Origin of the sequence: Staphylococcus sp. HMSC62B09, from assembly GCF_001839115.1 — a bacterium.
Taxonomy (GTDB): domain Bacteria; phylum Bacillota; class Bacilli; order Staphylococcales; family Staphylococcaceae; genus Staphylococcus; species Staphylococcus haemolyticus.
This window is the reverse complement of record NZ_KV840080.1, coordinates 1-57,671: the sequence shown is the minus strand read 5'-3', so window position 1 is coordinate 57,671 and position 57,671 is coordinate 1. Positions and strand designations below refer to the sequence as shown.

The following is a 57,671-nucleotide window of genomic DNA, read 5'->3' as shown; positions in this document are numbered from 1 at the left end:
ATTTTCTCAAAATTTATTTCGTTGTATCCCCAGCTTGCTTAGCTTGTAGAATTTCTTTAGGAAATTCTCTTTGCTGGGGCCCCGCCTACCAGGCAAGGATGACTAGGTTTGAAAAAAGCTTGATTCAAGCGCATTTTCAAATCAGTCAGCTACTGACAAAATGATAAAGTAGGCTGAGACATTTTATTTTGTCCCAGCCTCTTTGTTTTTTAATTCTGTTCAAGCAATATCACACTCAACAAAAGTTTCTGGTTTTGTGATCAGTATAAAGCTAAGTTGGACAAATTACTAAGTATATTAAGCATTGTATATGAAAAAGCCAGTAGGTGAATAAATACTAATTCACTTACTGGCTATATTGATTAATTATTTTTTATCATTATCATCATAAACTAAATGTTCAAATGCTTCACGTACTTGGGGTACAGTCATTCCAACAACGACTTGTACATTTTTACCGCTTTTAACTAATCCGTGCGACATTTGTTCATGAGTGAAATATCCACTATCTTCAACTTTTGTTTCATCATTAACTGTTAAACGTAAACGTGTTGTACAATTAGTAACGTCTTTAATATTTTCTTTTCCGCCTAAACCTTCTAAATAATAATGTGCTTTCGCTTCATATTCATTGCTAGGTTGGAATCCAGAATTGTCAGTACTTCCATCGCTTTTTTTCTCTTTATAATCTTTTTTAGAGAATAATTTAACTTCTTCTTCAGCTCGACGTCCTGGTAATGGAATATCAAATTTCAAGATTAAGTATCTGAATACAACGAAATAGATACCTGAGAATATCAATCCTATAACAACTTGAGCTACATAAGTTAGCCAATGATTTTGTCCTAAAGGAATCCAGTTCGTCGCGATGAAATCAAGTAATCCACCGCCCATGTTACCAACAACACCGAAACCATACATAATTGTATCCATTGTCGCTGCTAATAATGCATGTATAACAAATAAGTAAGGTGCGATAAATAAGAATGTAAATTCTAAAGGTTCAGTAATACCAACAACTACCGCAGTTAATGTAGCTGGTACTAATAACGCAGCAACTTTTTTACGATTGGCTTTAGGTGTTGTAGAATACATTGCTAATGCGATACCGATAGCACCAAACACTTTACCGTTACCTTGTAACATGAAACCGTAATGGAATTGTTCTTTTAACGGTTTACTGCTTTCAGCAAATTCATTTAAATGTCTAAACCACTCTGCTTTAAGTCCGTCTTTTGCAACAACCGGACCTACTTCAATTGGTGCATAGATGAAGTGATGTAAACCAGTCGGTATTAACACACGTTCTAAGAAATGATACAACCAAACACCGATGTAGCCTGATGCGATAATGAAATGTTGCATTGATTCAATACCATTTTGTATTGTTGGCCAAACAACACAAGTAATTGCAGCTATTGGCAACATAACGAAGAATGAAATGGTTACAACAAATGTTAGACCTTGGAATACACCTAACATCTCTGGTAATTTTTTACTATAGAAACGATTATGTATCCATGTCACAATGGCAGAAATAATGATACCACCTAAAATATTAGTATCTAAAGTTTCAATACCAGCAATCGCTTTTAATCCAGTTACATTTTCTACACCTTTTTCTAAATTAGCACCAAATGTATGTGGCCATTGCGTTAAAATAGCGTTGATAAAGGTATTAAACATTAAATAGCCCATTAATGCAGCTAAAGCCGCATGACCAGGGGCCTTCTTAGCTAGAGATAAAGGCAATCCAACCACAAATACGATTTCCATATGATTGAAGATAACCCAACCACCTGATTCAATTACAGACCAAAATTTAAACCAAAATGTATGATCATTTGCTAATCCACCCATGATGGTAGGATTTTTAAATAATGTTGCAAAACCTAATACTATCCCAAAGAATGCAAACATTAATACAGGAACAATCATTGCACTCCCAAAACGTTTAATAGCGTTCATAATTTAACCCCCAAATCTTTCTATGTAGTACTTAAATATATCGTACATATAAAAGCGTTTTCTTAATATCTATTATAGTAAACGCTTACACTTATACAATGACATTGACCGATTTTGAAATGATTTTGTATAATCAGTTTATGTTTTCTATACATGAAAATATTTTCAGGAAGAATAAGAGGTGTCTTTGTGCTACTAGATGAAAAAGTAAATGCCAATTTTGACAAGTTAAATGATAATGACCTACAAATTGCACACTTTGTAAACACGCACGTAAATCAATGTAAAACTTTGAAGATACACGAACTTTCACAATACACTCATGCATCTAACGCTACCATTCATAGATTTACACGAAAGTTAGGATTTGATGGTTATAGTGACTTTAAATCCTATTTAAAATTTGAAAGTGAACATTTAAGTCAACTACCTAAAGATTCAATGGATGCTTTTAAACAAGAAATAGAGACAACATTTAGCTATTTAGCTCGTATTGATTATAATTTGATTACCGATAAACTTAACCAGGCGTCTACCGTCTACTTATATGGTACTGGTCGTGCACAGAAAAATGTTGCGGACGAAGCTCAGCGAATATTATTAACGATGCATAAAAATATTATCGTGTTACATGACGTTCATGAGTTGAAAATGGTACTGAATCGTTCTATTGATGAAGATTTATTCTTTATTATTTCTCTATCTGGTGAGAGTCACCAACTCACAGACGTTACAAATCTACTTCAATTACGCCAAAAATATTTTATTTCAGTTACAACAATGAAAGATAATTCATTAGCCCAAAAAGCGAGCTATAATGTTTATGTATCAAGTAATACTTTCTATTTATACGATGATACAGACTATTCAAGTTTTATTAGTTATCATATCTTCTTTGAAACATTAATCAGAAAATATAATGAACGTAAAGAGAAAGGTGAACTCAGTTAATCTTTATCACAACTAAATAGCGGTACTGATTAATTATTAACACATCAAAACCCCAACAAGGAGATTGTCTTTGTAAACTGTCCTTGTTGGGGTATCCACCCTAGTAAGAATGACTAGATATTTGGTAATATTGATATCAAATTTTCTCAGTTTAGACTGCTACGTGAATTCACGCAAAGTCCTAAGTTTTTATTTTAATAGATTATTGTCTTCTACATATTGTTCAAGTATTTGATGCATTTTATCAAACATCAATTCTAAACCGTGAACAGTAGAATCGTGATATTCCTTTTTCTTTTGTTTATATTCTAATGTTGTTAAGCGTCGTTCACGTTCAACTAATGACTGATAAAAGAAAAACATTTGTGTGCCACCGTTTTCACGCTCTTCAAATTCAACTTCAATGACATCCTCTTGATTACTTAATTCAGGCATACCAATTGTCATTTTTATATACTCATTGTCAACGAGTTCTTGATACGTACCTTGAATAATATTTTGTCGTCCATTACGTGAATCAACTATGCGATATGAGCCACCTTCAGTCATATCTACATCAATTGACTTATTCGTACGTTGAGATGTCATAAACCACTGTTTTAATAAGTCAGCATCCGTCCAAGCTTGATATACTAATTCTGGTGAGTATTTTAATAAACGTTCGATATGAATTTCAACATGTTCATTCTCAACATTATACTTTGCCACTTGTTTCACCTACTTTCACTCTTATATCTATTTTAACGCATTTCAATACAGTTCCAAACTTTGAACTATTAAAATGTTTTATTATTTTAATTTTTCTTATTAAACATGCTAATTATAAGTCTATTATTGTTATTTGTCTTTACTTTAAGATTTAGCTTTAACACGAGGGTATCTTAATATAATAGCTATAATACCGCATATCCCTAATAAAAATGAATAAATGCAGTAAGGCATTACACTAAATGGTGATATACTTGCAACGCCAGCTGCAGCTATCACTTGTGGGCTATAAGGTAAAAAGCCTTGAAAGCACCCTGCAAATATATCTAATAAACTTGCAGATTTACGTGGATCAACACCATATTCATCTGCAATATTTTTTGCTAATGGACCTGACATAATAATTGAAATTGTATTATTAGCTGTTGCAATGTCAGCTGCGCTCACTAAACCAGCAATACCAAATTCAGCACCACGTTTAGTTGTAACTTTAGAACGAACAAAATTTAATAACCATTCAATTCCACCATTATGCTGAATAATTCCAACTAAACCACCAATTAACACTGCTATGATTGCAATATCTTCCAAACCTATAATACCCTGTGATACTGCATTTAGTAATCCTTTCCAACCAAAAGAACCATCAAATAAGCCAATAGTACCAGATAATAACGTACCACCGATTAACACAATGATTACATTTACCCCTACGAGTGCTAATACTAATACTAGTACATAAGGGATTACCTTAATTAAATTATAGTCATAGCTTTTAGAGTGATCTATTGAGATACCGTTAGTAAGGAAGAATAAGACAATAATTGTTAATATTGCTCCAGGTAGTACAATCCAAAAATTCACTTTAAATTTATCTTTCATTCTTGTTTTTTGAGTTCGAACAGCAGCTATGGTAGTATCTGAAATCATCGATAAATTATCGCCAAACATAGCACCACCTACAACAGTACCCATTGCTAACGCTGCTGGAATATCAGTTGCCTGTGCAAATCCAAATCCAACAGGTGCTAATGCAGCAACTGTACCTACAGAGGTACCCATTGAAATTGACACAAACATACAAATTACAAATAATCCAACGATGATTAAATTTTGAGGTATCAATGATAAACCTAAATTTACTGTTGATTCAACACCACCCATTTTTTCAGTGGTAGTTGAGAAAGCACCAGCCAATATAAATATAAATACCATTAAAATGATATTGGAATGACCTGCTCCTTTTGTAAACACTTCAACTTTGTTAGCAAATGTTTCTTTCCTATTCATTATTAAAGCAACAATAACAGTAATCATGATAGCTACATTTAAAGGCATATTAGTGAAATCACCTGTAATGGTACCTACACCTAAAAACAATGCAATAAATAATACTAATGGAAGTAACGCCCATGCATTGCCCTTTCTCTGTTCCTCCATACTAAACCTACTTTCCTTTTTAAAAATAATTTTATTATTAAAGTTACAAGATTACTGTCATAACGTCAATAAAGTTTTATGAAAATTACATATTAAAGCTATAGATAATGTCTTAATCATCAATTAGTTGGACGCTCAATTGTAAATTGCTCACCTAATTTAGCGTAATCATTACCTGCTAAACGGGCTACTGGTTTTAATTGTTTCGCATCAATTTTACTATCACCAAAATACACATCATCTTGTATGTGGTACTTAACAATTTTTCCAATAATTAAATCAGCACCATCATCTTCAGAGCCTAATAAAATCATTTGTTCAAGTTGACATTCAAATCTAATTTTAGCTTCTTTTATAGCTGGAATATCAATCACATCAGATGAGATGGTATTGAGTTCTGTTAAATCAAGTTCATTATCTTTAGGATTGATAGATGCAGCGGTCTTATTAATTTCCTCAACATTATCTTCATCTGTAACATGCACAACAAATGATTGGACGTTTTCTATATTAATTGCCGTATCTTTACGCTTTCCTCCTGCTCTCTGTGCCGAAATAGCAATCATAGGTGGCGCATTATTAACTATATTAAAAAAACTAAATGGCGCAGCATTTACATGTCCTTCGATATCAGAAGATGTAACAAATGCTATTGGCCTTGGTATGATTGAACCACTTAATAGTTTATAATTTTGGATATCTGATAGTTGATTAGGATCAATGTGTTTCACTGTAATCCACTCCTATCAATACAAAAACGCAAGAGTCTTTATTGAAACCCTTGCGTTGGATTTATACTTTGAGATATTTAATTGATTTGGATGCCACCTGTGACGCCAAAAACTTGACCAGTCGTATAACTTGAATCCTCTGAAGCAAGTAATACATATGTGCCTGAAAGCTCTACAGGTTGACCGGCTCTACCTAATGGCGTATCTTGACCAAATTGAGGAATCGCTGATTGTGGTTGACCACCTGTTATTTGAAGTGGAGACCAAAATGGACCAGGTGCTACACAATTAACGCGAATACCCTGCTCCCCTAATTGCTCAGAGAAACTTTTTGTTAATGAAATAATCGCTGCTTTTGATGCTGCATAATCATGAATCAATGGATTTGGATTATAACCTTGAACGGATGATGTTGTAGTGATTGACGCACCAGGTTGTAAATAATCCAATGCTTTTTGAACTGTCCAGAATACTGGATATACGTTTGTTTCAAACGTTTCTTTAAAAGATTGTGTATCGAACTCTTCTAATTTATCGTGATACTGTTGATGGCCTGCTACTAATGTCACATTGTCTAAACCACCTAATTCTTTATACGCTTGTTCAACTAAATCATAGTTAAATTGTTCATCACGAATATCTCCAGGTATTAATATAGCTTTACGTCCTGCTTTTTCAATGACAGCTTTAACTTCTTGAGCATCTTGTTCTTCACTTGGAAGATAGTTAATTGCAACGTCTGCCCCTTCTTTGGCATATGCAATCGCTGCTGCACGTCCTATTGCTGAGTCTCCCCCTGTTACAAGCATTTTATAATCTAACAATCGGTTATGACCTTCATACGATGTTTCACCACAGTCAGGTTGTGGTGTTAGTTCAGATTGAAGTCCAGGTAGTTCTTGTTCTTGTTTTTCATAATCAGATGTTTTAAATTTTGTTCTTGGATCTTGTGCACCCATTATTTACTCATCTCCTAAAACATGTTTAGTGTCTGTTTACCCGTTCATCATGCTTTTTAAATCACATTTCAAAAATTGTAATATAGCTACACAAATCAAACTCTTAAATGAAACATTGATTATTCATTAAATGCTGTGTCGTCAAGCAATTGATAAATCAACGTTATAAAGTACTCAGGAACTTTCTCAAGTATACGCTCATCTGGATCAAACTTTGGATGATGTAAATCGTATTTACTATTAGAACCAATAAACGCAAATACCCCTGGATGGTTAGCTAGTAAACCAGAAAAATCTTCGCCAATAGTATAGGGTGTCTCTAATTCTATGATTTGATAACCTACTTTTTGAGCAGCTTTCTTAGCTTGGTCAGTTAAGTATTCATCATTAAAAACTGTTCCTGGCAGCTTAGTATATATAACTTCTATATCGACATTGAACAATGTCTCTAATCCTTTAGCAATTTCTTTAAATCGTTGTTCTATATAATTTTGAACCTCTGGCTTAAATGATCGCACTGTACCTTGGACATATGCTTGGTCAGCAATCACATTCCATGTATTCCCAGACGATACTTCTCCAATAGTTACTACAGCACTATCAAAAGCTGATATATTTCGACTTACAATCGTTTGTAAACTTGTTATTAATTGACCAAGTACCATGACTGGATCATTACCTTGTTCTGGCTTAGCAGCATGTGCACCTTTACCGTGAATTTTAAATTCAAAACGGTCTACTGCCGAAGTAATTGGTCCAGATTTAATTGCAAATTCTCCAATATTTAAAGTTGGATAATTATGGAAACCTAATATCGCTTTAACATCGTCTAATACATCTGTCTCTGCAATCGCTTTGGCACCATATCCCGTTTCTTCTGCAGGTTGAAATATAAATTTCACGCGACCTTTAAGTTTATCTTCTTGTTCTTTTAAATTTGTAGCAATAGCTAGAATACTTGCCATATGAATATCATGACCACACGCATGCATCACACCTTCATTTGTTGAGGTGAATTCATGTTCAACTTGCTCTGTAATTGGTAAAGCATCTATGTCTGTACGAACAGCAATACAAGGTTCACCATGTCCTATTTCAGCTATAAGCCCTGTTTCTAAAGGATAATCTATTATTTTTATATCATAAGTTTGTAATATACGTTTTAATCGCTTAGTTGTTTCATATTCTTTCTGAGATACTTCAGGAAATTTGTGAAATGTTCGTCTCCATTTAACAAAATCATTGTAAGTTGTCATAGCGATGGTCTTCCTTTCTTTGTAAAAATAAAGTGAACGACATAATAAATAAGTGTGCCTATAACGACACCTATAACTAAATTGTGTGACATTAATATTAAAATAATCGTTATGAACATTACGATACTATGCTTTATAGGTGCTTCTTTTAAATGTTTAAACATACGTCTATCAAATGTATTCATTGATATTGTAATTAATACCGAAGCCAATACTGCCATAGGAATAAAACCTACAATCGTACCTAAAATAATGACGCATGAGAAAAGAAATAATCCTATAACGAATGTGGCTAATCGCGTAGTAGCACCCATTTTAAAATTAAATTTTGATTGACCTACTAAGGCGCTTGAACCATATCCACCTAATAACCCGACAAACAAATTAGCTAACCCTTGACCAATAACTTCTCGGTCTTTATTGGAGTGACTTTGTGTAATTACATCCATCATTTCATTTGTAAGATTTGTTTGTACTACGGAGATAATAGACATGGTTAATGCATATAAAGTAATAATACTTAATGCATGTATATTTAAAAGTTCTGTATAAACAGAAATTTTAGGAAAGGTAAGTCGAATTTCTGCTAAATCGTGGACTAATTGAACATTCGGTTTAAGAACTAACTTGCTAAAGTCACGACGCTTATAGCTATATGCGGAGCTGGCATAAATCGAATAAATGTTGAAGATAAATAAGTCGCAGTAGTTATACCAAAAATATAATTTATTTGCGTTGTAAGTAATAGAATGCCCAATGCATTCATAAATCCAATAACAACAGTATCTGGAATACGATTAAGGATCTTATCTATGTGACACACGCCAAAGATAATTAGAATGATGCCCATTATAAGCGTGGCCATAATTAAGTAATGAATATTGTATTGTTCTACTAGTGGTGCATCTACTATCGAAATACCACTACTTGGTCCAGACACCATACTTATTCGTTCTCCAAGAAAGCTAATGAATAACATCATTAATCCACAACTCATTAACCCTATCGTAGGACTGATATGAACAATAAACGAGAAGGCTATAGCTACAGGGAGTAGTGCTAAACCCATTAAGATACCTGCCATTATATTTTACGAGATATCTCCAAGCCATTGCTGCTTATAACTTAACTGCTTCATCACCTTCCATTACCTTCCTAATTATTTATATCGTAACATAATTGTCAAACTTTTCTTTCAATTAAAAGTAATTAAAAAAGTAGAACAGAATTCAACGCGAATTCAATGTTCTACTCATTCATGTTTGAATTTAATTTTAAAGATTATCGTTATCTTCTAATTTCAGAGTCATATACGACAATTTAATTCTACTTTTTAAACTAGGAAATGGTGAATTAAATTCGCCGCTAACTTTGACGTACGATTATCAACATCATAGTCTGGGTTAGTTTCTGCAATACTAATTGATGATACCTTATCGCTTAATATTACACGCTTACTTATTTCAAATACGGAATGAGGATATAATCCTAATACACTAGGTGAACTTACACCAGGCGCAAACGCACTGTCAATAACATCCATACATATGGTAAACATAATCGTATCATGGTCATGAATAAATCTTTCTATTTTATCTTTAATGGTCGGTGACACTTGATGTAAAAGTTCGTCCGCATACACATAAATAATATTATTATCTTTTGCATAATCATATAACGCACGTGTATTACCACCTTGAGCCAAGCCTAAAACTAGATAATCGACATTTTCATCATTATCTAAAATTTCTCGGAACATAGTGCCGGATGTAGGTGGCTCATCAGGACGTGTGTCAAAATGAGCATCAATATTGATAATTCCAATTGAAGCATCTGAATAGACTTCTCTAGTAGCCAAATATTGTGCATATGCAATATCATGACCACCTCCAATTAAAAAAGCCTGTTTATGTTGCTTAATAACTTTAGCAGACAATTGAGCCATCTCTTGTTGCGTTTCTCTAAGATGATTACTTGTATGTTCAACATTACCGTAATCAATCAACATTTCACACTCACTTAAATCTGGAAGTTTCGCGAATTCATGTTTTATGATATCTGGTCCCTTTCTTGATCCAATTCTACCTTTATTATTTTCAACACCTTTATCAACGGCATATCCTAAGAGACCAACACCTGTCTTATCACTTACGTTTTCCATATTTTCCAAATTAGCGAACTTTACTGTTTGAAAATGTCTAAACTGTTTAGGATCTGTTTCACTATCTAAACGACCAGTCCATAGTTTTGGATTACCCTGTGTATACATTATATTGCCCCCTATTTATTTACTCTATAGCATTATCTTACATCATAACGAGATTTATCATTACCCTTTCTTTATATTTATGATTACCCTTTTCAAATTAATTTAAGACATTAAAAATTGTTTTCAATCATATAAAAATAATTCAAGACTATTACATTTTAATGATATTTAAAATGGACAATTTATTTATGGCCTTGTAATATGTATAATATTAAAGAAAGAGTTTTTACGGTTACCCTAATGGAGGTTACATAAATGAAGACGAATCGTATATCAGGATTTCAATGGGCGTTAACTATCTTCATATTCTTCGTTGTCACGATGGCGCTATCATTAATCCTACGAGATTTTCAAGCATCAGTAGGTATTAAACGTTTTGTATTTGATATTACTGATCTTGCACCGTTTATCGCAGCAATTGTTTGTATTATTGCATTTAAAGATAAACGTACTCAATTAGCTGGATTAAAATTTTCAGTTGATATTAGAGTCATTGAACGTATATTACTAGCATTGATTTTACCGCTAGTTATTTTCATGATTGGCATGTTTAGTTTTAACACATTTGCCGATAGTTTTATTTTATTACAAGCAACTGATTTATCTGTATCAGTTCCTACAATTATTATTGGTCATATTTTAATTGCATTTTTTGCGGAGTTTGGATTCCGTTCTTATTTACAAAATATTGTAGAAAATAAAGTTAATACATTTTTCGCTTCAATCATTGTCGGTTTAATTTATTCTATATGGGCTGCTAATACGACATATGGAATGGAATATGCGGGATACCATTTCCTTTATACTTTCATGTTCTCAATTATTATTGGTGAACTCATACGTGCAACTAAAGGACGTACGATATATATCGCTCTCGTATTCCATGCAACAATGTCATTTGCACAAGTATTTTTATTTAGTGAAGAAACTGGCGACCTATTCTCAATGAAAGTTATCGCATTAAGTACGACGTTAGTGGGCATTGTCTTTATCATTTTAAGTTTAATTATTAGATTTATTGTTTATAAAACAACTAATCGTTCACTTGATGATGTTGAACCTAATAATTATTTAGACCATATGAATGATGACGATACATCTACTTCAAATAAAACAAAGTCTGAAGATCATGAACTTAACGATAAAAAAGACAGCTTCACTGAGAGTCAACTTAATGAAGATCATGTTGAACATAAATCACAGTCTGAGAATCAAACTGATTCTTCAAATGAAAAACTTAAAGACAACACATCTTATAAAGAAGATAGACGTTCATCTGTAGTTGATGATGCTAAGGATGAAATAGATCAAATGAGTGATACATCTAGTCATAAAACTGAGAAGTAAAGCTTATATTACGCCTTCTTTTGAAGGCTAAGTGCACATACAAATAGCCAGAAAATGAATTTTTCTAAGTTCATTTTCTGGCTTATTTTTATTTATTTAAGTTAGATTTTTTTATGAATTTAACGCCATTTTGTGTACCTACTATAACTTGATCAGTTATATTTAAAAAATATCCAGTTTCTATGACACCTGTTAGATGAATTAAATACTCATGAAATTGATATGGGTCAATCTGTTTATTTAACTGACAATCTAAAATGTAATTGCCATTATCCGTTATAAATGGAACATCATCACTCATTCGACGTTCGGTAATAACATCATCATAAGCTTCAATTTTTTTAGCGATATGGAACCAATTGAACTTATCTACCTCTACTGGCAGTTTGAAACTTTCACCTAAGTAATTTACGAGCTTGCTTTCATCTACTAAAACTACAAAACGATGAGCCATTTCATCTATTACTTTTTCGCGAAATAGCGCTCCACCACCGCCTTTAATTAAATTGAGATTAGCATCCACTTCATCAGCACCATCAATTGCTAAATTAACATGACCAACATCATTGATATCAACAACATTAATATCTAGTTTTTTTGCAATAAATGCACTTTTATTAGAAGTACACACGCCAGTAATATTTAATTGTTCTTTGTGAATTCTTTCAGCGAGCTTTGGAATAAGCAATTCAATAGTACTACCCGTTCCAATTCCTAGCACCATATCATCTTCAATTTGAGCTACAGCATCATCTACTGTCATGATTTTAAGTTCTTTAGAATCTTTCATTTAACTGTGACCCCTTTTCAAATATACTCACTCATTATTTTACATGACGATCATACAAATACCTAGTTCAATATTGGAAATTATTTTATCATTTGTCTTATGTTTTAATTATTAATATAATATAATTTTTCTTAACACCTTAACTAAGGGGGCATAAATATGATTTCAGTATGTGCAATTTCAGTAGGACAAATTAAACAATTAGATTACGGTCAAAAGAGAGAAATGTTGTCTGCTTTGAATAAATCTCCTATTTCTGAAACAATGTGGTTATCAAGAACTGGATTTGTTGAAGATGAACAGGCATATAAAGACCATGGTGGTCCACATAAAGCAGTATGCTGTTTTAGCAAATCTCATTATCAAATGTATAGAAATGATTTAAATACGCTTCCTGATTACGCAATGTTTGGTGAAAATTTAACTTTGGAAAATTTAGATGAATCAGACGTGTTCTTTGGAAATCAATATCGTTTAGGTGAAGCAATTTTAGAGGTATCTGAAATAAGAGAACCTTGTTGGAAAATTCAAACAAAGTACGGTATAAAAGACTTAGTTAAAAGAATGTCTACTAGTGGAAAAACAGGCTTCTATTTTCGAGTGTTACAAGAAGGATATGTAGCTCAAGATGATGATTTAGAATTAATTCAGTTGGCAGATGAAGCAACTCGACTTTCTGTACAAGAGCTTAATGATATTTACTATAATGATCGTAAAAATGTATCTCGACTGAAGTATGCGCTACAAAATCCATATTTATCTGAAATGCGTTTAGCTAAATTACAAAAGTTATATGATAATGCAATGAAATAAATTCTATTTAGCATAGGATAAAGCGGGTAAATCATAATGACGATGTACCCGCTTTGATGCTTTTTTAATTTTATTTTTCTGATATATGATAAGTTGTTTTAGAATAAAAATGCTCGTTAGCTTTTAAAATAGAGTTTGCTTTATTACCATACAAATTAATATCATTAGGTAAAAATTGTGTTTCTAGAGATATACCTGAGTGTGCTTTATAAATATTAAAATCACTATCCCAATCTTTCGTATCATTAAATGTATAAATGACAACGTTCGGCATAGATGATGTAACATCTAATTGAAACTCATCATTTTCAATGAAAAATTGTTGATTTCCAACATCAAAAGGGTGATCTAATCCATTTCTAGAACCAATTTGCTCTTTAAGTAGTTCATTATCAGAGTTAAAAATATCACTAAAAGATATACTATTTGTTTTAAAGATAGCTAACAAATCAATTGAATTAGTATTCTCAATAAGGTTGTTTCGATCAATTGGATACATATTTAATTGCTCACTCTTAATTTTATGATTATCTATAACATTATTGTCTCTATTCAAATTAAAATAAACATGATTAGTTGGATTAAATAATGTATCTTGATTTGTCTGTGCTTCATATTCTACTGTCCAACGGTGTTCGACGTCATAAGTATGTATCACTTTAATAGTCATATCCCCTGGATACCCATCTTCCATTGACTTTAGTTGAACTGTAAAAGTAACCTTAATATTCGTGATATTATCTTGAATGTCGTAATTAAAAAGTCTTTTATCTAAACCATTACTACCACCATGAAGGTGATGTACATTATTATTAGCTTCTAATTGATATTCCTCATCGTTCAAATGAAATTTGGCATTTCCAATACGTCCAGCATAACGACCGATAGTAGCACCAAAATGATACGGATTTGATGGATAAAACTCATCCGCTTCAACTCTATTGCCTAATACAACGTTGTTATCATGGTACTTCCATGATACGATGCGTGCACCGAAATTTGTGAACACAATATTGGTTTCATCGTTGTCAATTTTAATTAAGTCAATACCATGTCTTTGCTTTTCTACTTCAACTATCATTACTTACGTCTCCCTCTTAAACACGCTTAATCAGGTTCTGCTCGGTAATATCATAACGCATACACCAATAATACAGATGCATGCTCCAATTAAATCGTACTTATCAGGTGCTTGTTTATCGACAATATATGCCCAAATTAAACTCATTACAATAAACACGCCACCATAAGCAGCATAAACACGACCGAAAGTTGGAAACGACTGGAACGTTGCAATGACACCATACATCATTAATATAACGCCACCTATAAATCCCAACCAACTTGATTGTCCTTCCCTTAACCACAACCAAATTAGATAGCCACCACCAATTTCACAGAGACCTGCTAATAAAAAGATAAAGATTGAATAGAGCATTGAAATGACCTCCAACTTGTAATAAAGTTATCCTCATTGTATCAATGCAATGATACCTTTATCTATTTAAATTTTAAGCACTGACTTTTTCACATACATATTGTTACACTTTTTTTATTAATATTCCATAGATTTTATATAAATTAAAAAATGAAAACGCTATCTATTAAAATTTTTAATAGACAGCGTTTGCGTAACACTTTTATTCATGAAGTGTGCTGCGAATTTGTTTGTTTTTAAGTTTGAGAATCAATAATTCAACGACAATGCATATGGTTGTAATAAAAGCAACCAATGGCATTTGTTGCATGATTAATTCGATGAATATATCAATGATACACACAATAGTTAATCCGATTGTTATCCAAATAAAATTAGTCGCATGTACTTTTAATATGACTAATTTCTGTTGTTCATCTGCATATCTATAATTTGGGAGTAAATTTATTACACCTTTAGGTGACGCACCACAATTCTCTATGATAGGTGTATCCATTTCTGTATATTTAATTCGCTTATCATCAAACATACATAATGCAACAACTACACCTACTCCTAAAATAAGCCAACTCGGTTCAAACACCCATTCATAGTTACTTGTATGATTAATGTTCGGTGTTACTATGTTAGCGATGAGAACCAAATAAACTATCCACAGAATAAGATAAACAATTCTTTTTAATTTAGAATGACGATTTAGTTTTGATTTATCGCTAAAGTCATGTACATAAATATGAATATCATCAACTGTTTCTGAATGAATTGTTAATTTACAAACAATAACAATTAAAAGTAATAAACTACCGATAAAAAATGGTGAAAGAAATTGCCGTTGCAAGTCGTTAAACATTGCAAAAGCAATGATAGCACATAAGAAATTTAAACTTAAAATGCCAAGTTTAGCTTGCAATGTAATTTTTTCTACTTGCAAAGCTTCATCATTTTTAGTCATTCTCTACCTCCCAGAATAAATCATTCAAAGTAACACCTAGCGTCTTAGCTATATTAATACATAATTTTAATGACGGATTATACTTATCATTCTCTATCATGTTAATGGTTTGACGTGATACTCCAACTGATCGTGCAAGTTCTAATTGCGAAATCTTCTTTGCACCACGATAAATTTTAACTTTATTCATATCTCCACACTTCTTTCAACATCCCATATTATTCATCATAACGATATAATGCCAATATCGTCAAATATATATGACACTTATATTTAAGTCTTTAAATTCTTGGTTAATTTCAATTATAATTGCAATCATAATATATTTTAATTGTGTTATACCAGTCTAAGCTTCAGCTTTAATTATCAGTTATTAAATTTTCAAGAGGAAGAAGGTGTTCATATGGATTTTGTATCAAGACCAACGACTGAAACCGCTAAAGCGTTATTAGGTGTCAAAGTCATGTATGAAGACGAATTTCAAACGTATAGTGGCTATATTGTTGAAACAGAAGCTTATTTAGGTTTTACAGATCGAGCAGCTCATGGATTTGGAGGTAAGCAAACGCCTAAAGTGACTTCACTTTATAAAAGAGGCGGCACCATTTACGGACATGTGATGCACACACATCTATTAGTGAATTTCGTAACTCAAAACGAAGGTGTCCCTGAAGGAGTACTGATTCGAGCTATTGAACCTTTAGATGGCATAGAAATGATGAAACATAATCGTAATAAGTCAGGATATGAATTAACAAATGGACCAGGAAAATGGACAAAAGCGTTTAATATACCTAGAGCAATTGATGGTGCCACATTAAATGATTGTCGCTTATCCATTGATACTAAACACCGTAAATACCCTAGGGATATTGTTGAAAGTGCTAGAATTGGAATACCGAATAAAGGCGACTGGACTAATAAACCGCTACGATACACAGTTAAAGGTAATCCATTTGTTTCACATATACGTAAATCAGACTGCCTAAACCCAGATGAAACTTGGAAATAAAGAAAAAAGACATTCTAGAAATTTTAATCCTTAGAATGGGCCTTTATGACTATTTCTAAATTGTTTAATATCAACAAATCTATTTTCATAGATATTACAAATTAATATTCCAATTAGATTTTTATCTTTTTATAAACTTATTAAAATTTCGTATTATATAAAAACCATTATACCTATCCTAGAAATCTATAATTTTTATATGTATAATGTTATATATGGGGATTTATAGCGCTTACAAGAAGTGCTATTTAAAATTTTTTAACTCGTTTATAAAGGGGGCTATATAAATGGAAATAGATGCGGTCACAACACTATGTCTTGCCTGTCTTTTATTTTTACTAGGTGAATTCATCGTCAATCACGTTTCATTTTTACAAAGAATTTGTATACCACCTCCCGTTATAGGAGGATTACTATTTGCAATTCTAGTTGCAGTCTTAGATACCTTAAATATTATTCAAATTAAATTAGATGCTAGCTTTATTCAAGATTTCTTCATGATGGTATTCTTCACTACTATTGGATTAGGTGCATCTTTTAAATTATTTAAAATTGGTGGGAAAGTTTTAATACTTTACTTTGTATGCTGTGCATTTCTGGCAATATGTCAAAATTTCATTGGTATCTCATTAGCTAAAGTATTACATATTAAACCATTGTTAGGTTTAACAGCTGGTTCAATGTCAATGGAAGGTGGACATGGGAATGCAGCGGCTTATGGTAAAACGCTTGAAGAAAGTTTTAATATTGATTCAGCTATTACTGCTGCACTTGCAGCAGCAACTTTAGGCTTAGTATTTGGTGGATTAATTGGTGGACCATTAGTAAAGGCACTCATTAAACGCTATAACCTAAAACCTGAAAACAGCGATGATTCGTTTAAAGATTATAGTAAAGTAGAATCTAATGAAGTGCTACATCGTAAATATCAACCTACACAAGTATTTTTTCTACAATTAACAATTATTGCACTGTGCATGTCATTAGGTACATGGATAGGTGATCAATTTTCTAATTTAACTGGTCAAAGTTTACCTATGTATGTAGGCTCAATGTTTGTAGCAGTTGCAATTCGAAATGTATCGGAATATGCGAACATACAACTCATCGATTTAAAACTGATTGATCAAATTGGTGATGTAGCTCTAGGCTTATTCTTATCACTAGCACTGATGAGTATTCAACTTACTCAAGTATATTCACTTGCATTACCTCTTATCGCTATCGTTTTAGTTCAAGTCTTATTTATATCATTATTTGCATTCTTTATACTATTTAGAGTGCTTGGTAAAGACTATGATGCTGCTGTTATGGCTGGTGGATTTATAGGTCATGGTTTAGGGGCTACACCAAATGCGATGGCAAATTTAGATGTAATTACTAAAAAATATGGTAGTTCACCAAAATCATATCTTGTCGTTCCTATAGTTGGAGCTTTCTTAATTGACTTAGCAGGTGTACCTATCGTTATGGGCTTTATTAATATTTTTGGAAACTAAAGTTTTATATTATGCATTATAAAAAAGCAAGTTGGGAGTCCAAACTCTCAACTTGCTTTCTTTGTATAATTTATTAATGCGAATTATGGTTGAATGACCTATTCAATATTATCCTCTATGAATGTCTAAACCGCGTTGTTCAATCCATGACATTAACTTATGATCGAAAACGAACTTACTTTGTTTTAATTCACTAATATCTCTTGCATTTAACATTGTCATAATTGATTTCGTATGTTCAATAAATGACTCAACATACTCAATCGTTGTCGTGATGCCCCCATTTTCAACTTGATTTAAGAATGGTCGAGACATACCTACAGCTTTAGCCCCTAATGCTAGACTCTTAACAACATCTAGAGGTGTACGTACACCACCACTAGCAAAGACATTAAGTGAATCTTGATAAGCTGAACTTTCAAGCAATGACTCTACAGTTGACTGTCCCCAATTTGCAAGATAGTCCATATCTTTATTTGAACGACGCTCATTTTCAATTGTGACAAAGTTTGTTCCACCTTTACCACTTACATCAACGTATGTAACACCAACATCAATTAAATCTTTATATAGTTCTTTGCTCATGCCGAAGCCAACTTCTTTAATAATAACTGGAACATCAACACGTTGAACAATAGCTGCTACATTATCTAACCAAGTCGAGAATTCACGATTTCCTTCAGGCATCACAAGTTCTTGTGGTGCGTTCACATGAATTTGTAAAGCCTGTGCATCTAATAAACTAACCGCTTCTACGGCTTTATCTACAGGAACATCGGCACCAACATTACTAAAAATTATACCTTCTGGATTGGTTTGACGTGCAATACTGAATGATTCCGCCATTTTAGGATTTCTCAAAGCGGCATGTGTAGAGCCTACAGCCATTGCTAATCCAGTTTCTCTAGCGACAACTGCAAGTTTCTCATTAATTTGTTTTGTCCATTCACTGCCGCCTGTCATCGCATTGATATAAATAGGATATGTCATATCAAAATCTGTTATTTGACTTGTTAAGTCTACTTCATCTACATTTATGCTAGGGATTGAATGATGCACGAATCTCACTCGATCAAAGTCTGATTGAGGTGCATCACTTTGAGCCATTGCTATTTCAACATGTTCATTTTTCCTCTGTTCTCTTTGAAAGTCACTCATCTTTGTACCTACCTTTGCTTAAATTAATAAAGTTTCATAATATATTAGAACCATTTTTTTCTTTTGAAAAAGATAATCAATGCAATAGCTATAATTAACATGACGATCATACAAATTGGATAGCTATATTGCCATTTAAGTTCTGGCATATATTCGAAATTCATGCCATAGACACCTGCAATAAATGTCAAAGGTGAGAAAATGACTGAAACCAATGTTAATACTTGCATGATACTATTCATTCGAAATGATGAATAAGATTCGAAGTTCTCTCTTATTTCATTAGCCATCTCCTGTGATGTTCTTATGATATTATTTTGCTTTATAAGATGGTCATCGATATGTTGAATATACATCGAATGCTTACTATCTACAATCAAATTACCTTCAGTTTTAATTGTATTAACTAATTCTTGCATAGGGAATAATACCCTTTTAATTTTGATTAAATCAGATTTAATTTGAAAAACATTATCCATTATTTTTTTACTTTGAGTATCATCTACATGTGCATCTTCAAAGTTATATGTTTTATCCTCAATTGTATATACGAATTCAAAATACTTATCAACCATCATATCTAAAATATGTATCACTATATCTGCACAATCCAAGTCTGAATCATGATGTTGTGCATTCATTTTAGCCACTTCATTTAACGATTCAAAATGTTTGTGGTGATATGTAACAAGTACTTTCTCACTTAAAAATACATTTAAAGAAATTGGAGAAAAATCATCTTTGTACATACTGTGAAATACTAAATATTGATATGATTCATAGGATTTATATTTTACACGTGGCACACCTGTAATGGCGTCTTCTAACTCTAAATAGTTAAATTCAAATTGACTTATTAAATAATCATTCTCTGCTTGTGTTGCATTTTCAAAATCAAACCATACAATTGTTGCTGTTTCAGGAATCTCCTTCACACTATCAACTTGAGTGAGCGATTGATTTTTAGTTTGATATCGAATTGTCATAGTCATTGTTACGTTTACCTCCTACATAACCATACGTCTTTCATTCTACCATGAATTAAATCATGTGTATGTGTTATTTTTATTTAGTAAAATAGAACTATCAATATATGAGCGAGGTCTTTAGTAATGAGTAATCCTGTAATTATTAATAAAGTGGTAGAAACAAATCAAATTGATTATAACAACCACATGCATGACTCAGAATATAATAAAGTGTTTAGTGAAGCTGTAAATGAATTTAACTACACGCATGGACTTTCTTTAAAGGAACGTGAGGTACTTCAATACACAATGTTCACTTTAGAAGAACATACGACGTACCTAGCAGAGTTATCACTCAATTCAGCTTACCGAATCGAAGTTTATATTTATGATTATGATTATAAACGTGTACATTTCTTTTTAATGCTTTATACAGATGAAGATGAACTAGCTGCAACTAACGAAGTTATCATGATGGGAATTGACAGTAACAAACATAAGTCTGCTCCTTTTCCAAGTGATTATCATCAAAACATTGCTAATTATTATAGTCAACAAGGTACTATTGAATGGCCTAAACAATTAGGTCATCAAATAGGAATACCTAAAAAGGAGAACTAAAAATGGTATCACAATTCCGCAATCAACTTTTAGAATTATTATATGATTTAAATGATGAGCTTAAAGTAGACTTAATAGAACTCAATATTACTAAACAATTATTTATGAATGGTCCCAGTCAGGAATTGCTTAAAAGAGCATTTAATATTAGTTATTATCAAGGACAGAAACAAGCTATTGAAGCATTACAAAATATCGTTGCATCAGAGGAAAATGAGGAAATTTTGAAACATTTATTAAATGACTATGCAAGTCAATTTGCGAACTTATCATCTAATTTAGTGAATTTGTTAAATCAACAAGATGTATCTCAAATAGATTTGGCACAAGGCATAGACAATTATTATCATAACTTAGGTCAACAAACGGTTATAACTAAAGTTCAAAATTTAATTTAAATTTTGAACAATGAAGTTATTCATATTTCATGATTTGAAGTGACAGAAGACGAGAACTCATCTTCAACAAAAAGAACTGAGAAGGAACAATTAAATGCCCTTCTCAGTTCAATTACCTACGTCATATCTGCTAAGTAGACTTAGAGTACTTTTTTATATCAAACTATGTTTTGTTTGATGTTAATTAAGCATCAATCGTCTTAGTAATTTGTTTAATTACTTTGTGTGACTCACGTATAGGGAATAAAGGGAAATCGTGGAACATTTTCGGATACTCAAAGAATTGAACTGGTTGTCCCTTATCCTCCAAATTATATACAAAACGCTTCATATCTGGATGATAAATTTCTCTGCCACCACCGAATAAAACGATAGGTGGTAAATCGTGTAGTTGTCCATAAATTGGTGATATTAATGGATTAGCTAGTGCTTCTCCTTGCGTCCATACATTGAATATACGTTGTAAACCATCCCTATTGACGAAACGGTCTTTATTGCTTAAATCCTTAGTTATTTCAGGATTAGTCAATGTTGCATCCAACATTGGTGAAAGTAGATAAACTTTATTAGGTAATGGTTGATTATTAGCCACAAGTTGTTGAACGTAACTTAGTGCTAATGAGCCCCCAGTACCATCCCCCATAATAACGATATGCTTGGCATCCACTTCTTCTAATAAAGATTGATATATCCCATCGATTGCTTTAAATGTGTCTTGAAAGTGGTGTTCTGGTGCTTTAGGATAAATTGGCAACACAACTTCATAAAGCGTACTAAGTGCAAGTTTATCCATAAACCTCCAATGAAATGGTGAGGGTTGTAACGTATTATAACCACCATGAATATAGAGAATTTTCTTTTTTGTTTCATGACGAAAATTAAATCTAAATACTTGCATATCATCGTGTGACAACTTATCTAAATTAGATTTAACATTTAAACTTGAAGGTTGCTTATGCTTCGCTTGATTAATATCTTTTCTTTTATCCATGAACTTATCGAAATCTGAATCATTATCAAACATTATTGAACGATTGTGCAGTAAGTATCGATTGATGATTCGATTAACCATATGTGATCTCATAAAATTCTACCTACCTTAATTAATAATAAATTACTTAAACGTCATTACATTTAGCACAAAAAGCGATATAATGAAAACTATGTTCAAAAAAATCATGATTAAATATTTAATATAATATTGTTAATTGCATATTAAATTCAGTATAAATTAGTCAATCTTAGAAAACAAATGAATTATAGAAAAGGAGTTAGAAAAGTGTCAGAAAGAAAAACAACACAATATGATAATAAATCTCCTATTGATAATCACAACTATCTTCGTTCTAATCGTAACAACCGAAAAAGAAGATCTTGGGTGAGTTTAATTATCCAAATCATAATTTTCATATTAGTAGCTATTACGGGTTATAGTATGTACAAACAACCTATCTTTAATTTAGCATTTGCTAATCAACCCATTAGTTACGGTCAGATTAAAGATTTTCAGTATACGGTTACACAAATAGGTACACTTAATATTAATTTAAGCCAATTAGCTAATCTTGAAGATGTGGCCAATCGTCTCGTATTTGTTTTTAATATATTTTTCATTTTAACAATTGTAAGTTTAGTTATCACTATTTTGACTATTATCTTCAATCGAACTTTATTAAAGATTTTAAATTTTATTGTGATTTCAATATTATTGATCATGTCACTGTATTTCGGATATGCAATACAAGTAATTGGTCAACGAATTGCTGATAAACTACAAAGTTTCTCGTTAAATGTTTCTGCTAATCAAATTATTAGTGAAGCGGATGCTATTCATAATGCGCTTATTTTATTAGTATGTAGTCTAGCTTTATTAATTGTTAGTTTCTTTTTCAGAAATCGAAAAATGAACCATCCTAAAATCAAGTAATATATTTTTTGCCATTGTAGACGTAATCATTTAGTCACAATGGCTTTTTTCTAATAAAAAAAGTATCGATCACACTTAAAGAAGTGTACCGATACTTTAAAAATAATGTCCCCCAACATCATTTTATTTAAATTTATTACTTTCTGCATTCATCATTCTTTCATGTTCTGCATCAGCGCCTTTTTTACCTTTTAAGAATAAACTTAAAATAAATGCTAAGACTGCTAATCCAGTCGCAATCCAGAATGCATCGTTAATGCCTTCGATATATGCAAGCTGATTTACGTATTTTAAGATAGCTTGTACTGCTTCAGATTGACCACCATATTGTGCCGCCATTTGACGGACGTGGTCTTGGATCACAGGATTTGTTTTATCTAATTCATCTGTAAACGCACCAACATGATTTGTTGTTTGCGTCGTCATAACAGTAACAAGAATCGCAGTACCAATTGAACCAGCTAATTGTCTCATCGTGTTTAGGAATGCATTACCATGAGAAATAAGTCTTGGTGGCAGTGCGTTAATGGCCGCTGTCATAAGTGGCATCATTACAAACGCCATACCGAATGATCGAATCACATAAATACTCATTATATGAAGATATGATGTATCCATATTTAATTTAGTAAGTTCCCATGTTCCGTAAGCCATTACAGCTATACCAAACAATGCTAAAGGTTTTAAACCAATTGTATCAAGTAGCTTACCAGTAATTGGTCCTAATATACCCATAACTAATGAACCAGGAAGTAATAACAGTCCTGAATCAAGTGCTGAGAAGCCACGTAAATTTTGTAAGTAGATTGGTAATAAAATCATACCACCGAATAAACTCATCATAACAACCATGTTAATAATAGTTGTTAGTGTAAATGTTGATGATTTCAACACTTCAAGATTTAACATTGGCGCTCTCATTGTTAATTCACGAATGACGAATGCAGCAATGAATATCGCACCAATTATGAACATCGTTACGATTTCAGCTGAACCCCAACCTTTATTACCGGCTTCACTGAATCCGTATAATAGTGCACCAAATCCAATCGTACTGTAGACGATACCTTGATAGTCGGCTCTTGGATTTGTTGTTCTTTGATATAATCTGAACCAGAAATAACCGAATATCATTGCAGCAATTCCTAGGAAGAACATACCATAGAACATAACGTTCCAATGATAATTTTGAACGATGTAACCTGATAAAGTTGGTCCAATAGCTGGCGCCAATATCATTGCTATACCCATCGTTCCCATTGCAACGCCACGTTTTTCTGGTGGGAAGATTGTAACGATTACGTTAGAACCTAATGGCATTAACACACCAGCACCAATGGCTTGTAGTACACGTCCACCCATCATCATAGGGAAGTTATTAGAAAGTGCACATACTAGTGAACCAATAGTGAATAATAAAAGTGCAATAATAAATAACTTACGATAAGAGTATTTATTAAATAAGAATGCACTTATTGGAATTAAAATACCATTTACTAACATGAATCCTGTCATCAACCATTGTCCAGTTGACGCAGAAATATTGAATTCTGTATTAATCTTAGGCAATGCAACGTTTAATAACGTTTGGTTTAAGATGGCTATAAACATACCAAACAACATTGCTGCTAAAATTTTATTTCTTGTAATCCCTTTTCCAAAAACAAAATCTTCTTTTTGTTTCTTAATACGTTCGTTTACACGTCCTTCTTGAGAATCAGGATTAATCGGTTCATAAATTGAATCCTTAGGTAGATGTTGATTGTTTACATCATCATCTTTTTTGTCATCCTCAGTAGCATCATCAGCATAATGTAAGGAATGTGATGCTTGCTTTTGCTCAGGATGTATTTGCTCTGATGCATGATCTTGCTGATCTTGTTCATTCTCGAAATGATTTTTTCGTTTATCATTTTCAATGTGTCTATCTTCAGAGTTCGTGTGACGCTGTTTATCATCGTCTCTTTGAGAATCTTGCGTGCGATTCGACGCTTTATCTCGGTCTAAGTCACTGATTTTAAATTTAGATGGATTACTTTGACTTTTAGATTCTTCATTTACGTGTTGTCCCTTAGCTTGGTTCTTACGCTTCTTACGTGATTTCAACACAAGAACGTTAACTAAACCAACTAAAATGACCGCTAAAACAATATATCCAACAATGAAGGTCGTTGTCATTCTATGACCTCCTTAGTCTTTATGAATTTTTACTTCAGCGTTCATTCCAGGAACAACATTTTTAGATGGTGCAGAATCTAAAGAAATTTTAACTGGTACTACTTGAGATACTTTAGTGTAGTTACCATCAGTGTTAGATGATGGCATTAATGAGAAGCTAGCTGCAGTTGCTTGGCCTACTTCTTCAACTTTACCGTCAACGTCAGAATCTTCACCGTCGATTGTTACGTCAACTTTGTCGCCTTTTTCTACACTGCTAACATCTTTTTCGTCAATATTTGCTGTAATATATAAATCATCTAAATTGTAAGCATAAGCAATTGGTGAACCTGCTTGTGCAACTGAACCTTCCATACCACTTGTTTTAACGATAGTTCCGTTTTGTGGCATTTTGATATCCATTGTTTGTGACTCACCGCTTTGGCTTTGACCACTCACTTCTGCTACTTTGTCACCTTTTTTAACTTTGTCCCCTTGTTTTACATCAAGAGATTTAATTTGACCTGAAGTTGGGCTAGAGATTTGAATTTGTTCTCCATCAACTTTGGCATTATCAGTTGTTACAAAGCTTGTAGCATTATGATATAAGTAGAAACCTACAATACCAACTACAACTAGAACAACGATTGTGATGATATTAATTAACACCATTTTCTTCATTGAACATTTCCTCCTATTTGCTTTTCAAAATCACTTTTAATATTATAAAGACATATAAATAAAATTAACACCAACAATTATTAGTAAATTGTCGGCTAAATGAAGTACAAAATAAATCAGGTGACAAAATGAAGCAAAACGCTAAATATAAAATTATAAAAAGTTTAATTGATTTATTAGAAATTTATCCCTTCGAAAATATGTCTATAAAGATGATTTGTGCAAATAGTAATGTCAATCGGTCAACTTTCTATGATCACTTTCAAGATAAGTTTGACTTGCTATCAAAAATCCAAAATTATCATTTGAATAAATACGAACACTTACTCAACACATTCTCTTTTAATTTTGATAATATTAAAAAAAATCCTGAAAAAGTTTATAAATTCTTCCATATTATTCTAAAATATATCTATAGAAAAAAAGCGTTTTACCACGCTATTTTTATTTCCCATCCAAATAAAGAATTAGTTATGGAATATACTGATATTACGAAACAGTATTACACGAGAATTTTAGGAGAAAATAATACAGCCATTCAAAACGTGCCTTTTTTATAACTTATACAATGAGTGGTCAAATAGGTGTCATTTTAAATTGGTTAAGATTAGGGTGTCAAGAAAGCCCGGATGAAGTAGCAAGTGCATTACTAGCTAATACTTTAAAAGTTCAAAGATAGTTGTATTTAGCCAATGAAGAAGCCATTAATTGAGTTAACTCGATTAATGGCTTCTTCACTTTGATACTGTATTTAATTGTTTCATCGTAGCATAGTAATTAATTTAATTTCTTTTATAATTTGTCATGTTTAAATACTTTAATATTTAATAATTGTAAAATGATAAGTAAAATTGCTGTGAGACTAATAATAATGATATAAGGCATACTGTTATATTCACCTTTTAGATTAACAAGTGGTGTCACAAGGCCGCCTAATAAAGATTGTAATAATCCCAATAAACTTGATGCGCTTCCGCTTCCGGTTGTACGTTCTTCCATTGCAATTGAAAATCCTAATGTCGCGACGCCTGTAACTGGCGCCACTAAAACGATAAAACCTATAACTAATAACGCAAAATGCCAATGATTTATTAATGTTAATGACACAATCACAACGCCAAAGATTTGGATAATTGTAAATGCACGTAGTAGCACTTGTGGGTGAAAATAGTCTACTAATTTTCCAGCAATCTGACTCGCAATAATAAGTGTGATTCCCACTCCTGCAAACATCCAACTAAAGTGTAATGGCGAAACACCATATATTTTTTGAACTAAAAATGGTGATGCAGAAATGTAACTAAATAACATGATGAATGTAACGCCTTGAATGAGCATTGGTAAGACAAATCGTGGTGTTGTGAGTAGACTTTTAAAGTTACTAAAAATCACATTCACTCCACTGCTATCACGATTTTCTACCGATAAAGATTCAGGAACTTTAAACAATGAACCTAACACCATTAATACACCAAATAGCGTTAAAATGACAAAAACCATTCGCCAAACAGCAAAACTCAAAATTAAGCCCCCTAAAGCTGGCGCAATCACAGGTGCTACTCCATTAACTAGCATGAGCAGTGCTAAAAATTTAGTCAGTTCATTTCCACGATACATGTCACTAGCAATCGCTCTTGATATAACAGCTCCAGCGCCTCCAGTAAACCCTTGAATAAATCTAAGAAATACCATAATCCAAATATTTTCAACGAAGACAATACCTAAACTTGCTAAAGCAAATATAATCATTGATATAACTAGTGGTTTCTTTCGCCCAATACTATCGGATATTGGACCTACAATCAGATTACCTAACCCTAAACCTATCATAAATAAAGATAAAGTTAGTTGTGCATTAGCAGTAGTCGTATTAAAATCATTTTTTAATTCTGGTAGCCCTGGCAAAAACATATCTATAGATAAAGCACCTATAGCAGTTAAAGCACCCAATATAATAATAAATAACGGTGAATTTTTCTTTTGCTTTTGCTCTATATCCATTATATTATCCCACCTTTTTAGGTTTCATATTTTTATGTATTGATTAAAATTTAATAAGTTGGAATAAAACATGCTTCAATATTACTCTAGCTTTCGAATTTTTAAACCACTTACTGAAATTTTAAGTTTGTGTTTCGTTCATTCTCTTATAAATGACTAGAACTGAGAAAAGCTTCATTTAATCACCTTCTCAGTTCAGTCTACAAATACTTATTTAGAATGAATGTTAAAGATACAATTTCGATCGCTACTCATTCATTTATTTTGAATCAACTAATTGAATATTACCCGTATCACTATCTTCTCTTAATTCATAATTAGTGGTTTCATACTGCCCATTGCTATTTAAATGTTGCACTTTAGTATTAATCGTGTTGCCTTTTTGACTAGCACTTACAACTTGTGGATTAATAAAAGCAACTGATTGGTTTAAATTGTTTTTTATAGACTTATAGATACTCGATTTATCTTTTAAAAATGTACTCACTAAACTGAAATCATTTTGTGAAATAGCTGAATTCAAAGTGAAAGAATAATTACTAAAGAAATTACTTAGCTTTGTTTTCAAACTATTTTCTTCCGCTTCTTTTTCCTCGATATAATCACTAATCTCTTCATCATCAAACTCTAATGTAGCACTATTAATATTACCTAAATCTCTTGCTTTGATTGTTTTTGTCTCTGCATGGAATGTTTTCCCTTTTGCCTTACCTAGTGCAGAAACTGTAACATCTTTCGTTTGAGGATAAGGTCCATATTCTCTAGAACTGCTATATTTCATTTGTTTATCATTTATTTCAACTTTTAATGAGCCTTTGTCTAAATCACTTTTTCCTTTTAATTTGACTGTTAATAACGCTTCGTTGAAATTTTCATTTACTTCAACTGTGTTACTCTTTCCATATCTAAAGTCAAATTTAAGTTGACCACTAAACTCACCATATTCTGTTTCTTTTTTAGCATCAACAGAATATATACCTGGGATATAAGTACCTAGTGAAGTCGTCTTATTCGCATCAGCAATAACTGTTTTCTTTTTTCCACCATCTTTAAATTCATATTTCGTATCCAATTTAGGTTTCACAATTGCCTTCTTTGTAGGAGCAGTGTAACTCATATTATCGAATATTAATAATCGTGTACCATTTTTACTTACACGTAAGTAGTTATTACCTGCACGCGTTTTTAAATTAATTGCCTCTTTTGAATCACTTTTATTGAGTGTTTCTACTGTAGATTTAATATCGCGCGCAAACTTCTTCATTCCAACTTCACTTCTAATATAGTCTATATATACACTTGCCTCATCAGAATCTATATGAGAATTTTTAGAGCTTAATAGCGTCGCTACTTTTTGTGAATCATTATTATCAATTGCATTAACTAAAATCTTTGTTTGCGCATTAGGTGAATTGTAATTTCTAACCAATACAAACACAATAATTAGTAAAACAATGATGAACGCAAAGATAGCCCAAGGAATAAACTTTCTTATCCTAATATTAGATGTGTTGATTTGAGGGGAGTTTATTTGATTGTCTTTATTGTCTAATTTATTTCCACAATTAGGACATTTGTTTAAGTTACTATCAATTTTCTGTCCACATTTCGGACATGTACTCATTTAGTCACCAACTTCCCCTCTACTAGAATATATTTATCGATTGATATTTTAATTTCAAATTAAGAATATGATTTCTATTATATAATAATCATTCTAGACCTTCATACTAATTTAAACTTTTGAATTAAATTTTTTTACTCTCTCATCTATTATATATAATACACTTAAAGCTTTCTCAATATCTTTACTTGATAAATCAGCTACCATATCACTAACCATATCGCTAACTATTTTATTGTTTTCTTCAGTATATTTTCTACCTTTTTCCGTTAGAGCAACATATTTTAGTCGTTGATCAATATTGTTATTTGGCTTTTGTAATGCTACGAAGCCACTATCGATTAGTTTCTTGATACGTCGACTTACTGCTGCTTTATTAACACCTTGTTTTTCAATTATTTCAGTAATTGATAATACTTGATGATGGCTTAGCAATCTTAGAACATTGGATTGCTCCATTGAAATACCATACTTGCTTTGCTGATCTTTTAATAACTTTGCAGTTAAAGTATTAGTATCATCAATGAATTGCTTCATAAATTCGATGTGGTTTCTTGAAATTATGCTCATTACTTTACTCCTTGTTAAATAGTAATCAATAGCGTTTTACATACTCTGTTAAATAATATCAATAAACAATTCTCTTGAAAACCTCATTACTTTATTAATAGTTGCTAATTGGTAAGTTGTTCGATTACATTTATATATATAAAGAAATTAGAGGTATTCCTTATGATTGCAATTATCTTAGCTCTCGTTGTGTTATTGATTGTACTAGGTGTATTATTCAACGTGAAATGGCTTCTGAATTTAAGAGTGTTTATTACAACTATTATATTATGTATGTTAATTACTGTTTTGAATCTATTAACAATGACACTCCCTACTACACTAATAATAATCATGATGATTACTATGGGTGGTTTACTAGTGAAGCACAACCATCTTTTCTCCTTACAAAAAGGTCAAACTTTTTTAAATAAAATGACGAAACTTCTCATACTAGGAGTACTTTTTACATCGATTCTTGCATATCTTAGCACTATGCCTATTCCTATAATTAATGGTGTTTTCTTGTGGCTAACTATGATTGCGATAAGTACTTGTTATGCATTATTGCTTTACATGTCTTGGTCATCAGCTTTAGGTCGTATCTCAACTCATAAGCAGTACGACTTAATTATGGTATTAGGAGCTGGAATTTTCACAGAAAAAGTTACACCAATGTTAGCCGAAAGATTAAATCGTGCACTTAGTGTATATCAACATCAAACTGACAAATGTAAAATAATTGTTAGTGGTGGTCAGGGGCCAGATGAACCCATATCTGAAGCATTAGCGATGCAGCGTTATTTAATACAACATGGGGTTCACCAATCTAGTATTATTATGGAATCTCAATCTACAAATACGTTTGAAAACTTCTATTATTCAAAAAAAGGCATACACAATCTATACTCAAATAGCCCCAATATACTTTGTGTTACGAGCCAATTTCATATCTTACGAGGAATGAAATTGGCGCATACGAACCGAATGAAAGTTGATGGTATAGGAAGTCACACTCCTTATCATTTTTTTGATGTCGCATTAGTGAGAGATTTCTTAGCACTAATGTATCAATATAAATTACTATTGACCATTTACTTTGCAGTTTTATTTTTTGCTTCTCTTTTCATTCTATTTTAAAAAATCGGGAGTGGAACAGTATGTTTTGTTCCACTCCCGCAAAATGATTATAGCTGAGAGAAGTTTGATTATTGTGTGATTTAAATGACACAACTAATTAAACTTTCTAAGCTTATTTTTTATAACTCGATTTTACCATCTTCAATTTCAATCACTCTATCCGCATATTCAAATAATCTTTTATCATGCGTAATCATAATACCAATCATATTTTTAGTTTGAACATGTGCTTTAATCATTTGCACAACAGATGTCGCTCTATCTGCATCTAAACTGGCAGTTGGCTCATCTGCTAATATGATTTTAGGTTCATTCATAAAAGCTCTCATTATAGCGACGCGTTGTTTCTCTCCTCCGGATAACAAATGAGGATAAACATCTAAACGATGACTCAGACCTATCTCATTTAATAGTCTTTGTGCTTTATCTTTAGCCTCTTTACGCTTTATACCCGCTTCTTTAGCTACAATCATTAATTGTTCTCTAACTGTTAGATAAGGAACTAAATGAGATGATTGAAAAATAAAACCTATATCATTTAGTCTTAGACTTGTTTTATCTACTTCATTTGACAATAAATCCTCACCATTATACAAAACATCTCCACTCGACGGACTTAGTAATCCACCTAAAATATTAAGAAGTGTAGATTTACCTGATCCAGATGCGCCACTTAGTATGATGAATTCACCTTGATTCACATTAAAATTAATATTCTTTAATACTTCTGTTTGTGCATCTCCATTGCCAAATGTCTTAGTAATGTGTTTGAGTTGTAATGCCATTATTCCATACCTCCAATTGCTTCTATAGGATCTACTTTTAGAACTTTTATAAAGGATAATAATGCACCGATTAACCCTACAATTAGAAATACGACTATCATTAATAACACCTGACTATAACTTAAATAAAATGGCATAGTTACAGGCATAAAGGCATTTAATATAAGTATGAGAGAAAATGCTAAAATAACACCTAACATTGTCGTTAAAATAATTTGTAGTAAAAGTGCAGTTAATAAATGTTTCGTTTTAATACCTATGGCTTTAAGAATGCCTATTTGAGGTATTTTTTGAATCGTCATTACATAGAAGAACGCACTTAAAACGATTGCTGTAATCACGAATAGACTAATAATCATTAAATTAAGTGGCATTTGTTCTGCTTGATAACTAGCAATGTTATCAGTTAATGTCTTTTCATTTACAACCTTGATGCCTTTAATTTGTTTAAGTGATTGTTTTTCATCTTTGTTGATTTTATCAACCGGATAAAATGTTGATACTTGTTTATTTAATGACTTAAACGCTTCTTTATTCATTAATATCATTGAACTATGTGCGTACATTGACTCATTCATTATGCCGCTAATTTTATAGTCTTGATTATGTCCTTTAAAAGTTACAGTATCTCCAACTTTCAAGTCATTTCCAGTCAGTTTCTCACTAATAGCTATTTCATTCTGTTTTTTTGGAAAATTACCACTTACAAGTTTTGGCGTAAGATGTTTAGGCGTATTTAGCGTGATGACATCTTGATCTTGTTGGTTTATTTTAAGTGTTTGCGTCCCCATTTGAGTTGCATTTTCATGAATGATATTCTCTATTTTGTTTTGTTGTGATTGGTTAAACTGGGAACTTTCTAACTTCGGTTCCTTATTATCTTCGACTATATAATGTTCAGCTGGCATATTATTTAAATATGATATATTTTCTCGTGCTAAGCCTTGAGCTAATCCACTAATAAATAACACCATGCTTCCTAATAGAAATATAATTAACATGATTAATGTATAACGAAATCTGTAAAATTTTATTTCTTTCCATGCTAAATTCATATTTAGTACCTCCCACTGCTATTTCAATACATAGTTTAATGACACATTGTGAACTGAATATGAACTTTAAGAAGAATTGTTTTCTGATATAGTTATTCATATAATCATTTTATGAATAATAAAGGAGTAAAACTGATGGTGAAGTGTTTAATAGTAGATGACGACTATAAGATATTACATTATGTATCTCAACATCTCGAAGCAGCTCAAATTCAAACCGTCACTCACGCAAGTGGTGAAAGTGCCATCGCATACCTTGCAAATAATAAAGTCGACATTGCAGTTGTTGATATTATGATGACTGGCATGGATGGATTTGAATTATGTCAATTGCTTAAAAATGATTATGATTTACCTGTCATAATGTTGACGGCAAGAGATGCTCTGAGTGATAAAGAACGTGCATTTGTAAGTGGGACAGACGATTACGTTACCAAGCCTTTTGAAGTAAAAGAATTGTTATTTAGAATACAAGCTGTGTTAAGACGTTACCAAATTAATTCTCAAGACATTATAAAGTTAGGAAATGTTACTTTAATTCAAGAGTATATGGAATTATCTGTCGACTCTAAAAATGTCAATTTGCCTACAAAAGAGTTTCAATTATTATTTTTATTGTGTGGTAAACCAAAACATATTTTCACAAGAGACACACTAATTGAGCGAATTTGGGGATTCGATTATGAGGGAGATGAAAGAACTATAGACGTTCACATTAAGCGATTACGTCATCGATTAAATCAATTAAAAGCCACAATTGAGATACAAACAGTTCGTGGACAAGGATACAGGGTGATTACACATGTTTAAGACGCTTTATACACGTATTGCGATTTACACGATTACAGTCATTCTTTTTAGTGCTTTAGTCAGTTTTCTTTTTGCAAACGTGTACTATCATTTCAATTTAAAAGCACATAATGACGCAAAAATTATGCGTACTTTAGAAGAGGCAAGAGCATTTCATACATCTTCAAATCAATCTGACACTCAATCATATTTTAAACATTTAGGAGATATGAACTATCAAATTATGATTGTAGATCACTCACATCATAAAACATTTTTTGGTGAACCATTCCGAAAAGACACTATTTCAGATTCAGCTATTAACCAAGTACTAAAAGGTAAAGCCTACCATGGTATTAAAAATAAACCTTTCGAACTATTTATAACTGGCTTTTTTGATAATGAAACGGATAATACTGTGGGTATCCCTTTTAATCAAAATAATCAAAAGCTTGCCGTATTCATGCGTCCTGATATAGGTGAAACATTTAGTGAGTTTCGCACTTTTCTTGCTGTTCTTTTAATATGCTTATTAAGTATATCTATCACGCTCGTTATTGCATCTACATATTCAATTATTAAACCTATAAAAATATTGAAGCAAGCAACTGAACGTTTAATGCATGGTGATTTTAATTCACCAATCTATCAAAGTCGTCATGACGAAATTGGTACGTTACAATATCGATTTGAAGCGATGCGACAATCTTTAAAACAAGTAGATGATATGCGACAACACTTTGTTCAAAATGTTTCACATGAAATCAAGACGCCATTAACACACATTCATCGTCTACTTAGTACGTTACAAAGCAATGTAAATCAAGGAGAGCGTGATCAGATTATTCATGAAATTCATGAAGAGGTTACGCATTTAAGTAATTTGACAAAAGAATTATTATTATTATCCGAACTAGATAACGCTACTCATCTAAAATTTGAAGATAATGTTCACTTTAAAGAATTAATAACTGACATCATTCGTCATGAACAATATGGGATAGATAACAAACAATTAATGTTGATGTCTGATATAGATACGATTCATTTCCGAGGAAATAATCGTTTATTACATCAAGCATGTTCTAATCTCATTCAAAATGCAATTAAGTATTCTAATCCCAATAGCATGATTGATGTGAAATTATTTATTAACGAAGGAATTATTTATTTTACCGTTAAAAATGAAGGGCATACCATTCCAGAATCAGTGCAACCTCATCTATTCGATCGTTTTTATAAACGTAATGCTGAGGATAATAGCAATGGATTAGGATTAGCAATTACTCAATCTATCATTCATTTACATCGTGGACAAATATCAGTAACTAGTAATGAACGTGACGGAACGACGTTTACAGTGACATTGCCTGAAACTAACTAATCAATTTAGTTAGATATTATTTTACAAAGCTAACCACTTACTTCAATATATCTACCATTTAATATTGTTCTAAAAATTTTCTATACATTTGTGGTTAAATGACGTTGAGGAGGCATTAGTCAAATGAAACTACGGTTACATATATCACCCGAAGAAGATGAGAAGTATATCGCGATTCACGCACCTGAATTTGATGATGAAGTACAACAAGTTATTACAAATATTGAAGATTTGAATAGTTTAAAGCAACTCTATGGCAAACAAGATGACATGATCCATATTATAGAAATTCAAACCATCACTAGTTTTCGTACACATAAAAATCAAGTCATTGCAATTAGAGACGGCGAACAATTTAAATTGAAAGAACGATTATATGAACTTGAAGAAAAACTTCCTACTTCATTTATTCGAATTTCTAAATCTGAAATTGTAAATATTAATAAGATTAAAAAATTGCAATTAGAACCTAATGGTTTGATTAGAATTTATTTGCAACATATTGATTATACCTACTCCTCTAGAAGATATTTAAAATCCATAAAGGAGAGACTTTCATTATGAGAAAATTATATCAATTTGTTAGTATTTCTTTAGTGATAGGTTTAGCACTTTCTATCATTTTTAGTTATATCAATGCTGGAGGTGAATATTATCCAATTTCACCAGTTACAACACTAGGTAAGTTATATTATTCACACTTGTCTGAACCATTAGTAATGCTCATCGCCATTTGTTTGTGGCTTTTAATTGGTGCATTATTTTACTTAGCAAACTTTTTCTTTACGCACACAGATTGGAGTATCACACGTAGCACATTAATGCATTTTATATTGAGTTATATTGGATTATTACCAATTGGTATTTTATCCGGATGGTTTTCGATAAGTGTTTCAAATATATTTATTTTTACATTCTATTTCATCATTATCTACATCACTATTTGGATTATAGAGTTTTTAAAAAGTAGAAAATATGTTTCTGAAATCAATAACCAATTAAATAAAAAATAATTACTAATGGAAAAGCTCCTTATAAAGTAAACACTTAAAGTGCAAACTTTATAAGGAGCTTAATGTTATTTTATATTGAAATGATACTTATTTTACATTTAAATATTTTTGAATTTCTTTATTAACAGCGCGATAGACGTCCTCATGCTCTGTTAATTTAAGTCCGAAAGAAGGTACCATTTCTTTAATTTTTGGAATCCAATTTTTAAATTCATTACCATAACAACGTTGTAATAAATCTAACATAATATCTACTGCAGTTGATGCACCAGGTGAAGCACCCAATAATGCTGCAAGAGAACCATCATCAGATGTAATTACCTCAGTACCAAACTGTAAGTTACCTTTACTATCTTCAGTATCTTTAATCACTTGTACACGTTGACCTGCAACAATAACTTCCCAATCTTCGTCTTTTGCATTAGGCACAAATACACGTAAATCATTCATACGATCTTCATGTTTTAACATAAGTTGTGATACGAGATATTTAGTTAAATCTATTTCTTTAACACCTGCTGATAGCATTGTTAATAAATTATTAGGTTTAACTGAACGTATTAAGTCTAAATTTGAACCTGTTTTTAAGAATTTAGGTGAAAAGCCTGCAAATGGACCGAATAATAAAGCACGTTCCCCATTTACAAACCGTGTATCTAAATGAGGTACCGACATTGGTGGTGCACCTACACTTGCCTTACCGTAAACTTTAGCATGATGTTTTTCGATAACGTCTTTATTAGTACAACGTAAGAACAGACCACTTACTGGGAAACCACCGATATGTTTTGATTGCTTGATACCTGTTTTTTGGAGTAACGGTAAACTTGCACCGCCGGCCCCAATAAATACAAATTCTGATTCATACGTATGACTTTGTCCAGAATTAAGATCTTTAACAGTCACTTTCCAGTTTCCATTATCCAGTTTCTCAATATTTTCAACTTCTTGTTTATAAGAGACTTCTACATTTCTTTCTTTTAAATTAGAGATGAGTTTTTTTGTTAATGCACCAAAGTTTACATCTGTCCCACTTTCATCACGAGATAATGCAATTGGAACATGTGATGTTCTTCCTTCAACCATTAAAGGTACCCATTCTTTAATTTTTTCACGATCTTCAGTAATATCCATTTTTTCAAATAGTATATTTTCTTTTAATGCTGCTACTCTGTTTTTAAGGAATTTTACATTGAAGATACCTTTTACGAAACTCATATGTGGCACTGATTGAATGAAGTTAGATGGATTTTCTAATTGTCCAGTTCTTACTAAATGTGCCCAAAATTGCTTAGATACTTGGAATTGTTCATTGATTTTAATTGCTTTTGTAATATCAACAGAGCCTTCTTTTCCTTCTTTAGTATAATTCAATTCACAAAGTGCAGAATGACCTGTGCCAGCATTATTCCAAACATTTGAACTTTCTTCACCAGATTGTTCTAATTTTTCAAATATTTTAATTTCTTTGTCTGGAGATAATTCTTTTAATAACGTACCGAGTGTTGCGCTCATTATACCGCCACCTATTAAGATGACATCTGTTTTGCTATGTTCTGAACTCATAACAATACAGTCCCCCTTTTTTTTCACATCTTTAGTCGATAGGAAATTGATCTTGGCTTAATAAATTAAAACGCTTTCTTTATTTATTAAAATTTTTAATATTAACTTTACGCAGAACGTAAATCGACTTTTTTAATAACTAGTTTAATTATATACATAATCGTTCTATGAAAAAAGTGTTAACATAAAGTTTTCATCTTTTATCTAGAATAAAGGATAGACACCTAATATCTTAGTTAGCATTGGCTATTACTATTAGACACATCTCAGAAATGCTATAATTTTCTATTATGAATTATTTGAGGTGTAACTATGAAATCATTCACATTTTTCATGCATAATATTTATGCATTAGGTGGAACAGTTAAAGCAGTTTCTGAATTAGCTAATACACTTGCCGACAAAGGACATCACATAGAAATTATTTCTGTGTTTCGAGCTCAAGACGAGCCTTACTTTGAAATAAATGACAAAATAAAAATAAAGACATTAGTAGACTACCGTTTAAAACCTCAGAACACTAAAGCAATAATGATGAATCGTTTAAATAAATATACTTCACTATTGAAACCAAAAGAAATAAATCAGTTTGAACCCGGGTTAAATCAATTTTCCAAATATGTAGAACATAAAATGATTAAAGCAATTAAAAAAGTAGATACAGATGTACTCGTAGGTACTAGAGCGAGCTTTAATATTTTAATTTCAAAGTATCATTCAAACGATGTCATAACTGTGGGAATGGAACATATGAACCTACATGCTCATCCGGAAAATTATCAACAAGATATACTCACTGCCTATCGCAACATAGATTTAGTCACAACGCTAACTCAACAAGATCAATTGAATTACGAGCAACAAATCGACACACCTGTTTATACAATTCCAAATATCATCAATCCAGTAAAATATGCTACTAAGAAAGAAAATATCATTATTAGTGCGGGTAGATTAGAATTTGAAAAAGGGTTTGATATTTTAATAGAAAGTGTTCGCCGTATTCAAAATGACCTTAAGCGATTGAATTTTAAAGTAGAAATATACGGTGATGGTCAAGAGCGTGGACATTTGCAACAATTGATTGATCAGCATCAATTAAATGATTTAATTACTATCTATCCTGCAACTCAACAACTTAATACCAAATTATCTAACAGTAAAATTACTGTGGTTCCGTCGAGAAATGAAGGCTTTGGTATGGTTTTATTAGAAGCTATGGCTCAAGATAATATTGTTATCAGCTTTAAAAATATACTTGGACCTGCTAGCATTATTAATCATAATTCCAATGGCTATTTAGCCAATTATGGTGATGCAGGTTCATTAGCAAAATATATAGACATCGCTATGAATCACGTCGATGAAGCTAGTCAGATGATCAATGAAGGACATGTTACTTTGAAACAATATACGCCTAACACGGTTTATGAAAAATTTATGACCGCAATTAATAACGTTTAATTCTACTTATAATTATGTTTATTTATGGGGACTGCTATGAATATTGAAAAAGCCCGTAAACGAATTTTTACAATTCATTTACGGGCAATTTTTGAAATAATTATGTCTTAGAATAATATTGTATATTAATTACAGAATTAGAGATAAGATAAATGTCCAAATACAGATGAAGATTAGTAATCCAACACTGTAACGTAATGTCATTTTAAGTAATTCTGATTCTTTACCTACTTCTTTAACAGCAGCAGTCGCAATTGCTATTGATTGAGGTGAAATTAATTTCGCTGCTACACCACCCACTGTATTTGAAGCTACTAGTAATGAACCACTTGTTCCAATTTGTTGTGCAACTGAAGCTTGAATTGGTGCGAATAATGAGTTGTTATTAACAACTGATCCTGTCATAAATACGCCTATCCAACCTAAGATTGGTGATAACACTGGGAACACGTTTCCAGCTTTAGCAATACCTTGACCCATTGCTGCACTTAAACCACCATATGTAGTGATTTTTGAGATTGCTAAGATGAAACAAATTGTTAAAACTGGTAACCATAGTTCTTTAAAAGTTACACCGAATAAACGTCCTGCATCTCCGAAACTTACTTTCTTAGCCATTAATATTGTAATAATAATTGTAATTAAAATCGCAGTACCAGTTTGACCAATAAAATTGAAACTTAACATAATTGGTTTATGAGCGACTTCACTGAAAGTACCTGGTAAATTAAAGTTAAGCACTAATGAAGATAATTTACCATTTGGTAAGAATAAGTTCTTAAAGAATGGTGCGCTCCAAATCATAACTACAACTGTTAATATAACAAATGGACTCCATGCATAGATAATTTCTTTTGCATTGTGATGTTTCACCGGTTCAGGTTCCACATCTTTTTGTACTCTGAAAATATGTTTTGGTTGGAATTTTCTAGAGAATAAAGCTAAAGCTCCCATAGTTACTAATGGTGGGATAATATCAGCTAATTCAGGTCCGTTAAATACTGTTAGTAAACCTTGTAATACTGTATACGTAACAGATACAACTAAGATAGCAGGTAATGTTTCTTTTACACCTTTTAAACCATCAATGATAAAGATAAGTAAAAATGGTATAAAGAAGTTAATAATTGCTAATGTTAATGTAGATGTTTGAGATACACCCATTGCGTGAACGGCACCTGGTAAGTGTAGTGTATCTACAACACCTACTGGAATTCCTATAGCACCAAAAGCACCTGAAGCAGCATTTGCTACTAAACATAACATTGCAGCTTGTAAAGGTCTAAAACCTAATTGAGCAAGTAATAACGCACAAATTGCAATCGGTACACCAAAACCAGCTGCACCTTCTAAAAATGCATTAAATGAGAAACCAATGAGTAATAATTGTATACGTTGGTCTTGTGAAATACTTGTAATACTGTCTTGAATCGTATTAAATTGACCAGATTCTTGAGTGATTTTATAAAGTAATACTGCCATCATGACAATATAACCAATCGGAATAATACCTTGATAGAATCCTTCTACAACACCACCTGTTGCAATGCCAAGTGGTAATTTGAAGAACGGGATAGCAATAAGTAATGTAACAACTAACGTTGTGATAGCTGCATAGATACCTTTCATTTTAAAAACGGTTAAGCATAATAAGAATAGAATAATAGGTACTGCGGCTATTAAACTAGATAATACCAAATTATCAAATGGATTAAATGTTTGAACTAACATAATTCTGACTCTTCTTTCCTTTAGTTTGTATTAATGATCACTCTAGCGATATTGACAATTGAAGTTTGACTATACTTCTAATTGTTATATTGTTTATTAGTTTGTCGACAAGTTAATAATGCTAGATTTCACAAATTTATATCTTGTGAACTTTTTCACAATAAAAATATACCATCTTTCTACTTAAATGACAATACTATATAGTACTTTTTATAAAATTTTTGTTAAATTTTCAACAAAATAAAATCCCACTATTTTTCAACGAAAATTTCCAAACATTTCAATTATATAATGATGTAATTTTTGTAAATATGAATTTTTTTTAGTCACATGGTAAAATATATTTAAGAAATTTAAGAGTTAAAGGACAATGTATGATGATTAAACAAATAAATATTTCTAACATGCGCCATCTTGCATTACAATTAAACAAAGCCAAATCAGCTGGTTTTTCACATTTCATTCCTTATTCAAATGATATTAAAATCAATCATGATATGTTGGAAGCTATAGACTTAACACATAATTCAATAGCAGTAGATTATACTTTAAATGGTTTATATTTAAATGACTGTCGTTATTTTGGTGAAGATACATTAACATTTTTATCATGGATGAAAAATATTAACCACTATCCTAATATTATTTTCAATATTGAACGTGCTTTATTACATTTATCTAAGTATAACATTAAATCTATTATGGATTTAGCCGTCATTTCTGTTTTAAAAGACGAAATTGATATAGACAATCACGTCGTTTTTAATTTCATCAATGAATGTCGAACTAGCCATGCTTTCTGGGCATCATTAGATACTTTTGATATTAAAAAAATAAATCATTTTGATTTGAACAAATTGGCATACATTCATGGTCACTCTATACCTTACAGTAAATTCAAATATCCTGGTAAAGAAGAAGAAATGCGATTTGTGGATAGTTGGCTTGTTACAACTAAGTTTAAATTACCAAAATGGCTATATAACAAAATGCAAAATCATGCATTAAAAAAACATCGTAATCTAAGCTATGTATATGATAAAGATTCTTCAAAAGTAAAAAACCATGTTGTTTTTTTAGGTTTTGATTATGGTTATAGAGGCAATTCTAAGTATTTATTTAATTATTTTGTGAAGAGAAATCCTACCACGGAAGCTTATTTCATTACTAACGATAGACGTGGACCATACTTTTTACCTACTGATGCTGAGAATAATAAAGAACTTATTGAAACAGCAAAAATTGTAGTCATTGAAAGTTATATTCCTGATGAATTCAAACCAAATGGTACTGTTATTCAATTGTGGCATGGAACCCCAATTAAAAAATTATTCTTAGATAGTAAAGAACCAGATCAAAATAAAAATATTTATAATTACAAAGCACGAAAGTATAATAAATGGCTCAAACAAGATTATCTTTTAACAGATTCTGAATCAGCTGAGGGATTATTTGAAACAGCCTTCCCTACTCAACATACTCAAATGATACCTTATGGTTATCCAAGAATTAGCTATTTACTACATTATCAGAATGATAAAAATCATCAGAAGAAAATTAAAGATGCATTAAATGTTGATCGAACAAAGCCAATTTTATTGTATGCACCAACATGGCATGCGACAAAAGATTCAACTGAATTGATGTCGATTTCACCAGAATTATTAGAAGAATATCACGTCATTTTTAAAGGTCACATAGAGGATGACATGACACTTCCAGAAGGTGCAATTGAAGCACCAAATCATATTGAAACCCAAGATTTATTATTAATATCTGATGTCGTAATTACTGATTATTCTTCAATTATCTTTGATGCTTTAACTATTGGCAAAAAAATATGTCTCTATACACCAAATCATTCATCATATCAGCAAGAGCGTGGTGTTTATGATGATGTTATGGAAAGTTTATCTAAAGTTTGGTATACAGATGAAGATTTATTACACAATAACTTAATCCATCATACATTAACTGATATTTCAAATCATCAACTCGTGAACCGTAATAACACCTCACTAAAAAGACTAACTCAACTTATGCGAGATATTATCAATAATAAATGAACAATATATAGCCTGGGACATAATTCAATGCCTCAGGCTACATATATATTGGCAGTAGTTGACTAAATTAAAAGCGCACTTGTAACAAGCTTTTTTAATTCTAGTCAACCTTACCAAGGGATGGGGCCCCGAACCCCAACTCCCCTATTTTATTAGACCAAGCTTTATTCGTTCTATAGCTAAACTTCTCTTTCCATTATTAAATCTATATCGACTACTTCACCTGTTATAAATTCATGCTGTCCAGTGACTTCAAAGCCGTGTTTCCTATAGAATGATAATGCTTGTTGATTATGTTCCCATACACCTAACCAAACTTTATTTTTATTTAGTTCTTTCGCTTTATCAAGAGCCAATTGAATAAACTTTTGTCCTCTTCCTCCACCTTGATAAGTCTTGTAGAAATAAATTCTTTGAATCTCCAAATAATCTTCACCTTTAGGCTCAGTTTGAGCATTACCGACATTAAGTTTTAAATACCCTGCAATTTGATCATTCACCTTGTAAAAATAATGAAATGAATTAGGATTATTTAATTCATTTAACAACACTTTTTCATTATAGGTTTCTTTGAAAAATTGATTAAAATCATCATCTGAATATTCTCCTTCAAACGTGTCATAAAACGTTGTCTCAGAAATTTGTCGTAAATCACTCACATCCATATTTTCAATCATTGTTATATATTCACTCATCATTCCTACCTCCTAAAATACCGCTCATTATCCATTTTTTATTTTGTAACTTATTCCCTATTTACATGCCTCTATGCATTAAATTCGTTTTATTTATGAACAGAGCAAATTTCTATTGATAATATTTATCAATAAGTATAAAGTATAGATGATATTATTAACAATAATGAGTGAGGTTATCAATATGTTTGTATTAGGAATTACAGGACCGACAAGTTTAGTCGTTATTAGCATAATTGCATTAATTATTTTTGGACCTAAAAAATTACCACAATTTGGTCGAGCAATTGGTAGTACTTTGAAAGAATTTAAATCTGCAGCAGAAAATATAGATACAGATGAAAGTCATGATACTCCCAGTAAAGAGTCAAAACAACAACGAGAACACATTAAATAGTAATACACTTCTAGGACACTTTGATGAACTACGATCGCGTCTCGTCAAAGTGTTCATCGCTTTTATTGTTGCAACGATAATCGTATATGTATCATCACATTGGTGGATGAAACCATTTATACACTATATTAAACGTGCACATGTAACACTACATGCATTTTCATTTACTGAAATGATTCAGATTTACATTATGATTATCTTCTTTGTAGCGTTGTGTTTAATTATACCTATTATGTTTTACCAATTATGGGCTTTTATTGCACCTGGCCTCCATGTTAATGAACGGGGATTTATTATTAAATATAGCTTATGGTGTGCACTGTTATTTATAATTGGAGTAGCATTTGCGTTTTTTATAGGATTTCCATTAATTATAAATTTCTCTTTAACATTATCTGAAGTTTTAAGTATTGAGCCTGTTATTGGTTTTAAAGCCTATTTGCATGAGTTAATACGATGGTTGCTAATTTTTGGTGTTCTTTTTCAACTCCCAACATTATTTATGGGTCTAGCTAAATTTGACTTAATCAATGTTAATGAACTAAAACACTATCGTAAGTATATTTATTTTGGTTGTTTTGTAGTGGCGAGTATTATTGCCCCACCAGATATTACTTTGAATTTATTATTAACATTGCCTTTGATTATTTTATTTGAATTCAGTATGTTTATCGCAAGAATTTCACAACGATCATAATAACTAATAAACCTCGAGTACTTGTTATCCTCACAAGTCTCGAGGTTTTATTTTACTATTCATGATAATTAGTTTGGATTAGTATTCTTTTGTTTGTTTTGGCGATTTTTTAAAATGAAGAACACAATGAACACTATATATATTAATTGAGCTACTATTGACTCAATATTAGGATAAAATCCTATAAAACCAATTGTAGGTAAACCTTCAATACCATGTTGTGGAAGTGTGCCTAACAATTGTAGTTTTTGAACACTTACACCAAGCATTTTGAATGCCATAATAAAAATTAAAATTGAAAGTACTCTAAAGATGTAATAAATTGGAATAAGTTTCACTATAAATCTAAATAATAATGCGAAGATAATTAAAATTACAATCGCTAAAGCAATACCAATGACGAAGTCCATTGTTGTAATACTGCCTATCATACCCATGTAGAAAATAATCACTTCTACACCTTCACGTAAAACAGAAATCAATCCAATTGTACCTAACAATACTAGATTACCGTTACTAATAGCGTTTTGATACATATTTTGAATCATATCATTCCAACGTTTTGCACTTGATCGTCTATGCATCCAAATACCAACGATATACATTAGAACCACTGCAATTATTCCTAGTGTTGCTTCCATTCCCTCTCGTAGTAATCCATTATTGCCTAGCGTTTGTATGAATACAACTGCTAACGTAATACTTAGTATTAAGCCTAATATTGAACCACCGATAACACTAGCTGTACCTTTATTATCTTTAACATTACGTGTCATTGTAGTTAATGTCATAATGACCAACAATACCTCTAAACCTTCACGTAAAAAGATAATCATAACATCTACAAATGTATAACCGTCTTGACCAACAGTGTCTTTGATATCATTGTTAATGTCTTTTAATCCGTCTTTAACGCGATCTTTGTTACTCTGGTCTAGAATACTTTGATAATACGGTATTTTATCTTCAATTGTAGTATATAATGAACCGTTTTTTGTTTGAATTTTCCCTTCAACATATGGCCAAATTTGAACAAATTTAGATAATGCCGCATCAGTTTGATCTAAATTATTATCTTCTATCCCTTTAATCGCTTTATTTAACTCATCATTTAGTTGCGTTACTTTATATTTATCATTATCCGAGCTGGATTGTTTTTGATCGACCGTATCAATACTTGATTTGAAGGTTGTCCAGGCATTGTCAACTTTCTTAGTATCTAAAGGTTCTTTTTGGATAGCAACACGTAGTTGCATTAAGTTCACTTCAATTTGTCCATATTTACCTTCATCATAATTTCTTATGGCTGTTTCATGAGTCGTCCAAATTTGATTTAAACTATTGTTAATAGATTGTAGCTCTGACTCATTTTTACTTTTGATTGCTTTTTTAATAGGATCATCTTTTGCAGCAACTTGTTGCTTCAATGTTTTAATTTCACCACTGATATCTTTGGTAGAAACTGCATCTTCATAAGCGATTAATGATTTAGTTAATTGTGATAATTTATCAGCTTTAGCATTCATTGAAGAGGCTTTATCTACCGCTTCAAGTTTTGACTTTACGTCTTTACCTTCTTTGTTATCTTTAATGTTTAAAGATTTTACTTTTTCTTTAATATCAGCAAGTGCACTTTGTTTTTCTTTATTACTTTTATCTTTATCTTCTATAGTTGATTTTGCATCAGTTATCGCTACATACACATCACTTATTTTGCTATCATCTGCAGCATTTACTTGATGTGCTGAGACAATTCTAATAACCGTGAGAATAAGGACTAGCGCAACGACTAATTTAGTTAAATAAGGTTTCACCGATATAGCCTCCCTTTTTTACACCTGGTAACACAAGGAAGGATGCAGAACCTCGATGCGTAATATATTCATTTAACTTATCACTGTGTCCTAAATTGTTTTGAATATCGATAAATTGTTGAGTTGATTTTTGGAAACAAATAAACATTAATCCTGTTTCCAACGCCCCCGTTTTGGCATTTGTTCCATCATTATAATTATATGCACGTCGTTTGATTGATGTTTTCACTTCACGTGCTAGACGCGCATGCGCATTTGGATCGATAACATATTGACCACTACTATCTTTAGCGTCTAAATCTATATTGTCGAATTCTTTTTTACCGGTTAATGGTGCTCCGGATGCTCGTTTACGTCCGAAAGTAGCTTCTTGCTCTTCTAATGATGTACGGTCCCATGTTTCTATATGAATTTGAATGCGTCGAATAATGCAATACGTTCCATTTTTAGCCCAACCGTCGTCAATGAAGACATACTTTTTAAGCTCGTTATTTTTGCGAGGATTAACTGTACCATCTTTAAATGCCATTAAATTTCTAGGCGTTTCTTCTAGTTTGCCAGAGACAAAACCATTTTGTGACCATTTCATTTTAACAACATCTCTAAATGATCGTATTAAGTTGTGAATCGCATGGAATGTTACTTGTGGATCATTTGAACACGCTTGAATCATGATATCTCCATCACTGTATTCATCATCTAATTGGTCATTAGGAAAATGTGGTAAATCTTTAAATCCAGATGGGATTTTTGATGACATACCAATCTTTTTCAAAAATGATTTACTAATACCGTATGTCAATGTTAATTTACTAGCACCTAATCCAATTGATTCTCCAGTATCAACAGGGGGTAATAATACATTTTGACTATCTTTTTCAGCAGGTGCACCATCAGTCATATTGACTGACATTTGCGTCCACTTCTTAAACATGTCTTTAATCGCTTGTTTATCTTTAGTCTTTAACTCTAATGCAACGAAGTAACAATTTTTTTGTGTCGGTGTTGTAATACCTGCTTGTACACGTCCATAAAATTCAAATGCATCTTTATCTTCATTCTCAGGTGTATCGAACATCGATTTAAATGAAAAAATACTGCCTGCGCCACTAGCACCGATAACCACACCAGCGCCACCTATTCCTAACATTTTTAGAAAAGAGCGACGAGATACTTGGTCACTTTGATTATGATCTACTTTACTCATTCTGTAACCACAGCCATTTTACTTAGTGGTTCACCAAGTGAATTTACAGCATCTGATAGAGCTTTTCTATCTTCTTTAGTAACTGCACTATAATCTTTGAAGCCGTCACCGTCTTTATACTTGTCTAATAGTTGGTTAACTTTATCAAAGTTCTTTTGAATATCAGCACTTAATTTTTTATCTTTTTTATTTAACTCAGGTTTAAACAATTCGTAGATTTTTTGTGCACCTTCGATATTAGCTTTAAAATCGTATAAGTCTGTATGTGAGTAAATCTCTTCTTCACCTGTAATTTTTGAAGTTGAAACTTCATTTAATAAATCAACTGATCCTTGTAACATTAATTTAGGAGTAATATCTAAAGTATCTGCTTTCGCATCTAATTCTTTAGCATCTTTTAATAATTGATCAGCATCTTTTTTAGTTGTTTCATCTATTTTATTATCTTGATAAAGTGATTTCTCAATCTTATGATAACCTGTCCATTGATCTTCTTTTTTCTCTTCTTTCATATCTGCTAAACGAGCATCAATCTTAGGATCTAAATCACCAAAAGCTTCCGCAACAGGTTCTGATCTTTCATAATACATACGTACTTTAGGATATAATTCTTTCGCTTTATCCATATCATCTGCTTTTATAGCTGCAACAAATTTTTCAGTTCCATCCAAAAATTTATCAAGTTGACCATCTGTATACTTCTCATATTCTTTAGTTGCTTTTTGTAAAGCTACTTTGTTATCCCCTTTACTACTCTGCGATTGCTTATCTTTATTACTATTATCGTCACTATGACTATTGTTGCCACAAGCCGCTAAAAATAAAGAAGATGCTAATAAAATAGTTGGTAATTTTTTCATTATGTATTCACCTCAATATAGTTTAGAAGATTATCATTTGAAGATGAATCGTGTAATTATGTATACATCATATTTAACACCAACTTAATATCGTTGTTATGTCGTCTTTTATATTCATATAAACACTTTTATTTTTTCAATTGATAATCATTATCAAATTTATTATAGGTTTAGCCCAATAAAGTGTCAATAACAATTCAAATACATTTTTAAATAAAAATTTTTTTATTTTTTGAAGCCAAGAGACTTTTAATTTACCTTATATTTATAAGGCTTTAAAGCATACAATTGGTTTATTAAGGGTATAAAATAAGCACTAATACAATATATAAAGGAGTCACATAATATGAGTAATCAATTTAAAGCTTTTTTAGTGGATAAAAACAACGATGGAAGCGTTAATAGTGACTTTACTCAGTTAACAACTGATGATTTACCTGAAGGTGAAGTCTTAATCAAAGTTCATTATTCAGGTATTAATTATAAAGACGCATTAGCTACAACGGATAATAATCAAATCCTTAAATCTTATCCTATGGTTCCTGGTATAGATTTAGCTGGTACCGTTGTTGAATCAGAAGATCCAACAATTAATGAAGGTGAAGAAGTCATTGTAACAAGCTATGATATGGGTGTAAGTCATTATGGAGGATTTAGTGAATACGCACGTGTAAATTCCGATTGGGTAGTTAAATTGCCTGATAATATGACTTTAGAAGAAGCTATGATTTATGGTACAGCAGGCTATACTGCCGGTTTAGCTATTGAAAAATTGGAAAAAGCTAGTTTCATGACACTGGAGGGCGGCAAAGTACTTGTACGTGGCGCATCTGGTGGTGTAGGCGCATTGGCAGTGCTTATGCTTTCTAATTTAGGATATAAAGTAGTTGCTAGTACAGGAAACAAACATGCGGGTGACAAACTAGAAGCTTTAGGGGCGAATGAAATTATTGATCGTATTACAGATAATGATGAAAAGCCATTAGGTTCAAGAACTTGGCAAGCTGCCATTGACCCTATTGGAGGAAATGGAACACCTTTTGTCACTAATCGTATAGATAATAATGGTGGTGTCGCACTAATTGGCTTAACAGGTGGTGTTTCTTTTGATACAACTGTCTATCCATTTATTTTAAGAGGCGTAAGTCTAGTTGGTATAGATTCTGTATTCACACCAATGAAATTACGTGAACGTGTTTGGAGACGTTTAGCAACTGACTTAAAATCTGACAAACTTCATGATATTAAAAAAGTCATTTCATTTTCAGAATTACCAGATGCGATCTCAACTGTTTTAAACCACGATAATTTCGGTCGTATTATTATTGATTTTGATGCATAGTTAAATCGAAAAAAACACTAGGACAATCCAGTCTCAATATCATAGAATGAAACAATATAAAAACATGTTTTTCTATGATTTCGATTTGTCCTAGTGGTTTTTTTAATTAAAACACGATATACATGCCACCTGATTTTGGCTCAGTAGTCTTGAATCCAAATTTTTCGTATAGTTTGTCAGCTGGATAGTCTGCTATCAAACTAACATAAGTTCCCTTTTCAGCTACGGAATTAATATATGCCATTATTTTTTTCAAAATAAGCCTACCATAGCCTTGTCCTTGATAATCTGGATCAACGGCTATATCTACAATTTGAAATGTCGTTCCACCATCACCTATAACTCTGCCCATTCCAATCAATTGTTGATTTTCATAAATCGTAATATTGAAACAGCCATTTGGTAAACCGTTTCGAGCTGCAGTTTCTGATTTAGGGCTCATTCCTGCTTTAACTCTTAAGTCACAATACGCTTGAGCCTCTGGTGGCTCATTAGAATATCTAATCATTATTTTCTATCCCCTTAATATAATCTCATAAATATTGATTAATAACTTTTTTATTTGATTCTTTGAATACATCATTGTGACTTGAAACATATCCTTCTTTGTATGCATCAGGGTCAATGTAAGTTTTAGCTAAGTTTGCTGCATTTCCAGCATCACTAAACGCGCTAGCAATGAGGTGTACTTTAGCATCATGATGTACGATATCCCCACAAGCAAAGATGCCAGGAATATTTGTTGACGTGTTGCCAAAGCCTTTAACACGATATTCATCGTATAAATCAAGTTTAGATGTACAGTCTTTAAGTAGTGGATTCTCATGATCAAAACCATGACTAACAATAACATCATCAAACGCTTGTGTCGTAACTTCTCCAGTCTCAATATTTTCAAGTTTTACTTCTTTAATACATTTACATTTATTGTCACCTATTAACTCTTTAATTTGTGTTTTAGGCAACAGGTTCACATTTAACGCTTTAAGTACACTTATCATTGCTTCATAGCCTTTAATGTCTGATTTTCTATAAACAAGTGTAATCGAATTTGCAATATTAGCTAAATCTCTTGCCCAATCTAAAGCAGTGTTACCCCCACCAGAAATTAGAATATCTTTTCCCTTAAATTTTGAGAAAGATTGCACAACATAATGTAAATTTGTTAAACGATAACGCTCTGCATCTTTAATTTGAAGAGGCTTAGGATTAATAATCCCTCCGCCGACAGCAAATATTACAGCTTTTGAGTCATAAATTTTTCCGCTATCTGTTTCTACTTCAAAGTGTCTTTCTTCTATTTTGCGTATATCTGTTACACGTTCGTTCAAATTAACTTTAGGGTTAAAATGTAAGCCTTGGTTAATCATATCTTTAATGATTTCATTGCAAGGTTTAGGCGCTACACCACCAATATCCCAAATAATCTTTTCTGGATAGATTTGCATCTTTCCACCTAATTTATCTTGTACGTCAATGATTCGCACAGACATTCCTCGTAAACCAGCATAGAAACTCGCAAATAATCCAGCAGGTCCACCACCAATAATAGTTACATCTTGCATTGTAAATCCTCCCAAGATTATGTCCCGTTTCGAATGATAATTATTATCATTGTTTTGCCTTAATTATACTATATGTGCATATATTATTGAAGAAAATCATATTTTAATTGCAATTCTACTTTTATTAGCTAAAAAAAGACTTTTCATCAATAACACGATTGTGCTATTAAAAATGAAAAGTCTCACTTCAAATCAATTAATCTCTTGGTTCTTTGAGTGCTGCTTGTCGAATTAAGAAAAATAACAATAATAATCCTGCTAGCATTCCTGTATGACCAATACCTGCAAATCCAGCAAATGCTTCTGGAGAAAAACTTTTTCCTAATACTTGGAACGTTCCTTTCGTTACCATCATACCAATGGTTGCTATAACACTAATGTTATAAACGATGAAGAACCAGTTAAATAAATAGTAACTACTTAATTTAAATACTTTTTCTAATGGTATCAGTATTAAAAACATAAACATACCTAAAATAAGTGTATGCGTATGTACAATAGATAATTGTGTATCACCCGTAAAATGATGTGCTTTTGTCAATTCTCTATAATAGAATCCGCTGAAAAGTCCCAAGATCATATAGACCAAAAATGCATATAGTAATCGTCGCATAAACAATGCCTCCCTCACATTATTATTATAATTTATTATCATCAACTTTACAGTGACAATATTTGTAATATTGAGTCACTTGTTAATAAATAGAATTATGAGAGTGAGGTACTTTAACTGAGTCAAACTTAATATACAATTCAACTCAGTTAAATAAGTTATGCCTATTTACAAAGAGACTTGGTCCTAGCCTCACTCGTAATATTATTTATTTCTTGAATGTTTAAATAATGCGACTAATGATAATATAATTGCGATGATTGACACGATCCATAAAGCAATTGAACCGCTTGAAGAAGTTTGTTCACTAGCAGTATCTTTTGATTTTTCATCTTTTACATCTACTGCATTAGCATTCTTTTTAACTTCTAACGTAGGCGCTGGGTGTTCACTATTTTCTTTTCCAGTCCATTTAACTTTATCATCGTTATCATAGGTTTGAATTGCTTTAAATGCATACTTGCCTTCATCTTTAGGGCTGGCTACAACAATTGGAAAATCCATAAATTCATCTGGCCCAATACCTTTACCTTTAGCAGTCCAAATAATTTTAGTAATGTTACCTTTTTTATCTTTATCTAATTTATACTTATAGCCCTCTACTGGTTGTATATTAACAACTTGAACTTCTTTTGGAACTTCTAATTCTACTTTTTCAGTATGATCTTTTTGTTCTACAGGAACTCTAACATCTACTTTTTCATAAGATTCTGGGTCAACTGCTTTTGGGTTTAAAGTAACATGCGCATCTGCTACTTTAAAGAAACCTAATGTAAAAAAGAGTATGAAACTTGTAGCTAATAATTTTTTTATCATCTTTTTTCTCCTTCTATGGAATACTGATTTGGCTCATAATTACTCCGACTAAAATAAGTAATATACCAATTAAAACTTCTATAATTAATGAAGATTTATTTACTCTATTACGTTTATTGAGTGCACGTGTTGTTTGCAATAATCCCAATAACATCATTATTAAAGTACCAAAAACTTTAAATAATAAGAATACCGTCCAAGTTTGCATATTTGTCCAAATTGACAAAATCTTCGTTTGATCAATAGACATTAATACACCTGAAATAATGATTATTGCTACCGCAGCAGCATTAACTTTAAATAATATTTCTCGCAATAAATCTACGGCATCTTTTTTACGTGTAAATACTGAAATCAATAAATAGCTTAATGCACCTAACCATAAACTAATACCTATTAAATGTAGTGTTCTTAGTATGATAGACCATAATGGTACGCTTTGTGACCATGCATGTCCTGACATACTTATAGCTAGAATCATTGCAATAGATACAATCCAGTACCATGATTTCTCCATGTTTCTTAAGACGAATAAACCACTTAAAACAATTAAAGCAATGGCACTTAATATGTAAGGGAATTGTGTTATTGCACTAGGCTCAAGGGATAATATTGCATCTAATACATCCGAAGACAATGTCATCAAATAAAGTACAAGTGACATCAAGTATGCCACCATCATTATTAAAGACACTGCAACATGTCTAGGAAATACATCGAATGTAGATAGGTTATTACGTCGTGCAATACCATTTAACCAATATAGACCTACAAGAATAATCGTTGCACCTTCAGCTATGTATCTGAATAATCCAAACCAGAAATTAGGTGTTTCGTAAAATGCTGGAGATGTATCAACTCCGTTAGCTGTCTTCTTACCTACTGAGAACTCAAAACGATCACTAATCTCATGACCGTCAGCAGATACTGTATGCCATTCTAAATTCTGTGTCCCTTGTTGAACTTTATCAGTAGGAAATGTAAGTGTCTTAGAATGTCCGGTTGTTGTAGGATCTATATCCCCTACTTTATTACCTTTATCATTATATATTGTGATGCCTGAGTATTCAGCGTTAACGGGTTCATTAAATGTTAACTCTATCGTATCAGGCGCTTTCGATATAACCCCATTTTGTGGTGGTGTAGTTTTTTCCAAAGTTGCATGCGCAGATGCGACATTATGAAGTATCGGAATTAACAATAATAAAAACATCATTATCAATGCCAAAGCTACTTTAGAACTTCGCTGTAAATTCACCATTGACGTCCTCCCATAAAATTTTGCTCATTTACTTATGATAAAATAATGCGTGCTATTTAACAATAATTATTCTAATTTGCCACTTTTTATCCAAAAATAAAAGCGAGACTGAAATCGATATCATTCCATCCCCTCGCTTACCCAATTTATAAAATTATAGATTATAAATAACTTATTGTTAGTACTATTGACGGTTTCAATTCATTTAGCCAGTAGTTTTTCGGGCTAAAGCCACTATCCTATGTTATTCCGCTTCAATTAAAGTTGCTTTATCAACTGTTAATCGATTTCTTAATGAATACACAATAAACATAGCTAAAAATTCACATACTGTTTCAGCTATTAATAATGACCAAATGACACCACTTAAGACAAATAAGCTATTTAAGACAAATAAAACTGGAATAATAACTATTCCTTGTGCGATTGCCATTATTATAGCCCCACGACCCTGTCCAGTAGCTTGCAGCATGCCAGTAAATAAAAATCCAATGCCATTTAGAAGTAATGATGTCATAGTCACTTTTAAAATAAATGTAGCTAGAATAACAATTTGAGGATCAGTACTAAATAATTGAACAATTGAATGTCCGGCTACAAGAACGACAGTCATGCAAACTGTAAATATAACAGCAATAGACACGATGACCACTTTAATGGTATCTTTCATTTTTGTTTTATTAGATACGAAATTATATGCAATTAGAGGTACAACACCTTCTGAAAGTCCCATTATGATTAGTTCTGGGAATTGAACAAGTCTAAATGAGATGCCGTAACTTGCTATCGCATAGTTACCATATGTTGCTAAGAATAAATTAACGACTAAACCAGTTACTCCCATTAGAACTACCATCAAGAAGGCTGGAATTTCACCAGATTCAACTTTTTCCTTCATTTCTGCTTTTTTACTATCCATTACTACTTTTTGCGTTTTACTCATTGCATTTTTTGAAAAGTCTTTGTTAAAAATAGCTACCCCATAGTATTTTTCATCTTTAAGACCTTTTTTAATATCTGATTCTTTATCAACTTTAACCCACTTAACAGTATCAGAATCACTATCCATTAATTTATCTTCAATTTTTTCCCGATATTTACTTTATTACCTTGAATGTCTACACCTTTATCATTGTTTACAACGGCTATTGGTATTTTTTTGGTTTTGGATTAAACGCTGGATAAAAAGCCAAAGAGAATATAACTAATAATAATATCGCTGCAATAGGTGCAAGCCATAATAGTTTGCTTTTAAAAATATTCATGAAATCTAACCTCCTAAAATTTATTGAACAATGTGTTGAATATTTAATACCTTGTAAATTATAATGAGATAGTCAAAAATAAACAATAATCAATTATTCAAATACCTTACATTATTGAACAGATTGTAAATTTTTGTCTATTTACTATTAGGAGGTCGATATTTAATGAAGGAAGACAGGAGAATAAGAAAGACAAAATCAGCTATTAAACGTGCATTTACAGACCTTTTAAAAAAGAAAGACCTCGACAAAATCACTGTTCAAGATATTTCAAATCAAGTAGATATTAATCGTGGTACATTTTATTTACATTATGAAGATAAATACATGTTATTAACTGATATGGAAGATGAATGCATTTCACAAATTTGGCCATCAACTCAATTTAATCAACTCGACACTAGTACACCAGAAAATACAGCTGATGATTTTATTAATAATATTTTGACCAAAGTATTACAACATATCTCCGATAATATGGACTTTTACCATACGATTCTTCAATTAGAACGTAAAAGTAGACTTGAAGAAAAAATTCATTCCTTAATGAAAGAAAATATGCAAAAATATATTAGTATTGACCATGAGATAGATGGTATACCTGAAATGTATTTTCATAGTTATGTTTCAGGTGCTACTATTTCAATCATCAAATATTGGGTACAAGACGATAGTCGTATTTCTGTAAATGATTTAACAAAGTATATTTTTAATATTATTTATAACGGTCAATTACGTATTATGATTCAAAATCATTATGAACGTACCCAATCCAACTGAGACTAAATGAATATGAAAGGAATCATTAACCATGCTAACTGCATATAAACATTCAACTAACAATGACATCGTTGAAACAACTCTAGATCACTCTGCATCATGGATTAATGTTGTAGAACCTGAAAGAGAAGAAATTGAACAATTAATTGAAACATATAATTTGCCCGAGGATTTTATTCGAGATCCATTAGATGCTGATGAAAGCGCACGTATTGAATATGATGACGATACAGGCTATTCCCTTATCATTATCGACTTACCTATTGTAAGTTCTACTCACCGTCGCGTCTTATCTTTCGTTACAATCCCATTAGGAATTGTTATCGGAAAAGGACTTATTTTGACAATCTGTGATGCTGAAAATGAATTCTTAGAGAATTATGCACGACAAGATGATGTTAATTTAAATTTTCATAGTCGCTTTGCGCTAGATATTTTATTAACTATTTCAAACCACTACAACAGAAATTTAAGACTTTTAAATAAATCACGAATCCGCATTGAACGTGAACTAAAAAATAATATTACCAATAAACAGCTATACAAATTAATGGAAGTTGAAAAAAGTTTGGTATACTTTCTAGCTGCTTTAAAAGGGAATGATACAATTATTAAAAAATTATTCCGTTTACCTGCCATAAAACGCTTTGAAGAAGATGAAGATTTATTAGAAGATTTAGTGATTGAAAATAACCAAGCGATTGAAACGACAGAATTATATACTGGCATTTTAGAGAGTATTACGACTTCGTATTCCTCATTGTTATCTAATGAAATGAATAATATTATGAAGACACTTACATTATTTACAGTATTACTCACATTACCAACACTTGTGTTTAGTTTCTTCGGTATGAACGTTCCGCTTCCACTCGATGAGAAAAGTTATTCATCATGGCTCTTCATCGTAGGAATTTCACTCATTCTCGTGACTATAGTAAGTATCTTCTTATGGAGAAAACAAAAATTATAATTATAATAGATACAAAAAAGCCTGGGGCATAATCAATGACTCAGGCTAAAAATATATATTGGCAGTTGTTGACTGATTTAAAAATGCACTTTTAACAAACTTTTTTATTTTAGTCAACCTTGCCGAGGGGCGGGACCCCCAACAAAGAGAATTTCCTAAAGAAATTCTACAAGCTA

55 protein-coding genes and 2 pseudogenes are annotated in these 57,671 nt (G+C 31.7%); 21 read left to right on the top strand and 36 right to left on the bottom strand.

What is annotated here, in order from left to right; translation table 11 throughout:
* Nucleotides 1-366: 366 nt before the first annotated feature.
* Nucleotides 367-1,968, bottom strand: a complete 1,602-nt coding sequence (locus tag HMPREF3265_RS00345) for an alpha-glucoside-specific PTS transporter subunit IIBC (protein ID WP_053025227.1) — start codon at nt 1,966-1,968, stop codon at nt 367-369.
* Between the two features lie 189 nt (nt 1,969-2,157).
* On the opposite strand from HMPREF3265_RS00345, the gene HMPREF3265_RS00340 reads away from it, so the two are divergent.
* The gene (locus HMPREF3265_RS00340; RefSeq protein ID WP_070442478.1) at nt 2,158-2,919 is read left to right on the top strand and encodes a MurR/RpiR family transcriptional regulator; all 762 of its coding nucleotides are present in this window, start codon (nt 2,158-2,160) and stop codon (nt 2,917-2,919) included.
* Nucleotides 2,920-3,108: 189 nt separating this feature from the next.
* Here the strand turns inward: HMPREF3265_RS00340 and HMPREF3265_RS00335 are convergent, their stop codons facing one another.
* The 8 genes from HMPREF3265_RS00335 to hutG all read right to left on the bottom strand — a co-directional run bounded on the left by HMPREF3265_RS00335 (nt 3,109) and on the right by hutG (nt 10,282).
* Nucleotides 3,109-3,627 (bottom strand): SRPBCC family protein, encoded by a 519-nt coding sequence (locus HMPREF3265_RS00335; protein WP_053021518.1) that lies wholly within the window; start codon nt 3,625-3,627, stop codon nt 3,109-3,111.
* Between the two features lie 144 nt (nt 3,628-3,771).
* A complete protein-coding gene (locus HMPREF3265_RS00330; protein WP_070860832.1) occupies nt 3,772-5,067 on the bottom strand; it encodes a Na+/H+ antiporter NhaC family protein in 1,296 nt (431 codons plus the stop codon).
* A gap of 119 nt (nt 5,068-5,186) precedes the next feature.
* Nucleotides 5,187-5,798 (bottom strand): flavin reductase family protein, encoded by a 612-nt coding sequence (locus tag HMPREF3265_RS00325; RefSeq protein ID WP_053021398.1) that lies wholly within the window; start codon nt 5,796-5,798, stop codon nt 5,187-5,189.
* A 77-nt stretch (nt 5,799-5,875) separates the two neighbouring features.
* Entirely contained in the window at nt 5,876-6,757 is an 882-nt protein-coding gene (locus tag HMPREF3265_RS00320) for an SDR family oxidoreductase (protein ID WP_053021399.1), read from the bottom strand.
* A gap of 119 nt (nt 6,758-6,876) precedes the next feature.
* Nucleotides 6,877-8,013 (bottom strand): amidohydrolase, encoded by a 1,137-nt coding sequence (locus tag HMPREF3265_RS00315; protein WP_053025224.1) that lies wholly within the window; start codon nt 8,011-8,013, stop codon nt 6,877-6,879.
* A complete protein-coding gene (locus tag HMPREF3265_RS12760; RefSeq protein ID WP_256323904.1) occupies nt 8,010-8,687 on the bottom strand; it encodes a SulP family inorganic anion transporter in 678 nt (225 codons plus the stop codon). Before HMPREF3265_RS12760 ends, HMPREF3265_RS00315 begins: the two co-directional genes overlap by 4 nt.
* The gene (locus HMPREF3265_RS12755; RefSeq protein WP_256323901.1) at nt 8,636-9,082 is read right to left on the bottom strand and encodes a SulP family inorganic anion transporter; all 447 of its coding nucleotides are present in this window, start codon (nt 9,080-9,082) and stop codon (nt 8,636-8,638) included. Before HMPREF3265_RS12755 ends, HMPREF3265_RS12760 begins: the two co-directional genes overlap by 52 nt.
* A gap of 264 nt (nt 9,083-9,346) precedes the next feature.
* Complete coding sequence (hutG, locus tag HMPREF3265_RS00305; protein WP_037535874.1) at nt 9,347-10,282, bottom strand: formimidoylglutamase; 936 nt, start codon at nt 10,280-10,282, stop codon at nt 9,347-9,349.
* Nucleotides 10,283-10,537: 255 nt separating this feature from the next.
* Here hutG and HMPREF3265_RS00300 point away from each other — a divergent pair, with 255 nt between their 5' ends.
* Nucleotides 10,538-11,629, top strand: coding sequence for a peptidoglycan release complex CPBP-like subunit SdpC (locus HMPREF3265_RS00300; protein WP_070860831.1), 1,092 nt, complete (start codon nt 10,538-10,540; stop codon nt 11,627-11,629).
* Between the two features lie 88 nt (nt 11,630-11,717).
* Here HMPREF3265_RS00300 and HMPREF3265_RS00295 read toward each other — a convergent pair whose 3' ends face one another.
* Nucleotides 11,718-12,419 (bottom strand): ribose 5-phosphate isomerase A, encoded by a 702-nt coding sequence (locus tag HMPREF3265_RS00295; protein WP_070860830.1) that lies wholly within the window; start codon nt 12,417-12,419, stop codon nt 11,718-11,720.
* A 159-nt stretch (nt 12,420-12,578) separates the two neighbouring features.
* Between HMPREF3265_RS00295 and HMPREF3265_RS00290 the strand changes: the two genes are divergently transcribed.
* Nucleotides 12,579-13,232, top strand: coding sequence for an MOSC domain-containing protein (locus HMPREF3265_RS00290; protein ID WP_070860829.1), 654 nt, complete (start codon nt 12,579-12,581; stop codon nt 13,230-13,232).
* 70 nt (nt 13,233-13,302) lie between these two features.
* On the opposite strand, the gene HMPREF3265_RS00285 is transcribed toward HMPREF3265_RS00290, so the two are convergent.
* The 4 genes from HMPREF3265_RS00285 to HMPREF3265_RS00270 form a co-directional block, all read right to left on the bottom strand.
* A complete protein-coding gene (locus HMPREF3265_RS00285; protein ID WP_053025221.1) occupies nt 13,303-14,313 on the bottom strand; it encodes an aldose epimerase family protein in 1,011 nt (336 codons plus the stop codon).
* 30 nt (nt 14,314-14,343) lie between these two features.
* Entirely contained in the window at nt 14,344-14,670 is a 327-nt protein-coding gene (locus HMPREF3265_RS00280; protein ID WP_011275042.1) for a YnfA family protein, read from the bottom strand.
* A 202-nt stretch (nt 14,671-14,872) separates the two neighbouring features.
* On the bottom strand, nt 14,873-15,622 hold the full coding sequence (locus tag HMPREF3265_RS00275; protein WP_070860828.1) for a hypothetical protein: 750 nt from the start codon (nt 15,620-15,622) through the stop codon (nt 14,873-14,875).
* A complete protein-coding gene (locus HMPREF3265_RS00270) occupies nt 15,615-15,812 on the bottom strand; it encodes a helix-turn-helix transcriptional regulator (protein WP_053025218.1) in 198 nt (65 codons plus the stop codon). Before HMPREF3265_RS00270 ends, HMPREF3265_RS00275 begins: the two co-directional genes overlap by 8 nt.
* 213 nt (nt 15,813-16,025) lie before the next feature.
* Here HMPREF3265_RS00270 and HMPREF3265_RS00265 point away from each other — a divergent pair, with 213 nt between their 5' ends.
* Both HMPREF3265_RS00265 and gltS read left to right on the top strand, forming a co-directional pair.
* Complete coding sequence (locus HMPREF3265_RS00265) at nt 16,026-16,634, top strand: DNA-3-methyladenine glycosylase (protein ID WP_053021407.1); 609 nt, start codon at nt 16,026-16,028, stop codon at nt 16,632-16,634.
* 287 nt (nt 16,635-16,921) lie between these two features.
* Complete coding sequence (gene gltS, locus HMPREF3265_RS00260) at nt 16,922-18,133, top strand: sodium/glutamate symporter (protein WP_053025216.1); 1,212 nt, start codon at nt 16,922-16,924, stop codon at nt 18,131-18,133.
* A 108-nt stretch (nt 18,134-18,241) separates the two neighbouring features.
* On the opposite strand, the gene fni is transcribed toward gltS, so the two are convergent.
* On the bottom strand, nt 18,242-19,291 hold the full coding sequence (gene fni / locus HMPREF3265_RS00255; protein WP_037549931.1) for a type 2 isopentenyl-diphosphate Delta-isomerase: 1,050 nt from the start codon (nt 19,289-19,291) through the stop codon (nt 18,242-18,244).
* A gap of 44 nt (nt 19,292-19,335) precedes the next feature.
* Nucleotides 19,336-20,283, bottom strand: a complete 948-nt coding sequence (corA, locus tag HMPREF3265_RS00250; RefSeq protein ID WP_070860827.1) for a magnesium/cobalt transporter CorA — start codon at nt 20,281-20,283, stop codon at nt 19,336-19,338.
* Between the two features lie 120 nt (nt 20,284-20,403).
* Between corA and HMPREF3265_RS00245 the strand changes: the two genes are divergently transcribed.
* Complete coding sequence (locus HMPREF3265_RS00245; RefSeq protein WP_053025214.1) at nt 20,404-20,880, top strand: thioesterase family protein; 477 nt, start codon at nt 20,404-20,406, stop codon at nt 20,878-20,880.
* Nucleotides 20,881-20,882: 2 nt separating this feature from the next.
* On the top strand, nt 20,883-21,278 hold the full coding sequence (locus HMPREF3265_RS00240) for a hypothetical protein (protein WP_053025213.1): 396 nt from the start codon (nt 20,883-20,885) through the stop codon (nt 21,276-21,278).
* Between the two features lie 184 nt (nt 21,279-21,462).
* Here the strand turns inward: HMPREF3265_RS00240 and HMPREF3265_RS00235 are convergent, their stop codons facing one another.
* The gene (locus tag HMPREF3265_RS00235) at nt 21,463-22,362 is read right to left on the bottom strand and encodes an alpha/beta hydrolase fold domain-containing protein (protein ID WP_070860826.1); all 900 of its coding nucleotides are present in this window, start codon (nt 22,360-22,362) and stop codon (nt 21,463-21,465) included.
* Nucleotides 22,363-22,557: 195 nt separating this feature from the next.
* Here HMPREF3265_RS00235 and HMPREF3265_RS00230 point away from each other — a divergent pair, with 195 nt between their 5' ends.
* A complete protein-coding gene (locus HMPREF3265_RS00230) occupies nt 22,558-23,205 on the top strand; it encodes a hypothetical protein (RefSeq protein WP_070485072.1) in 648 nt (215 codons plus the stop codon).
* A gap of 123 nt (nt 23,206-23,328) precedes the next feature.
* Here the strand turns inward: HMPREF3265_RS00230 and HMPREF3265_RS00225 are convergent, their stop codons facing one another.
* Entirely contained in the window at nt 23,329-25,383 is a 2,055-nt protein-coding gene (locus HMPREF3265_RS00225; RefSeq protein WP_070860825.1) for a DHA2 family efflux MFS transporter permease subunit, read from the bottom strand.
* A 12-nt stretch (nt 25,384-25,395) separates the two neighbouring features.
* The gene (locus HMPREF3265_RS00220) at nt 25,396-26,043 is read right to left on the bottom strand and encodes an HlyD family secretion protein (RefSeq protein ID WP_011275030.1); all 648 of its coding nucleotides are present in this window, start codon (nt 26,041-26,043) and stop codon (nt 25,396-25,398) included.
* Nucleotides 26,044-26,171: 128 nt separating this feature from the next.
* On the opposite strand from HMPREF3265_RS00220, the pseudogene HMPREF3265_RS00215 reads away from it, so the two are divergent.
* Nucleotides 26,172-26,722, top strand: a pseudogene (locus tag HMPREF3265_RS00215) (TetR/AcrR family transcriptional regulator C-terminal domain-containing protein).
* Between the two features lie 113 nt (nt 26,723-26,835).
* On the opposite strand, the gene HMPREF3265_RS00210 reads toward HMPREF3265_RS00215, so the two are convergent.
* The 3 genes from HMPREF3265_RS00210 to HMPREF3265_RS00200 all read right to left on the bottom strand — a co-directional run bounded on the left by HMPREF3265_RS00210 (nt 26,836) and on the right by HMPREF3265_RS00200 (nt 30,238).
* Nucleotides 26,836-28,044, bottom strand: a complete 1,209-nt coding sequence (locus HMPREF3265_RS00210) for a putative multidrug effflux MFS transporter TcaB (protein ID WP_053025208.1) — start codon at nt 28,042-28,044, stop codon at nt 26,836-26,838.
* A 259-nt stretch (nt 28,045-28,303) separates the two neighbouring features.
* Nucleotides 28,304-29,668, bottom strand: a complete 1,365-nt coding sequence (locus HMPREF3265_RS00205; RefSeq protein ID WP_070442514.1) for a membrane-associated protein TcaA — start codon at nt 29,666-29,668, stop codon at nt 28,304-28,306.
* 111 nt (nt 29,669-29,779) lie between these two features.
* Nucleotides 29,780-30,238, bottom strand: coding sequence for a MarR family transcriptional regulator TcaR (locus tag HMPREF3265_RS00200; RefSeq protein ID WP_053023283.1), 459 nt, complete (start codon nt 30,236-30,238; stop codon nt 29,780-29,782).
* Nucleotides 30,239-30,400: 162 nt separating this feature from the next.
* Between HMPREF3265_RS00200 and HMPREF3265_RS00195 the strand changes: the two genes are divergently transcribed.
* A complete protein-coding gene (locus HMPREF3265_RS00195) occupies nt 30,401-31,357 on the top strand; it encodes a YdcF family protein (protein ID WP_053023282.1) in 957 nt (318 codons plus the stop codon).
* Between the two features lie 119 nt (nt 31,358-31,476).
* Here HMPREF3265_RS00195 and HMPREF3265_RS00190 read toward each other — a convergent pair whose 3' ends face one another.
* A complete protein-coding gene (locus HMPREF3265_RS00190; protein ID WP_070860824.1) occupies nt 31,477-32,142 on the bottom strand; it encodes an ABC transporter ATP-binding protein in 666 nt (221 codons plus the stop codon).
* Nucleotides 32,142-33,197 (bottom strand): ABC transporter permease, encoded by a 1,056-nt coding sequence (locus HMPREF3265_RS00185; RefSeq protein ID WP_070860823.1) that lies wholly within the window; start codon nt 33,195-33,197, stop codon nt 32,142-32,144. The genes HMPREF3265_RS00190 and HMPREF3265_RS00185 overlap by 1 nt, the downstream gene beginning before the upstream one ends.
* A gap of 135 nt (nt 33,198-33,332) precedes the next feature.
* Between HMPREF3265_RS00185 and HMPREF3265_RS00180 the strand changes: the two genes are divergently transcribed.
* From HMPREF3265_RS00180 to HMPREF3265_RS00165, 4 genes are all read left to right on the top strand, one after another.
* On the top strand, nt 33,333-34,007 hold the full coding sequence (locus HMPREF3265_RS00180; protein WP_070442520.1) for a response regulator transcription factor: 675 nt from the start codon (nt 33,333-33,335) through the stop codon (nt 34,005-34,007).
* On the top strand, nt 34,000-35,370 hold the full coding sequence (locus HMPREF3265_RS00175) for a sensor histidine kinase (protein WP_070678694.1): 1,371 nt from the start codon (nt 34,000-34,002) through the stop codon (nt 35,368-35,370). Before HMPREF3265_RS00180 ends, HMPREF3265_RS00175 begins: the two co-directional genes overlap by 8 nt.
* A gap of 123 nt (nt 35,371-35,493) precedes the next feature.
* Nucleotides 35,494-35,934: a LytTR family DNA-binding domain-containing protein gene (locus HMPREF3265_RS00170; RefSeq protein ID WP_053022218.1), complete on the top strand. Its 441-nt coding sequence runs from the start codon at nt 35,494-35,496 to the stop codon at nt 35,932-35,934.
* The gene (locus HMPREF3265_RS00165; protein WP_053021421.1) at nt 35,931-36,383 is read left to right on the top strand and encodes a DUF3021 domain-containing protein; all 453 of its coding nucleotides are present in this window, start codon (nt 35,931-35,933) and stop codon (nt 36,381-36,383) included. The genes HMPREF3265_RS00170 and HMPREF3265_RS00165 overlap by 4 nt, the downstream gene beginning before the upstream one ends.
* Nucleotides 36,384-36,470: 87 nt before the next feature.
* Here HMPREF3265_RS00165 and mqo read toward each other — a convergent pair whose 3' ends face one another.
* The gene (gene mqo / locus HMPREF3265_RS00160; RefSeq protein ID WP_037535826.1) at nt 36,471-37,949 is read right to left on the bottom strand and encodes a malate dehydrogenase (quinone); all 1,479 of its coding nucleotides are present in this window, start codon (nt 37,947-37,949) and stop codon (nt 36,471-36,473) included.
* A gap of 312 nt (nt 37,950-38,261) precedes the next feature.
* On the opposite strand from mqo, the gene HMPREF3265_RS00155 reads away from it, so the two are divergent.
* Nucleotides 38,262-39,413, top strand: a complete 1,152-nt coding sequence (locus HMPREF3265_RS00155) for a glycosyltransferase family 4 protein (RefSeq protein ID WP_053021425.1) — start codon at nt 38,262-38,264, stop codon at nt 39,411-39,413.
* A gap of 129 nt (nt 39,414-39,542) precedes the next feature.
* Here the strand turns inward: HMPREF3265_RS00155 and HMPREF3265_RS00150 are convergent, their stop codons facing one another.
* Entirely contained in the window at nt 39,543-41,144 is a 1,602-nt protein-coding gene (locus HMPREF3265_RS00150) for an L-lactate permease (protein WP_053021429.1), read from the bottom strand.
* A gap of 377 nt (nt 41,145-41,521) precedes the next feature.
* On the opposite strand from HMPREF3265_RS00150, the gene HMPREF3265_RS00145 reads away from it, so the two are divergent.
* A complete protein-coding gene (locus HMPREF3265_RS00145; protein WP_070442643.1) occupies nt 41,522-43,210 on the top strand; it encodes a CDP-glycerol glycerophosphotransferase family protein in 1,689 nt (562 codons plus the stop codon).
* 179 nt (nt 43,211-43,389) lie between these two features.
* On the opposite strand, the gene HMPREF3265_RS00140 is transcribed toward HMPREF3265_RS00145, so the two are convergent.
* The gene (locus tag HMPREF3265_RS00140; RefSeq protein WP_070442526.1) at nt 43,390-43,905 is read right to left on the bottom strand and encodes a GNAT family N-acetyltransferase; all 516 of its coding nucleotides are present in this window, start codon (nt 43,903-43,905) and stop codon (nt 43,390-43,392) included.
* Nucleotides 43,906-44,071: 166 nt separating this feature from the next.
* Here HMPREF3265_RS00140 and HMPREF3265_RS00135 point away from each other — a divergent pair, with 166 nt between their 5' ends.
* Entirely contained in the window at nt 44,072-44,302 is a 231-nt protein-coding gene (locus tag HMPREF3265_RS00135; RefSeq protein ID WP_370444502.1) for a twin-arginine translocase TatA/TatE family subunit, read from the top strand.
* Nucleotides 44,253-44,999, top strand: coding sequence for a twin-arginine translocase subunit TatC (gene tatC, locus HMPREF3265_RS00130; protein WP_053022222.1), 747 nt, complete (start codon nt 44,253-44,255; stop codon nt 44,997-44,999). The genes HMPREF3265_RS00135 and tatC overlap by 50 nt, the downstream gene beginning before the upstream one ends.
* A gap of 68 nt (nt 45,000-45,067) precedes the next feature.
* On the opposite strand, the gene HMPREF3265_RS00125 is transcribed toward tatC, so the two are convergent.
* From HMPREF3265_RS00125 to efeO, 3 genes are read right to left on the bottom strand one after another with little or no spacing between them, the layout of a single operon-like run.
* Nucleotides 45,068-46,813: an FTR1 family protein gene (locus tag HMPREF3265_RS00125; protein ID WP_070581976.1), complete on the bottom strand. Its 1,746-nt coding sequence runs from the start codon at nt 46,811-46,813 to the stop codon at nt 45,068-45,070.
* Nucleotides 46,794-48,020 (bottom strand): iron uptake transporter deferrochelatase/peroxidase subunit, encoded by a 1,227-nt coding sequence (efeB, locus tag HMPREF3265_RS00120; protein ID WP_070860822.1) that lies wholly within the window; start codon nt 48,018-48,020, stop codon nt 46,794-46,796. The genes HMPREF3265_RS00125 and efeB overlap by 20 nt, the downstream gene beginning before the upstream one ends.
* Nucleotides 48,017-48,880: an iron uptake system protein EfeO gene (gene efeO, locus HMPREF3265_RS00115; protein WP_070442535.1), complete on the bottom strand. Its 864-nt coding sequence runs from the start codon at nt 48,878-48,880 to the stop codon at nt 48,017-48,019. The genes efeB and efeO overlap by 4 nt, the downstream gene beginning before the upstream one ends.
* A gap of 346 nt (nt 48,881-49,226) precedes the next feature.
* Here efeO and HMPREF3265_RS00110 point away from each other — a divergent pair, with 346 nt between their 5' ends.
* Nucleotides 49,227-50,222 carry an acrylyl-CoA reductase family protein gene (locus HMPREF3265_RS00110; protein WP_070860821.1) on the top strand — a complete coding sequence of 332 codons (996 nt, stop codon included), beginning with the start codon at nt 49,227-49,229 and terminating at the stop codon, nt 50,220-50,222.
* A gap of 106 nt (nt 50,223-50,328) precedes the next feature.
* Here the strand turns inward: HMPREF3265_RS00110 and HMPREF3265_RS00105 are convergent, their stop codons facing one another.
* The 6 genes and pseudogenes from HMPREF3265_RS00105 to HMPREF3265_RS12320 all read right to left on the bottom strand — a co-directional run.
* A complete protein-coding gene (locus HMPREF3265_RS00105; RefSeq protein WP_037549998.1) occupies nt 50,329-50,730 on the bottom strand; it encodes a GNAT family N-acetyltransferase in 402 nt (133 codons plus the stop codon).
* Between the two features lie 25 nt (nt 50,731-50,755).
* Nucleotides 50,756-51,787, bottom strand: coding sequence for an NAD(P)/FAD-dependent oxidoreductase (locus tag HMPREF3265_RS00100; protein ID WP_070442538.1), 1,032 nt, complete (start codon nt 51,785-51,787; stop codon nt 50,756-50,758).
* Nucleotides 51,788-51,983: 196 nt separating this feature from the next.
* On the bottom strand, nt 51,984-52,400 hold the full coding sequence (locus HMPREF3265_RS00095) for a DUF2871 domain-containing protein (RefSeq protein WP_011275005.1): 417 nt from the start codon (nt 52,398-52,400) through the stop codon (nt 51,984-51,986).
* Between the two features lie 204 nt (nt 52,401-52,604).
* Nucleotides 52,605-53,216 carry a YcnI family protein gene (locus HMPREF3265_RS00090; RefSeq protein WP_070442541.1) on the bottom strand — a complete coding sequence of 204 codons (612 nt, stop codon included), beginning with the start codon at nt 53,214-53,216 and terminating at the stop codon, nt 52,605-52,607.
* A 13-nt stretch (nt 53,217-53,229) separates the two neighbouring features.
* Complete coding sequence (locus tag HMPREF3265_RS00085) at nt 53,230-54,477, bottom strand: copper resistance CopC/CopD family protein (RefSeq protein WP_070860820.1); 1,248 nt, start codon at nt 54,475-54,477, stop codon at nt 53,230-53,232.
* 244 nt (nt 54,478-54,721) lie between these two features.
* Nucleotides 54,722-55,351: pseudogene (locus HMPREF3265_RS12320) on the bottom strand (MATE family efflux transporter); the annotation flags it as partial.
* 556 nt (nt 55,352-55,907) lie between these two features.
* Between HMPREF3265_RS12320 and HMPREF3265_RS00070 the strand changes: the two are divergent.
* Nucleotides 55,908-56,522 carry a TetR/AcrR family transcriptional regulator gene (locus HMPREF3265_RS00070; RefSeq protein WP_070860819.1) on the top strand — a complete coding sequence of 205 codons (615 nt, stop codon included), beginning with the start codon at nt 55,908-55,910 and terminating at the stop codon, nt 56,520-56,522.
* A 31-nt stretch (nt 56,523-56,553) separates the two neighbouring features.
* A complete protein-coding gene (locus tag HMPREF3265_RS00065) occupies nt 56,554-57,495 on the top strand; it encodes a magnesium transporter CorA family protein (protein WP_053021454.1) in 942 nt (313 codons plus the stop codon).
* Nucleotides 57,496-57,671 lie beyond the last annotated feature (176 nt).

Bases quoted from the DNA above. Each gene is read 5' to 3' on its own strand.
- HMPREF3265_RS00345 (WP_053025227.1), bottom strand. From the start codon at position 1,968: ATGAACGCTATTAAACGTTTTGGGAGTGCAATGATTGTTCCTGTATTA.
- HMPREF3265_RS00330 (WP_070860832.1), bottom strand. From the start codon at position 5,067: ATGGAGGAACAGAGAAAGGGCAATGCATGGGCGTTACTTCCATTAGTA.
- HMPREF3265_RS00320 (WP_053021399.1), bottom strand. From the start codon at position 6,757: ATGGGTGCACAAGATCCAAGAACAAAATTTAAAACATCTGATTATGAA.
- HMPREF3265_RS00315 (WP_053025224.1), bottom strand. From the start codon at position 8,013: ATGACAACTTACAATGATTTTGTTAAATGGAGACGAACATTTCACAAA.
- HMPREF3265_RS12755 (WP_256323901.1), bottom strand. From the start codon at position 9,082: ATGGGTTTAGCACTACTCCCTGTAGCTATAGCCTTCTCGTTTATTGTT.
- hutG (WP_037535874.1), bottom strand. From the start codon at position 10,282: ATGTATACACAGGGTAATCCAAAACTATGGACTGGTCGTTTAGATAGT.
- HMPREF3265_RS00300 (WP_070860831.1), top strand. From the start codon at position 10,538: ATGAAGACGAATCGTATATCAGGATTTCAATGGGCGTTAACTATCTTC.
- HMPREF3265_RS00295 (WP_070860830.1), bottom strand. From the start codon at position 12,419: ATGAAAGATTCTAAAGAACTTAAAATCATGACAGTAGATGATGCTGTA.
- HMPREF3265_RS00290 (WP_070860829.1), top strand. From the start codon at position 12,579: ATGATTTCAGTATGTGCAATTTCAGTAGGACAAATTAAACAATTAGAT.
- HMPREF3265_RS00285 (WP_053025221.1), bottom strand. From the start codon at position 14,313: ATGATAGTTGAAGTAGAAAAGCAAAGACATGGTATTGACTTAATTAAA.
- HMPREF3265_RS00280 (WP_011275042.1), bottom strand. From the start codon at position 14,670: ATGCTCTATTCAATCTTTATCTTTTTATTAGCAGGTCTCTGTGAAATT.
- HMPREF3265_RS00275 (WP_070860828.1), bottom strand. From the start codon at position 15,622: ATGACTAAAAATGATGAAGCTTTGCAAGTAGAAAAAATTACATTGCAA.
- HMPREF3265_RS00270 (WP_053025218.1), bottom strand. From the start codon at position 15,812: ATGAATAAAGTTAAAATTTATCGTGGTGCAAAGAAGATTTCGCAATTA.
- HMPREF3265_RS00265 (WP_053021407.1), top strand. From the start codon at position 16,026: ATGGATTTTGTATCAAGACCAACGACTGAAACCGCTAAAGCGTTATTA.
- gltS (WP_053025216.1), top strand. From the start codon at position 16,922: ATGGAAATAGATGCGGTCACAACACTATGTCTTGCCTGTCTTTTATTT.
- fni (WP_037549931.1), bottom strand. From the start codon at position 19,291: ATGAGTGACTTTCAAAGAGAACAGAGGAAAAATGAACATGTTGAAATA.
- corA (WP_070860827.1), bottom strand. From the start codon at position 20,283: ATGACTATGACAATTCGATATCAAACTAAAAATCAATCGCTCACTCAA.
- HMPREF3265_RS00245 (WP_053025214.1), top strand. From the start codon at position 20,404: ATGAGTAATCCTGTAATTATTAATAAAGTGGTAGAAACAAATCAAATT.
- HMPREF3265_RS00240 (WP_053025213.1), top strand. From the start codon at position 20,883: ATGGTATCACAATTCCGCAATCAACTTTTAGAATTATTATATGATTTA.
- HMPREF3265_RS00235 (WP_070860826.1), bottom strand. From the start codon at position 22,362: ATGAGATCACATATGGTTAATCGAATCATCAATCGATACTTACTGCAC.
- HMPREF3265_RS00225 (WP_070860825.1), bottom strand. From the start codon at position 25,383: ATGACAACGACCTTCATTGTTGGATATATTGTTTTAGCGGTCATTTTA.
- HMPREF3265_RS00220 (WP_011275030.1), bottom strand. From the start codon at position 26,043: ATGAAGAAAATGGTGTTAATTAATATCATCACAATCGTTGTTCTAGTT.
- HMPREF3265_RS00210 (WP_053025208.1), bottom strand. From the start codon at position 28,044: ATGGATATAGAGCAAAAGCAAAAGAAAAATTCACCGTTATTTATTATT.
- HMPREF3265_RS00205 (WP_070442514.1), bottom strand. From the start codon at position 29,668: ATGAGTACATGTCCGAAATGTGGACAGAAAATTGATAGTAACTTAAAC.
- HMPREF3265_RS00200 (WP_053023283.1), bottom strand. From the start codon at position 30,238: ATGAGCATAATTTCAAGAAACCACATCGAATTTATGAAGCAATTCATT.
- HMPREF3265_RS00195 (WP_053023282.1), top strand. From the start codon at position 30,401: ATGATTGCAATTATCTTAGCTCTCGTTGTGTTATTGATTGTACTAGGT.
- HMPREF3265_RS00190 (WP_070860824.1), bottom strand. From the start codon at position 32,142: ATGGCATTACAACTCAAACACATTACTAAGACATTTGGCAATGGAGAT.
- HMPREF3265_RS00185 (WP_070860823.1), bottom strand. From the start codon at position 33,197: ATGAATTTAGCATGGAAAGAAATAAAATTTTACAGATTTCGTTATACA.
- HMPREF3265_RS00180 (WP_070442520.1), top strand. From the start codon at position 33,333: ATGGTGAAGTGTTTAATAGTAGATGACGACTATAAGATATTACATTAT.
- HMPREF3265_RS00175 (WP_070678694.1), top strand. From the start codon at position 34,000: ATGTTTAAGACGCTTTATACACGTATTGCGATTTACACGATTACAGTC.
- HMPREF3265_RS00170 (WP_053022218.1), top strand. From the start codon at position 35,494: ATGAAACTACGGTTACATATATCACCCGAAGAAGATGAGAAGTATATC.
- HMPREF3265_RS00165 (WP_053021421.1), top strand. From the start codon at position 35,931: ATGAGAAAATTATATCAATTTGTTAGTATTTCTTTAGTGATAGGTTTA.
- mqo (WP_037535826.1), bottom strand. From the start codon at position 37,949: ATGAGTTCAGAACATAGCAAAACAGATGTCATCTTAATAGGTGGCGGT.
- HMPREF3265_RS00155 (WP_053021425.1), top strand. From the start codon at position 38,262: ATGAAATCATTCACATTTTTCATGCATAATATTTATGCATTAGGTGGA.
- HMPREF3265_RS00150 (WP_053021429.1), bottom strand. From the start codon at position 41,144: ATGTTAGTTCAAACATTTAATCCATTTGATAATTTGGTATTATCTAGT.
- HMPREF3265_RS00145 (WP_070442643.1), top strand. From the start codon at position 41,522: ATGATTAAACAAATAAATATTTCTAACATGCGCCATCTTGCATTACAA.
- HMPREF3265_RS00140 (WP_070442526.1), bottom strand. From the start codon at position 43,905: ATGAGTGAATATATAACAATGATTGAAAATATGGATGTGAGTGATTTA.
- HMPREF3265_RS00135 (WP_370444502.1), top strand. From the start codon at position 44,072: ATGAGTGAGGTTATCAATATGTTTGTATTAGGAATTACAGGACCGACA.
- tatC (WP_053022222.1), top strand. From the start codon at position 44,253: ATGATACTCCCAGTAAAGAGTCAAAACAACAACGAGAACACATTAAAT.
- efeB (WP_070860822.1), bottom strand. From the start codon at position 48,020: ATGAGTAAAGTAGATCATAATCAAAGTGACCAAGTATCTCGTCGCTCT.
- efeO (WP_070442535.1), bottom strand. From the start codon at position 48,880: ATGAAAAAATTACCAACTATTTTATTAGCATCTTCTTTATTTTTAGCG.
- HMPREF3265_RS00110 (WP_070860821.1), top strand. From the start codon at position 49,227: ATGAGTAATCAATTTAAAGCTTTTTTAGTGGATAAAAACAACGATGGA.
- HMPREF3265_RS00105 (WP_037549998.1), bottom strand. From the start codon at position 50,730: ATGATTAGATATTCTAATGAGCCACCAGAGGCTCAAGCGTATTGTGAC.
- HMPREF3265_RS00100 (WP_070442538.1), bottom strand. From the start codon at position 51,787: ATGCAAGATGTAACTATTATTGGTGGTGGACCTGCTGGATTATTTGCG.
- HMPREF3265_RS00095 (WP_011275005.1), bottom strand. From the start codon at position 52,400: ATGCGACGATTACTATATGCATTTTTGGTCTATATGATCTTGGGACTT.
- HMPREF3265_RS00090 (WP_070442541.1), bottom strand. From the start codon at position 53,216: ATGATAAAAAAATTATTAGCTACAAGTTTCATACTCTTTTTTACATTA.
- HMPREF3265_RS00085 (WP_070860820.1), bottom strand. From the start codon at position 54,477: ATGGTGAATTTACAGCGAAGTTCTAAAGTAGCTTTGGCATTGATAATG.
- HMPREF3265_RS00070 (WP_070860819.1), top strand. From the start codon at position 55,908: ATGAAGGAAGACAGGAGAATAAGAAAGACAAAATCAGCTATTAAACGT.
- HMPREF3265_RS00065 (WP_053021454.1), top strand. From the start codon at position 56,554: ATGCTAACTGCATATAAACATTCAACTAACAATGACATCGTTGAAACA.